The organism is Agrobacterium sp. 22-3639C2 (assembly GCF_053522105.1).
Genome location: NZ_JBNWDB010000007.1, coordinates 113,031 through 170,701, shown reverse-complemented (window position 1 = coordinate 170,701; position 57,671 = coordinate 113,031). Strand labels below are relative to the sequence as shown.

At 59.1% G+C, this 57,671-nt stretch carries 52 protein-coding genes (2 of these 52 cut by a window edge); 35 read left to right on the top strand and 17 right to left on the bottom strand.

Going from position 1 to position 57,671, the window contains the following annotated elements; genetic code table 11:
* From ACQZ6D_RS25835 to ACQZ6D_RS25805, 7 genes are all read left to right on the top strand, one after another.
* Window positions 1-285 carry the 3' end of an NUDIX hydrolase gene (locus tag ACQZ6D_RS25835; RefSeq protein ID WP_448730417.1) on the top strand. Its footprint begins 618 nt before the window's first position, so the window shows 285 of its 903 coding nt (coding positions 619-903); its start codon lies off the left edge, out of view; the stop codon is at window positions 283-285.
* Between the two features lie 69 nt (window positions 286-354).
* The gene (gene nadA / locus ACQZ6D_RS25830; protein ID WP_013762087.1) at window positions 355-1,326 is read left to right on the top strand and encodes a quinolinate synthase NadA; all 972 of its coding nucleotides are present in this window, start codon (window positions 355-357) and stop codon (window positions 1,324-1,326) included.
* A complete protein-coding gene (locus tag ACQZ6D_RS25825) occupies window positions 1,323-2,888 on the top strand; it encodes an L-aspartate oxidase (RefSeq protein ID WP_111802026.1) in 1,566 nt (521 codons plus the stop codon). Before nadA ends, ACQZ6D_RS25825 begins: the two co-directional genes overlap by 4 nt.
* A 1-nt stretch (window position 2,889) precedes the next feature.
* Complete coding sequence (gene nadC / locus ACQZ6D_RS25820) at window positions 2,890-3,747, top strand: carboxylating nicotinate-nucleotide diphosphorylase (protein ID WP_111802027.1); 858 nt, start codon at window positions 2,890-2,892, stop codon at window positions 3,745-3,747.
* A gap of 135 nt (window positions 3,748-3,882) precedes the next feature.
* Entirely contained in the window at window positions 3,883-4,134 is a 252-nt protein-coding gene (locus tag ACQZ6D_RS25815) for a GlsB/YeaQ/YmgE family stress response membrane protein (RefSeq protein ID WP_004431872.1), read from the top strand.
* A gap of 12 nt (window positions 4,135-4,146) precedes the next feature.
* The gene (locus tag ACQZ6D_RS25810; protein WP_004431862.1) at window positions 4,147-4,566 is read left to right on the top strand and encodes a DUF3597 domain-containing protein; all 420 of its coding nucleotides are present in this window, start codon (window positions 4,147-4,149) and stop codon (window positions 4,564-4,566) included.
* 22 nt (window positions 4,567-4,588) lie between these two features.
* Window positions 4,589-4,777, top strand: a complete 189-nt coding sequence (locus ACQZ6D_RS25805; RefSeq protein WP_038494645.1) for a hypothetical protein — start codon at window positions 4,589-4,591, stop codon at window positions 4,775-4,777.
* Window positions 4,778-4,865: 88 nt separating this feature from the next.
* On the opposite strand, the gene cydX is transcribed toward ACQZ6D_RS25805, so the two are convergent.
* The 7 genes from cydX to ACQZ6D_RS25770 form a co-directional block, all read right to left on the bottom strand.
* On the bottom strand, window positions 4,866-4,988 hold the full coding sequence (gene cydX, locus ACQZ6D_RS25800) for a cytochrome bd-I oxidase subunit CydX (RefSeq protein ID WP_003498405.1): 123 nt from the start codon (window positions 4,986-4,988) through the stop codon (window positions 4,866-4,868).
* Between the two features lie 27 nt (window positions 4,989-5,015).
* A complete protein-coding gene (gene cydB / locus ACQZ6D_RS25795; RefSeq protein ID WP_111802028.1) occupies window positions 5,016-6,173 on the bottom strand; it encodes a cytochrome d ubiquinol oxidase subunit II in 1,158 nt (385 codons plus the stop codon).
* Window positions 6,174-6,179: 6 nt separating this feature from the next.
* Window positions 6,180-7,757: a cytochrome ubiquinol oxidase subunit I gene (locus ACQZ6D_RS25790; RefSeq protein ID WP_448730418.1), complete on the bottom strand. Its 1,578-nt coding sequence runs from the start codon at window positions 7,755-7,757 to the stop codon at window positions 6,180-6,182.
* 69 nt (window positions 7,758-7,826) lie between these two features.
* On the bottom strand, window positions 7,827-9,518 hold the full coding sequence (gene cydC, locus ACQZ6D_RS25785) for a thiol reductant ABC exporter subunit CydC (protein WP_111802029.1): 1,692 nt from the start codon (window positions 9,516-9,518) through the stop codon (window positions 7,827-7,829).
* Window positions 9,515-11,299: a thiol reductant ABC exporter subunit CydD gene (cydD, locus tag ACQZ6D_RS25780; protein WP_111802030.1), complete on the bottom strand. Its 1,785-nt coding sequence runs from the start codon at window positions 11,297-11,299 to the stop codon at window positions 9,515-9,517. The genes cydC and cydD overlap by 4 nt, the downstream gene beginning before the upstream one ends.
* A 17-nt stretch (window positions 11,300-11,316) precedes the next feature.
* Window positions 11,317-11,892 carry a GbsR/MarR family transcriptional regulator gene (locus tag ACQZ6D_RS25775; RefSeq protein WP_111802072.1) on the bottom strand — a complete coding sequence of 192 codons (576 nt, stop codon included), beginning with the start codon at window positions 11,890-11,892 and terminating at the stop codon, window positions 11,317-11,319.
* A 290-nt stretch (window positions 11,893-12,182) separates the two neighbouring features.
* Window positions 12,183-13,214, bottom strand: coding sequence for an L-idonate 5-dehydrogenase (locus ACQZ6D_RS25770; protein ID WP_004431840.1), 1,032 nt, complete (start codon window positions 13,212-13,214; stop codon window positions 12,183-12,185).
* Window positions 13,215-13,434: 220 nt separating this feature from the next.
* Here ACQZ6D_RS25770 and ACQZ6D_RS25765 point away from each other — a divergent pair, with 220 nt between their 5' ends.
* From ACQZ6D_RS25765 to ACQZ6D_RS25755, 3 genes are all read left to right on the top strand, one after another.
* Window positions 13,435-14,190: an SDR family oxidoreductase gene (locus ACQZ6D_RS25765; RefSeq protein ID WP_025595224.1), complete on the top strand. Its 756-nt coding sequence runs from the start codon at window positions 13,435-13,437 to the stop codon at window positions 14,188-14,190.
* Window positions 14,191-14,233: 43 nt separating this feature from the next.
* Window positions 14,234-15,127 carry an NAD(P)-dependent oxidoreductase gene (locus ACQZ6D_RS25760; RefSeq protein ID WP_013762078.1) on the top strand — a complete coding sequence of 298 codons (894 nt, stop codon included), beginning with the start codon at window positions 14,234-14,236 and terminating at the stop codon, window positions 15,125-15,127.
* A 172-nt stretch (window positions 15,128-15,299) separates the two neighbouring features.
* Window positions 15,300-16,283, top strand: coding sequence for an aldose 1-epimerase (locus tag ACQZ6D_RS25755; protein WP_013762077.1), 984 nt, complete (start codon window positions 15,300-15,302; stop codon window positions 16,281-16,283).
* 20 nt (window positions 16,284-16,303) lie between these two features.
* On the opposite strand, the gene ACQZ6D_RS25750 is transcribed toward ACQZ6D_RS25755, so the two are convergent.
* Entirely contained in the window at window positions 16,304-16,765 is a 462-nt protein-coding gene (locus ACQZ6D_RS25750; RefSeq protein WP_003498392.1) for an Lrp/AsnC family transcriptional regulator, read from the bottom strand.
* 168 nt (window positions 16,766-16,933) lie between these two features.
* On the opposite strand from ACQZ6D_RS25750, the gene ACQZ6D_RS25745 reads away from it, so the two are divergent.
* The 11 genes from ACQZ6D_RS25745 (at window position 16,934) to ACQZ6D_RS25695 (ending at window position 32,356) form a co-directional block, all read left to right on the top strand.
* On the top strand, window positions 16,934-17,647 hold the full coding sequence (locus ACQZ6D_RS25745) for an aspartate/glutamate racemase family protein (RefSeq protein WP_065663244.1): 714 nt from the start codon (window positions 16,934-16,936) through the stop codon (window positions 17,645-17,647).
* Window positions 17,648-18,418, top strand: coding sequence for a class II glutamine amidotransferase (locus ACQZ6D_RS25740; protein WP_111802031.1), 771 nt, complete (start codon window positions 17,648-17,650; stop codon window positions 18,416-18,418).
* A gap of 442 nt (window positions 18,419-18,860) precedes the next feature.
* Window positions 18,861-21,323, top strand: coding sequence for a glycogen/starch/alpha-glucan phosphorylase (locus tag ACQZ6D_RS25735; protein WP_004431815.1), 2,463 nt, complete (start codon window positions 18,861-18,863; stop codon window positions 21,321-21,323).
* Entirely contained in the window at window positions 21,323-23,530 is a 2,208-nt protein-coding gene (glgB, locus tag ACQZ6D_RS25730; protein ID WP_019566535.1) for a 1,4-alpha-glucan branching protein GlgB, read from the top strand. Before ACQZ6D_RS25735 ends, glgB begins: the two co-directional genes overlap by 1 nt.
* Before the next feature lie 22 nt (window positions 23,531-23,552).
* The gene (glgC, locus tag ACQZ6D_RS25725) at window positions 23,553-24,815 is read left to right on the top strand and encodes a glucose-1-phosphate adenylyltransferase (RefSeq protein ID WP_004431809.1); all 1,263 of its coding nucleotides are present in this window, start codon (window positions 23,553-23,555) and stop codon (window positions 24,813-24,815) included.
* Between the two features lie 5 nt (window positions 24,816-24,820).
* A complete protein-coding gene (glgA, locus tag ACQZ6D_RS25720; RefSeq protein WP_065663242.1) occupies window positions 24,821-26,263 on the top strand; it encodes a glycogen synthase GlgA in 1,443 nt (480 codons plus the stop codon).
* A gap of 4 nt (window positions 26,264-26,267) precedes the next feature.
* Window positions 26,268-27,896, top strand: coding sequence for an alpha-D-glucose phosphate-specific phosphoglucomutase (locus ACQZ6D_RS25715; protein WP_004431805.1), 1,629 nt, complete (start codon window positions 26,268-26,270; stop codon window positions 27,894-27,896).
* A gap of 133 nt (window positions 27,897-28,029) precedes the next feature.
* The gene (glgX, locus tag ACQZ6D_RS25710) at window positions 28,030-29,985 is read left to right on the top strand and encodes a glycogen debranching protein GlgX (protein WP_448730419.1); all 1,956 of its coding nucleotides are present in this window, start codon (window positions 28,030-28,032) and stop codon (window positions 29,983-29,985) included.
* 54 nt (window positions 29,986-30,039) lie between these two features.
* On the top strand, window positions 30,040-30,528 hold the full coding sequence (locus tag ACQZ6D_RS25705) for a MaoC family dehydratase (protein WP_004431798.1): 489 nt from the start codon (window positions 30,040-30,042) through the stop codon (window positions 30,526-30,528).
* Between the two features lie 30 nt (window positions 30,529-30,558).
* Window positions 30,559-31,287, top strand: a complete 729-nt coding sequence (locus tag ACQZ6D_RS25700; RefSeq protein WP_323131715.1) for a transporter substrate-binding domain-containing protein — start codon at window positions 30,559-30,561, stop codon at window positions 31,285-31,287.
* A gap of 28 nt (window positions 31,288-31,315) precedes the next feature.
* On the top strand, window positions 31,316-32,356 hold the full coding sequence (locus ACQZ6D_RS25695; RefSeq protein ID WP_111802032.1) for a DUF2332 domain-containing protein: 1,041 nt from the start codon (window positions 31,316-31,318) through the stop codon (window positions 32,354-32,356).
* On the opposite strand, the gene ACQZ6D_RS25690 is transcribed toward ACQZ6D_RS25695, so the two are convergent.
* The 5 genes from ACQZ6D_RS25690 to ACQZ6D_RS25670 are packed head-to-tail and all read right to left on the bottom strand — an operon-like array spanning window position 32,353 to window position 37,848.
* Window positions 32,353-32,907 carry a sarcosine oxidase subunit gamma gene (locus ACQZ6D_RS25690; protein ID WP_065658718.1) on the bottom strand — a complete coding sequence of 185 codons (555 nt, stop codon included), beginning with the start codon at window positions 32,905-32,907 and terminating at the stop codon, window positions 32,353-32,355. The two genes, ACQZ6D_RS25695 and ACQZ6D_RS25690, sit on opposite strands and share 4 nt — an antisense overlap.
* On the bottom strand, window positions 32,900-35,860 hold the full coding sequence (locus ACQZ6D_RS25685) for a sarcosine oxidase subunit alpha (protein ID WP_013762066.1): 2,961 nt from the start codon (window positions 35,858-35,860) through the stop codon (window positions 32,900-32,902). Before ACQZ6D_RS25685 ends, ACQZ6D_RS25690 begins: the two co-directional genes overlap by 8 nt.
* Complete coding sequence (locus ACQZ6D_RS25680) at window positions 35,857-36,171, bottom strand: sarcosine oxidase subunit delta (RefSeq protein WP_004431787.1); 315 nt, start codon at window positions 36,169-36,171, stop codon at window positions 35,857-35,859. The genes ACQZ6D_RS25685 and ACQZ6D_RS25680 overlap by 4 nt, the downstream gene beginning before the upstream one ends.
* A 13-nt stretch (window positions 36,172-36,184) precedes the next feature.
* Window positions 36,185-36,595 (bottom strand): hypothetical protein, encoded by a 411-nt coding sequence (locus ACQZ6D_RS25675; RefSeq protein WP_004431784.1) that lies wholly within the window; start codon window positions 36,593-36,595, stop codon window positions 36,185-36,187.
* On the bottom strand, window positions 36,595-37,848 hold the full coding sequence (locus tag ACQZ6D_RS25670) for a sarcosine oxidase subunit beta family protein (RefSeq protein WP_004431781.1): 1,254 nt from the start codon (window positions 37,846-37,848) through the stop codon (window positions 36,595-36,597). The genes ACQZ6D_RS25675 and ACQZ6D_RS25670 overlap by 1 nt, the downstream gene beginning before the upstream one ends.
* Window positions 37,849-38,163: 315 nt before the next feature.
* Between ACQZ6D_RS25670 and rpsU the strand changes: the two genes are divergently transcribed.
* The gene (rpsU, locus tag ACQZ6D_RS25665) at window positions 38,164-38,391 is read left to right on the top strand and encodes a 30S ribosomal protein S21 (RefSeq protein WP_003498359.1); all 228 of its coding nucleotides are present in this window, start codon (window positions 38,164-38,166) and stop codon (window positions 38,389-38,391) included.
* 121 nt (window positions 38,392-38,512) lie between these two features.
* Window positions 38,513-39,409, top strand: a complete 897-nt coding sequence (locus tag ACQZ6D_RS25660) for a tetratricopeptide repeat protein (RefSeq protein ID WP_004431770.1) — start codon at window positions 38,513-38,515, stop codon at window positions 39,407-39,409.
* Window positions 39,410-39,482: 73 nt separating this feature from the next.
* Here ACQZ6D_RS25660 and ACQZ6D_RS25655 read toward each other — a convergent pair whose 3' ends face one another.
* On the bottom strand, window positions 39,483-39,749 hold the full coding sequence (locus tag ACQZ6D_RS25655; protein ID WP_004431768.1) for a DUF6074 family protein: 267 nt from the start codon (window positions 39,747-39,749) through the stop codon (window positions 39,483-39,485).
* Between the two features lie 338 nt (window positions 39,750-40,087).
* On the opposite strand from ACQZ6D_RS25655, the gene ACQZ6D_RS25650 reads away from it, so the two are divergent.
* Window positions 40,088-40,366 (top strand): exopolysaccharide production repressor protein, encoded by a 279-nt coding sequence (locus ACQZ6D_RS25650; RefSeq protein ID WP_019566541.1) that lies wholly within the window; start codon window positions 40,088-40,090, stop codon window positions 40,364-40,366.
* Between the two features lie 110 nt (window positions 40,367-40,476).
* Complete coding sequence (locus ACQZ6D_RS25645; RefSeq protein WP_065663237.1) at window positions 40,477-41,466, top strand: glycosyltransferase family 2 protein; 990 nt, start codon at window positions 40,477-40,479, stop codon at window positions 41,464-41,466.
* Between the two features lie 192 nt (window positions 41,467-41,658).
* Here ACQZ6D_RS25645 and ACQZ6D_RS25640 read toward each other — a convergent pair whose 3' ends face one another.
* A complete protein-coding gene (locus tag ACQZ6D_RS25640) occupies window positions 41,659-42,612 on the bottom strand; it encodes a polysaccharide pyruvyl transferase family protein (protein ID WP_111802033.1) in 954 nt (317 codons plus the stop codon).
* Window positions 42,613-42,663: 51 nt separating this feature from the next.
* A complete protein-coding gene (locus ACQZ6D_RS25635) occupies window positions 42,664-43,629 on the bottom strand; it encodes a glycosyltransferase family 2 protein (RefSeq protein WP_004431756.1) in 966 nt (321 codons plus the stop codon).
* Between the two features lie 119 nt (window positions 43,630-43,748).
* Between ACQZ6D_RS25635 and ACQZ6D_RS25630 the strand changes: the two genes are divergently transcribed.
* From ACQZ6D_RS25630 to ACQZ6D_RS25585, 10 genes are all read left to right on the top strand, one after another.
* Window positions 43,749-45,227, top strand: a complete 1,479-nt coding sequence (locus ACQZ6D_RS25630) for a lipopolysaccharide biosynthesis protein (RefSeq protein WP_111802034.1) — start codon at window positions 43,749-43,751, stop codon at window positions 45,225-45,227.
* A 370-nt stretch (window positions 45,228-45,597) separates the two neighbouring features.
* Window positions 45,598-46,746: an acyltransferase family protein gene (locus ACQZ6D_RS25625; RefSeq protein WP_004431750.1), complete on the top strand. Its 1,149-nt coding sequence runs from the start codon at window positions 45,598-45,600 to the stop codon at window positions 46,744-46,746.
* Window positions 46,747-46,750: 4 nt separating this feature from the next.
* A complete protein-coding gene (exoK, locus tag ACQZ6D_RS25620) occupies window positions 46,751-47,542 on the top strand; it encodes an endo-1,3-1,4-beta-glycanase ExoK (protein ID WP_004431747.1) in 792 nt (263 codons plus the stop codon).
* Between the two features lie 60 nt (window positions 47,543-47,602).
* The gene (locus ACQZ6D_RS25615; RefSeq protein ID WP_111802035.1) at window positions 47,603-48,784 is read left to right on the top strand and encodes a glycosyltransferase family protein; all 1,182 of its coding nucleotides are present in this window, start codon (window positions 47,603-47,605) and stop codon (window positions 48,782-48,784) included.
* Window positions 48,785-48,801: 17 nt separating this feature from the next.
* Window positions 48,802-49,800: a glycosyltransferase family 2 protein gene (locus ACQZ6D_RS25610; RefSeq protein ID WP_448742101.1), complete on the top strand. Its 999-nt coding sequence runs from the start codon at window positions 48,802-48,804 to the stop codon at window positions 49,798-49,800.
* Window positions 49,797-50,741: a glycosyltransferase family 2 protein gene (locus ACQZ6D_RS25605; RefSeq protein ID WP_076844566.1), complete on the top strand. Its 945-nt coding sequence runs from the start codon at window positions 49,797-49,799 to the stop codon at window positions 50,739-50,741. The genes ACQZ6D_RS25610 and ACQZ6D_RS25605 overlap by 4 nt, the downstream gene beginning before the upstream one ends.
* Window positions 50,741-51,802 carry a glycosyltransferase family 2 protein gene (locus tag ACQZ6D_RS25600; protein ID WP_448730420.1) on the top strand — a complete coding sequence of 354 codons (1,062 nt, stop codon included), beginning with the start codon at window positions 50,741-50,743 and terminating at the stop codon, window positions 51,800-51,802. Before ACQZ6D_RS25605 ends, ACQZ6D_RS25600 begins: the two co-directional genes overlap by 1 nt.
* 14 nt (window positions 51,803-51,816) lie before the next feature.
* Window positions 51,817-52,722: a UTP--glucose-1-phosphate uridylyltransferase gene (locus ACQZ6D_RS25595; RefSeq protein ID WP_004431732.1), complete on the top strand. Its 906-nt coding sequence runs from the start codon at window positions 51,817-51,819 to the stop codon at window positions 52,720-52,722.
* A 107-nt stretch (window positions 52,723-52,829) separates the two neighbouring features.
* Window positions 52,830-55,178 (top strand): polysaccharide biosynthesis tyrosine autokinase, encoded by a 2,349-nt coding sequence (locus ACQZ6D_RS25590; RefSeq protein ID WP_004431729.1) that lies wholly within the window; start codon window positions 52,830-52,832, stop codon window positions 55,176-55,178.
* 133 nt (window positions 55,179-55,311) lie between these two features.
* Window positions 55,312-56,256 (top strand): 2-hydroxyacid dehydrogenase, encoded by a 945-nt coding sequence (locus tag ACQZ6D_RS25585; protein ID WP_111802074.1) that lies wholly within the window; start codon window positions 55,312-55,314, stop codon window positions 56,254-56,256.
* 18 nt (window positions 56,257-56,274) lie between these two features.
* Here ACQZ6D_RS25585 and ACQZ6D_RS25580 read toward each other — a convergent pair whose 3' ends face one another.
* Window positions 56,275-57,671, bottom strand: partial view of a PAS domain-containing protein gene (locus ACQZ6D_RS25580; protein ID WP_111802038.1) — the 3' portion only. Its footprint extends 1,579 nt past the window's final position; the window shows 1,397 of its 2,976 coding nt (coding positions 1,580-2,976); its start codon lies beyond the right edge, outside the window; its stop codon occupies window positions 56,275-56,277.

Below are 57,671 nucleotides of genomic sequence, written 5' to 3'. Positions count from 1 at the left end.
ATCGCGCGCCTCCGGGCTAAGATCAAATACCGGCCTGTAGTTTTCGAACTGATGGCCGACGCTTTCACCCTGCTGCAATTGCAGCGCGCGGTGGAGGCGCTCGCCGGTCTGACGCTGCACAAGCAGAACTTCCGCCGGCTGATAGAACAGCAGCAGCTGGTGGAAGAAACTGGCGACATGGCGACCGAAACCGGCGGACGCCCTGCAAAGCTCTTCCGATTCCGCCAGACCGTTATGGATGAACGCGCCCTTTCCGGAACCAAACTGCCGCTCTCCCGCAATTGACATATGCTCACAATGAGAATATCTCTTTGCCGTAGATATACTCAAATAGAGTATAAATGGGAGAGTGCCGTGAACGAACAGATATCTGCCGCAAGCCTTTACGACCGGGTCAGCCGCGTCATTCCCAAGGCGGAATGGATGGGTTTTCAGGATGATGTGGAGGCGATCCTCGATCTGAAGCGCAGGCGCAACGCCGTCATCCTCGCCCATAATTACCAGACGCCGGAAATCTTCCACGGCGTTGCCGATATCGTTGGCGATAGCCTCGCCCTTGCGCGCAAGGCAATGGAAGTAGAAGCGGATGTGATCGTTCTCGCCGGCGTGCATTTCATGGCTGAGACGGCAAAGCTGCTCAATCCGGGAAAAACCGTGCTTATTCCGGATATGGCCGCCGGCTGCTCGCTCGCCGATTCTATCACGCCCGAAGACATCGCACTTCTGCGCAAGGCCTATCCCGGCGTTCCTGTCGTCACCTACGTGAATACCTCGGCGGCGGTGAAGGCGGCTTCCGACATATGCTGCACCTCCGGCAATGCCCGCCAGGTGGTGGAATCGCTCGGCGTGCCGCGCGTGCTGATGCTGCCGGACGAATATCTGGCGAAGAATGTAGCGCGGGAGACCAATGTCGAACTCATCGCATGGCGCGGCCATTGCGAGGTGCATGAGCTTTTCACCGCCGACGACATCAGGGAATTGCGCGAAAGCCATCCCGGCATCACCGTTCTCGCGCATCCCGAATGTCCGCCCGATGTCGTTGAGGCCGCAGATTTTTCCGGCTCGACCGCTGTCATGTCGGATTATGTCGGCCGGGAAAGACCGGCCCGCGTGGTGCTTTTGACGGAATGCTCGATGAGCGACAATGTCGCCGTGCATCATCCCGATGTCGAATTCATCCGCCCCTGCAACCTCTGCCCGCACATGAAGCGCATCACGCTCGGCAATATCCGCACAGCGCTTGAAGAAAACCGCCACGAGGTGACAATCGATCCGGCTGTTGCGGTCGCCGCCCGCCGCGCGGTGGAGAGGATGCTGGCGGTATGAGTGACGCTCTGTCGCAATATGCGGGCAGGACGGTCATCGTCGGCAGCGGTATTGCCGGCCTGATGGCAGCATTGACGCTCGCACCGCAACCGGTCCTGCTTCTGACCCGCGGCGCGCTCGGTGGCGAAACGTCCAGCGCCTGGGCGCAGGGCGGCATTGCTGCAAGCCTTGGCGCTGACGACAGCACTGCACTGCATCTTGCCGATACGCTCGCCGCAGGCGACGGCCTCTGTGACGCGGCTATGGCAGCAGATATCGTCTCCACCGCCCCCGCAGTCATCGATGCCCTGGAACGAGCCGGAGTTCGTTTCGATCGCGATGCACAAGGCAGGCTCGTTTTCGGGCTGGAAGCCGCCCATGGCCGCCGGCGCATCCTGCATGCCGAAGGTGACGGCTCGGGTGCGGCCATTGTGAGGGCTCTTGCAGCCGCCGTTCTCAACACGCCGTCCATCGCAGTCCTGGAAGGTGCGGAGGTGCGCCGGCTGCTGACAGAAGGCGGGGCCATAGCCGGTCTCATCTGCGCCGGGCAAAAGGGCAGCTTTGTTCTGCCGGCCACAAACGTCATTCTTGCGACCGGTGGCCTCGGCGGGCTGTATGAGGCCACCACCAATCCCACCGGCAATTTCGGACAGGGGATCATGCTCGCCGCGCGCGCCGGAGCCATCCTCACTGATATGGAATTCGTCCAGTTCCACCCGACGGCGCTTTCCTCTCCCCGGCGGCCGCTGGCTCTGGTCAGCGAGGCAGTGCGGGGCGAAGGTGCCGTTCTTCTCAATGAAAGCGGCGAACGTTTCATGGCGACCGTTCCGGGTGCAGAACTTGCCTCCCGCGATATTGTCGCCCGCGCCATCGACCGGGAAATCCTGCGCGGCGGCAAAGTCTTTCTCGATGCCCGCAAGGCGATCGGCAGCGGTTTTTCGGCGCGTTTCCCGTCAATCGACCTGCTATGCCGCGAGGCTGGTATAGACCCCGCCCGCGAACTCGTGCCCGTCCGTCCCGCCGTTCACTACCACATGGGCGGCGTCGCCACGGATGGTAATGGCCGTAGTTCCGTGCCGGGCCTATGGGTTGCGGGCGAAACCGCCTGCACCGGTCTTCACGGGGCTAACCGGCTGGCCAGCAACTCCCTGCTGGAGGCGGCTGCCATGGGCATGCGTGCGGCAAAAGATATTGCCGCCCGACCGGCGTCAAAACGGGTGACAGCTGTCACGCCATTCGCAACGCCTGTTCTTTCGGCAGCAGACCCGTCAGTCGTCCGGCCCATCGTCTCCCGCCATCTCGGCATCGCCAGACATGAAGCGGGGTTGATCAGCGCGATCAGCGAACTTCTCCCACTGGCCGAACAGAGCGGCCCGGCATCCGATCCCGCCATCGTCGGGCTCGCAATCGCCGTCTTCGCCGCCTTGCGAAGAGAATCGCGCGGGGCCCATTTCCGTAACGACTTCCCGGAAAAGGACGCGACCGCCACAAGGCGCAGGCTTTGCCTGTCCGATGTCATCGCCATTGCCCATGACCTCTTATCGTCCAATCTTTTTTCTTCCAGCATTGCGCGGAGCGCCTGACATGACCCTCACCCCTCTGCCACGCATTATCGTGGAGCCGCTTGTCCGCAACGCCCTGCTGGAAGACCTGGGTCTGGCGGGCGACATCACGTCTGCCGCAGTCATCCCCGCTGATCATCGCTCAGTCGTCGTCATGGCGGCGCGTGAACCGGGTGTCATCGCAGGTCTTGATGCCGCAGAACTGGCTTTCCAGTTGGTGGACCCGACAATCGTGATGAGGCGGCAGGTGCAGGATGGCGCGGCGGTCGCTCCGGGCGATATTATCGCGACGATCGAGGGTCCCTCGCGCGGTCTTTTGACGGCGGAGCGCACCGCCCTTAATTTTCTCGGCCATCTCTCAGGCATCGCGTCCGTCACCGCCACAATTGCTGCCGCCATCTCCGGCACCAGAGCCTCGGTTGCCTGCACCCGCAAAACGACGCCGGGCCTCAGGGCGCTGGAAAAATATGCCGTGCGCGCCGGTGGCGGCATGAACCACCGTTTTGCCCTTTATGATGCTGTACTCATCAAGGACAACCACATCGCCGTAGCCGGCGGCGTGCGTGACGCTATCCGCAGCGCCAAGGCGGGTGTCGGACATCTGGTCAAGATCGAGGTCGAGGTGGATACGCTCTTGCAATTGCGCGAAGCGATGGAGGAAGGGGTCGATGCGGTTCTACTCGACAACATGCCGCCGGAACAGCTGCGCGACGCGGTGCAGATCGTCGCCGGACGCGCCATCACCGAGGCCTCCGGACGCATCACGCCTCAAACCGCAGCAGCCATTGCAGCAACCGGCATCGATCTCATCTCCGTCGGCTGGCTGACCCACAGCGCGCCGGTTCTGGATATCGGGCTGGACTTTCAAAGCCAAAGCTGACGAAAGCAAGGAGACCGGAACAAAATCCTCGATTGGCCGTTAATTCCCTGCCTGGGGTCAAGAGGCGGGGGGATCAGTGCGCGCAAAAGCCTGTCCATATGCCTGCGGACCTCTCTCACAAAGGAAAGGCCTGTTATGGAAGACGCACAAATCGGCTGGATTGCAGCAATCATCATCGGCGGCGTAGCCGGTTGGCTTGCCGAACAGTTCATGAAAAGCAACATGGGTCTTTTCATGAACATAATTCTCGGCATCGTTGGCGCCATCGTCGCCAATTTCCTGCTTGGGCTTGTGGGCATTTCGCTCGGAGGCTGGATTGGATACCTTATCGCCGGTTTCATCGGCGCATGCATTCTCATTGCCATCGGGCGCGCATTTCGCCGATAGAGGGAGGACACAATGAGCTTTTTCGACAAGATCAAGAACGCGATTTTTGGCAAGGCAGAGGCTGCACCGCAGACTTCGGCGCCAGCTGGCGCGCCTACGACAGGCGCAAGTCCGGCCGCTCCGGCTCAGCCAGCAGCACCCGCACCGACAGCCGCTGCTCCGGCATCCACCGGCAGCGTCGATGTCGCATCCATTCTGGACGCGGCGGTCAAGCAGAACGGGCAGAAACTCGACTGGAAACATTCGATCGTCGATCTTCTGAAAGCGCTCGATCTGGACAGCAGCCTAACCGCTCGCAAGGAACTGGCAAGCGAACTCGGCTATACCGGTGATACCTCGGACTCAGCCACAATGAACATCTGGCTGCACAAGGCTGTCATCAAGAAGCTGTCTGAAAACGGCGGCAAGGTTCCGGCAGAACTTCTGCATTGAACCAGTGACCGGGAGAACCGCGATGGACGACTATTCAGACTTGCGAGAGCAGATCGGCCAGGACCTCGACACCCTGCACAGGACCGAGAATCCGAAATCGATTTTCGAGATTGCCGACGACTATCTTCTGGGAAACCCAAATCTCAAGAGAGCGCTGGTCGAAGACATCATCAAGGAAGAAGCGGACAAGCGCGGCATCGCGATCCACTGAAACCGCGCGTGTCAATCGCGGCGATTTCTACAAGAAGGGCGGCATCCAGATTGGACGCCGCCCTTTTTTTGCCCCGTGCCCCGAAGCGTTATTTTTCCGGCTTGGCCTCGGCCTTTCTGGCGTTTTCTTCCATCAGCTCATACCACATGGCGTTCATGACGGCGAAAATGGCGGCGAGAGGCAGGCCGAGCAGCCAGGCGAAATACCACATGTTCGATCTCCTTGTATTTGTTCGATATTAATAAGCGTGGCCGCTGTCTTCACGGATCGCCTTTTCATCCACCTTGCCCCACAGCACGCGATAGACCCATGAGGTGTAAGCGACGATGATAGGGATGAAGATGAGGGCGACGACCAGCATGATGAATAGCGTCATATGGCTCGACGATGCGTCCCAGACCGTCAGGCTCGATTTCGGATCGATCGAAGAGGGCAGGATGAAGGGAAACATCGTCAGACCGACCGTCGAGATGATGCCGAATATCGCAAGCGAACTGGAAAGCAGCGCCAGCACCTCACGCCCGCCCCTTAACAACAGGAAGGCGACGAGCGGGAAGGCAAGACCGAGCGCCGGTGCCAGCATCATCCATGGATGGGCCGCGTAATTCGCAAACCAGACGCCGCTTGCGACCTCGACCGTCTTTGACAACGGATTGGACGGACCGTCGGTCACAACTTCCGAGGTGAAGCGATACCCGTCGATACCGAGCCACAACAATACGCCACCAAGCGCAAAGAGACCTGTGGTGGCAAGTGCTGCAACACTGCCGAAACTGCGGGCACGCGCAGCGACCGGCCCTTCGGTCTTCAGCACCAGCCAGGCCGCACCATGCATCACCAGCATGCAAACGGAAACGAGGCCGCAAAGGATTGCGTAAGGGTTGAGAAGCTCGAACAAAGTCGTGCCGTCGTAAAAAATCCTGAGGTCATCGTTGAAGCGGAAGGGTACGCCCTGCAGCACATTGCCGATCGCCACACCGAAAATCAGGGCGGGAACAAAGCCACCGACAAACAGCGCCCAATCCCAGGTACTGCGCCATGTCGTACTCTCGCGCTTGGAGCGGTATTTGAACCCCACCGGCCGCAGGATCAGTGCAAACAGGGTGGCGAACATCGCCAGGTAAAAACCTGAAAAAGACACCGCATAAAGCGGCGGCCACGCGGCGAAGATGGCGCCGCCGCCAAGGATGAGCCAGACCTGATTGCCTTCCCATACCGGGCCGATGGAATTGATGACGACACGCCGCTCGAGATCCGTTTTCGCAACGAAAGGCAGCAGCGCGCCCGTGCCAAGATCGAAACCGCCGGTCACGGCAAAACCGATCAGCACCACGCCAAGCAGCAGCCACCAGATGACGCGGAGGACTTCGTAGTCGATGAGTTGATGCAATATCATGATCGTTTACTCCGCAGCGACGAGTTTTTCAGGAACGAGCGGCGCTTCCGGCTCGTGATCCGGATCCGGCCCTTTGCGGATCGCCTTCAGCATCAGCCCCATTTCGACGATGAACAGCACCGTATAGATGGCGATGAAGCAGAGAAGCGTAATCAGAACCGTTGAAGCGCTGAGGCTGGAGACGGCGGCGGCCGTCGGCAGCACGCCTTCGATGATCCATGGCTGACGGCCGAATTCCGCGACCACCCAGCCCATTTCCGCAGCAATCCACGGCAGCGGAATGGCGAAGACGGCCACCTTCAGCAAGAACGGATAGTGATCCAGCCGGCGCCGTGCCGAGAGATAAAAGAAGGTCGCCGTCAACAGGATGAAGAACATGCCAAGACCGACCATGATGCGGAACGCCCAGAACAGCGTCGGCACATGCGGGATGGTATCGGCGGCGGCCTTGGCAATCTGCTCCTCCGTCGCCTGGCGCGGATCGTCGACATAACGCTTCAGCAACAGGGCGTAACCAAGCTCGTGGCCGAGTTCCGCAAAGGTGCCACGCACCTCTTCGGGCAGTTCCGCGCCCTTGCCGGTGGCACGTATCTGCATCAGCGCATCATAGGCCTTGATGCCATCGCGGATGCGGGTCTTTGCGAGTTCCACCAGATCGTTGATACCGGGGATTTCCGTGTCCAGCGAGCGCGTGCCGATAAGGCCCATCACCCACGGAATTTTCACGGCGAAATGCGTCTCCCGGGCTTCCTGATCAGGAAACCCGATGGCGGTAAAGGGGGCGGGTGCCGGTTCCGTTTCCCACATGGCTTCGATCGAGGCGAGCTTCATCTTCTGGTGCTCGGTCGAAAGATAACCGCTTTCATCACCCAGCACGACGACCGACAGTGCAGCAGCCAGGCCGAAAGAAGCTGCAACCGTCATAGACCGCTTGGCGAGATCGACATGGCGGCCTTTCAGCACGTACCAGGCGGAAACGCCGAGCACGAAGATGGAGGCAGTGACATAACCCGCAGAAACCGTGTGCACGAACTTCGCCTGGGCGACCGGGTTCATCAGCACCGCGAAGAAATCCGTCACCTCCATGCGCATGGTCTGGGGGTTGAAGGCCGATCCCGTCGGGTTCTGCATCCAGCCATTGGCGATCAATATCCACAACGCCGAGAAGTTCGAGCCGATCGCCACGCACCATGTTGCGATGAGATGGCCGAGCTTGGACAGCTTGTCCCAGCCGAAAAAGAACAGACCGACAAAGGTGGCTTCCAGAAAGAAAGCCATCATCCCTTCGATCGCTAGCGGCGCACCGAAGATATCGCCGACATAGTGGCTGTAATAACTCCAGTTCATGCCGAACTGGAATTCCATGACGATGCCGGTGGAAACACCAAGCACGAAGTTGATGCCGAACAATGTACCCCAGAATTTCGTCATCTGCCGCCAGATGGTGCGGCCGGTCATGACATAGACCGTTTCCATGATGGCGATCACCACGGACAGTCCGATCGTCAGGGGAACGAATAGAAAGTGATATAAAGCGGTAACAGCGAATTGCAGGCGCGATATCGCCACGATGTCGAGTTCCATGTTTTTACCCCACCTTTCAGGAAAGGCCGGCCTTCTGTTACGAAACGGCGCCGGCCCTGAAAAAATCACTCAGTCCGGACGCAATGTTTGCAGCATTACGTCGTATTCCGGGGTGCCGCTTTGACATTGATCAAGTTGGCGCCCCTCTCTCAGCACGATGATGCGATCGGCAAATTCCGCCTCACGGCGATTGTGGGTTATCATCACGACAGTCTTGCCTTCCGCCCTTGCAAACAACCGGCCGAGCACGTCACGGGCGGTTTCGCCGTCCAGCCCTTCCGTCACCTCGTCTAGAAGCCAGAGTGGTTTGTCGCGTAGAAGGAAACGGGCAAGGGCGAGCCGTCGTGACTGACCGCCGGAGAGACCCTGCCCCGCCTCGCCAAGTCTCGTATCCAGCCCTGCGGCGAGGGTTTTGACATGCTCGCCAAGGCCTGCCGATTGCAGTGCATCCCACAGTTCACGCTCGGTCGCGGCAGGTTTTGCCAGCCTCAGATTATCAGCGATGCTGTCTCGGAAAAGCTGACTTCTCTGCGTCATGAGCGAGCAAGGCAAAGCGCTGACCCTGCCCGCCGCCGGTTGCACTTCACCAGCCAGAAACTGGATGAGGCTGGTCTTGCCCGCACCGCTCGGGCCGATAATCGCAATCGTCTCTCCGGCGGCGATTGCAAGGTTGATATTCGTCAGGACAGGATTTTCGTTCCCATCCCGCTCCAGCCGCACACCATCAAGCTCAGCCACCAGGCCCATGGCAGGCACGCGTGGACAGTTGGCGGCTGCTTCAGCGGAAAGACGCGGCGCAATGCGTCTTGCCGAAAAAAGCGTGCGCCCGAGTTCCATTGCACCACGGCGCAGCGCCGTGAAGGGCTCCAGCGCGGCGAAACAGACAAGCAGGCCGAGGGCGGCAGTCGGCGCGGTCACAACGTCCTGCTCCGCAAGCCAGGCCATGCCGAGGAGAGCCGCACTCAAAAGAACCGCCGCTGAGATGCCGAATGAAAAACCGGCATTGGTTTCGATCCGGTTCAAGCGGTCATCGCAAGCGAGCAGATAATTGTCGGCCCGTTCGATCGCCGCAACCTGCGCGGAGAGACGGGCAGTCGTGAGCAATTCCACCTGCCCGTTGACCAAGTCCGCCGTGCGGGCACGAAGCGCTTCAAGCCCGATTGCCCGGCGACGCGCAAATTTTTCCGCCGTCAACGCCGAGCGCACTGAAATGCCAAGACCCGCCGCAATGAGGAAGAGGGCCGCCAGAACGCCCGCAAGCGGATTGAGGAGGGCAAGACCGATGCCTGTTGCGATTGCGGCGAGGATTGCGACGGCGGCGGGTACCAGCACGCGCAGATAAAGCGAATCCAGCGCGTCGATATCCGCAGTCAGCCGGTTCAGCAGGCGGGCGGGCCTCGCCTCCAGATGTTTCGCCGCCTGCGGTGCGGCAAAGCCACGAAACAGCTTTTCGCGAAGCGCTGCAAGCACGGACAGCGTCGCCTCATGGGTGGTCATGCGTTCGCCATAACGGGCAGCGGTGCGTGACAACGCCAGCAGACGGATGGCCGCCGATGGCGCAAAGACGTCGAAAGCATAGGCCGTCGCAGGGACCAGACCGGCAATCGCGGTCGCAGTAATGAACCAGCCGGAAACGCCGAGAAGGCCTATACCCGCCAGCACCGTGGTTGCTGCCAGAACCGCGCCAACGAGCAGCATGCCGCGACGTGCCGACCAGAACAGGGAAATGACAGGTTTCAATATGGCAAAACGCGCGATCATGACTGCCCCCTCGAATGGATCGTCGTCATATTCACGACCCTGTCCATGCGCGCGGCGAGCACAGGATCATGGGTTGCGACGATCAATGTCCTGCCTTTTGCGAGTTGCAGCAGGTTTTCGGTGACAAGCGCAGCCGTCTCCCGGTCAAGATGCGCTGTCGGTTCATCGACCAGCACAAGCTGCGTCGCCGGATCGGCGAAAGCACGCGCAATGGCGAGGCGCACCGCCTCCCCGCCCGAAATACCGTAGCCGCCGTCTCCTATAGGCAGATGCCGGCGTGCTTTCGACAATGCATCCAGCCCGGTGCAGCGCAGCGTCTCATCGACCATGCCTTCGCTGACACCGGCGCGGCCAAAGCGAATATTCGCCTTCAGGGAACCGGCAAAAAAGAACGGCTTCTGGCTGACCCAGCCGATTGTCTTGCGCAGTCCATCGGCCGTCGCATGACCAAGCGTTACGCCCCCGATCCCTATTGTACCGCCGTCAGCCTCGGCCAAGCCGGCAATCAAGGAGAGTACAGTGGATTTACCACAGCCGGAAGGCCCAAGAATCGCAACTGTCTCGCCTGACTGGACCGTAAGATTTAGATTCCGAATGACAGGCGGAGCATTCGGATAGGCGAAGGAGAGATTAGCCAACTCCACCAGACCGGGCGTTGGAAAAGGGGCCATTGCGACCTCCTTACCCTCACCCACGATGGCTTTGCCAGCCCGCGTCAATGTGTCGAGCGCGCCCAGCGCCGCCTCGCCGGCTGCGCGGTCGTGCCAGACGGCGGACAACTCCCGCAGCGGTTCGAAAAAGGCAGGCGCCAGAAGCAGGATGAACAGCCCCTCGGCAAGTGTCAGCTTCTCGCCCCACGCGCCGAAATCGAGAAAACCGAGCAGATGGAAACCGATATAAACGGCTGTCATGGCAACGCCGAGGGCAGCGAAAAGCTCCAGCACCGCCGAGGACAGAAAGGCGATCCGCAGGACAGCCATCGTCCGCTTCTTGAGGTTCTCTGCGTCCGTCCGCAGGCGTCCAGCGGTCAGATCAACGGCTTCCAGTGCGCGGATCGTTTCCAGGCCGCGCAGGCGATCGAGCAGGAAAGCATTCATGTTGCCGGTCTCGGCCAGCTGCTTTTCACTGGCAGCCTTCGCCTGCCAGCCGATCAGCGCCATGAAAAGCGGGATAGTGGGCATGGAAAGCAGCAGAACAAGCGCCGCAATCCAGGTAAATGGCAGGATTGCCAGCACGAAAACCAAGGGGACAATGGTAGCTTTCATCCGCGCAGGCTGGAACCTGGAGAGATAAGGTACCAGCGCTTCGGCTGCCTCCGCGATGACGCTTGCCGCCTCGCCGGAGGCCGTGCGCGCCAGATCAAGCGGCGACACCTCCGCAACGGCATGAAGCGCTTGCAGCCGCCGCCGCGAAAGGGCGGCACGCGCGGCGCGAAACGACAGTCTCGCGGCAACTTTTTCCAGCCATGCCTTGATGAGACCGAGAACGAGAACAGCCACGGCCGCCGGCAGGATTGCCGTCATCGGCGCACCGTCGGCAATGTTTCCGACCGAAAATGCAAGCAAACCCGCCTGGGGCAACCAGAGCAGAGCCGGCAGGACATGCAGCAGGGCGACCGATCTTCCTACCGCGGGTGCCTTCGCGAGTTCCGCCGTACCGACACCCTTGTCATTGGCGGATTTACCGAAGAAGCGCCGCCGTGCCTTGTCGGGAGAGACCGCCGCTGGAACTGGACAGTCTGCATCATCGCCATTGGCGGATTGCCGGATTTCTGCGGACATGCTCACGGACGATCTCCTCACCTGTCCTTCTTGGTACGGGGTCTGGCAAGAGAGACGATCTTGTCCTTGGCCTCCAGAAGCTTCGTGACCTTCGAGCCGAGTGCCAGAAGCGAAGCCAACCGCTCCGTCTCCAGCTTCTTCACATCGTCATACCAGCCGGTGAGCTGCTCGATCAGCGTTTTCATCTCATCGATGCGCTTCTGCGCATGCCGCTCCTCTTCGTTTTCCGGCTTCTCCATCAGGATTTCACGAAGCACGCTGAGTGTCGGGTCGATCTCGCGCTTCTTGCGCTCTTCGGCAAGGGTGCGCAGAATTTGCCACACATCCTCCGGCGTCGTGAAAAAATCGCGCCGGTCGCCGGGGAAATGCTTGAGAATTGCAAGGTTCCACGCCTGAAGCTCCTTCAGGCTCATCGACACATTGGAACGGGAAATGCCAAGCGCCTCGACAATGTCGTCGGCGCAGAGCGGCTGCGGTGAAATGTAAAGCAATGCATAGACTTGGCCGACCGTGCGGTTGATGCCCCAGCGGCTGCCCATCTCGCCGAAATGCAGCACGAAGGACTGAACGAGCGGAGAAAGATTGGTGGGCATTTCTTTGCTTCCTGTATTTTCAGTAATTTCTGAAATTTCGATAAAGCAAAAAATGGCAAGCGGCAAATCACCTTTTTGACCTGCGTCAATATGTGCAAATCAGAAGAGGCCGCGTCTGCCGGGGATCAGGGCTGCGCCCTTTGGCACACTTTCCCGGCCCGCGACGCACGAAATGATATCGATAACATCAAAGACGTCATGTTGTAGATGGAAGCGCGCGCGTGAAAAATCGGCGGGGATTAATCCACCGCCGATCAAGACGTCGACAAACCGGCGTGCGCAACAGGCGCTTACGAAAAAGCGATCTGCACCTTCATGGCGCGGCTGCGGTCGGAGGCAAATTCGAAGGCCGAGATGGCGTCATCGAGGTCCACCGTCTGGGTGATGAACGGCTTGACGTCGATCAGGCCTTTGCGCATCAGTTCGACGCCCGTCGCGAATTCCTCGTGGAACCGGAAAGAGCCGCGCAGATCGAGTTCCTTGGCAGTAATCGCCATCATCGGCAGGCTCATATCGCCACCAAGGCCAAGCTGGACGATGATGCCGCGCGGACGCAACGCCGTAATCCCGCCCGCCAGTGCAACGGCGGCACCGGAGCATTCATAGAGAACGTCGAAGGTTCCCTTGTTCGCGCCGTACGCCGCCAGCGCATCAGGCTCATCCTTGCTGTTTATGACGCGGTCCGCGCCCGCTTCCCGCGCCTTGGCAAGCGTGAAGTCCGAAAGATCGGTCGCGACGATTTCAGCGGCACCGGCACGGCGGGCAGACAGGATGGAGAGAATGCCGATGGGGCCGCAGCCGGTGACGAGCACGCGTTTTCCGAGCAAATCGCCGGCGCGGCGGGTGGCATGCAGCGTTACCGCCAGCGGTTCCGCCATAGCTGCCTCACCGGCACTCAAACCGTCGGCCGGAACGCATTGCAGGGCATCCGCGATGAGAACCTCGCGGAAAGCGCCCTGAATATGCGGAAACGGCATGGCGCTGCCATAAAAGCGCATGTTGAGGCACTGATTGTGCAGGCCTTCCTGGCAAAAGCGGCAGGTCCTGCACGGACGGGACGGCGAAACCGCGACCAGACCGCCAACCTTCAGCCCCTCGACGCCCTCGCCCAGCTCCTCAACAATGGCGGAGACCTCATGTCCCAGCACCATTGGTTCGCGAAGCCGTACCGCGCCGAAACCGCCGTGATTGTAATAGTGAAGATCGCTGCCGCAAATCCCGCCCCGAGCCAGACGAAGACGCACTTCTCCTGCCCCCGGCGCCTCCTCCGGCCGCTCCTCGATGCGCACATCCTTTGCCCCGTGGGCGACAATCGCTCTCATAAATATCTCCCGTTCGATATCGCGCCTTAAACGGCGCAACAAAATAATCCCTATCCCAATCATTGCCGCCGGCCGCGTCTCCGCCGCCCTGCAGCCTCCCCGCGCGCATGTTGCGTACCGGAAACAGGCGTTTAAGCCTTGACATCCACGTCTGAAAGGGATGAATGTTATCGATAACATAAACCGGCATGAAAGCAATGTCGAGAGACTGGAGGAAACAGTGGGCCTTAATTTGTTCGATCTTTCCGGCCGCCGCGCCCTGATCACCGGCTCGTCGCAGGGCATCGGTTTTGCGCTGGCGCAGGGCCTGGTGGAGGCGGGAGCCGAAGTGGTGCTGAACGGCCGCGACGAGGCAAAGCTGAAAGCAGCCGCCGCAGGAATCAAGGGTGCCAAGACGCTCGCCTTCGATGCCACCGATCATGATGCGGTGCGCAAGGCCATCGACGGTTTCGAGGCGGAAGTCGGCCCCATCGATATTCTGGTCAACAATGCCGGCATGCAGCACCGCACACCGCTGGAGGATTTTCCGGCGGACGCCTTCGAGCGCCTGTTGCAGACAAACATCGCCTCGGTGTTCCACGCAGGGCAAGCCGTCGCGCGTCATATGATCAGCCGTGGACGTGGCAAGATCATCAACATCGCCAGCGTCCAGACCGCTCTTGCCCGCCCCGGTATCGCGCCGTACACCGCCACCAAGGGCGCCGTCGGCAATCTGACGAAGGGCATGGCGACGGACTGGGCGAAATATGGCCTGCAGTGCAACGCCATTGCGCCGGGCTATTTCGACACGCCGCTCAACGCGGCCCTGGTGGCAGACGAGACGTTTTCAGCATGGCTTGAAAAACGCACGCCCGCCGGCCGCTGGGGCAAGGTCGAAGAGCTTGTCGGCGCCTGCATTTTCCTGTCGTCCGATGCCTCGTCTTTCGTGAACGGACATATTCTTTACGTCGACGGCGGCATTACCGCCTCGCTTTGAAGAAGCCGTAACCACGACGCTTTGGGAGGAGACCGTGAGCACCATGACCGAGAAGAACAAAATCGCCCTCATTGGCGCTGGCGCGATGGGCGGCGCGATCGGTACGCGGCTGATCGAGACCGGCAATCACCTGACGGTTTTCGATCTGGACGCGGAAAAGGTGGCGGCTTTGACCAGCCTTGGTGCGCATAGCGCCGAGACGGCGGCGCAAGCGGCTTCGCTCTCCGATGTCGTGATCCTCAGCCTCAATTCGCCGAAAATCGTCCGCGCCGCCGTTTTCGGCAAAGATGGCGTGGCGGCGGGGGCCAGGCCCGGCACGCTGATCATCGACATGTCCTCCATCGATCCGGAAGCGACAAAAGAACTGGCGGCGGATGCGGCTGAAAAGGGGCTGCGCTGGGTGGACAGCCCGCTTTCCGGCGGCGCGCCGAAGGCACTCGTCGGGCAACTGACCCTGATGGCCGGCGGCACCGAAAAGGATGTGGCCGATGCCCATCGCGTGCTGCGGCACGTGGCCAGCAACTACACCCATATGGGTCCAAGCGGCGCAGGCCAGACGACGAAGCTCATCAATCAGGTTCTTTGCGGGCTGAACTTCCTTGCCGTAGCGGAAGCAACGCAGCTTGCGCTGGATGCCGGCGTCGATGCCGCCAAAATTCCGCAGGCGCTGAAAGGCGGCCGCGCCGACAGCGCAATCCTTCAGGAATATATGCCACGTTACGTGGCGAAGGATTACCGCCGCACTGGCCGCATCGACAATATGGTCAAGGACCTGAACGGCGCGCAGGATCTGGCTCGACGCACCAACACGGCCATGCCGCTGACGGCGGTTTGCGCCGAGGTGCACCGCATGCTGACAGCGGCGGGACTTGGCGGCGAGGATCAGGCCGCCCTAATGGAATTTTTCACCGGCGCGAAACGCACCTTCACGGAATGATTTGCGCCGTGGCCAGGGCAATAAAACCTTAGAGGCCGAGCTGACGCGAGGTCATTAAGGTGTGCCACCGTCATGGCCATTGCGAAATGTCTCCGCAGCGAAGATGATCGGGCGAATCGGCGGCGCAATCGGCCCGACGGCCGCAGACGCTTGCATGAAGGACAATTTCCCGATGACCACTTCCGCAACAGGCACGGGGATTGCCAGCCTGACCGTTTCCGGAAACGGCTTCAGCGCCGAGATCGCTTATGAGGGCGCGACCCTTCTGAGCTGGCGGCCACGACTTGCCGATGGCAATGCAAAAAACCTTGTCGACGGCTATTCGTCGCTTCAGGAATTGCAGTCGCAGAACGGCGTGAGAAACGGCATTCTCGCCCCCTTCACCAATCGCATTCCTCAGGGCCAATTTAAATTTGGCGGGGAGATGCACCGTATCGAGCCGGTGCTTGCCCACGAGGACCTCGTCTTCCACGGATTTGCCCGTGCCCTGCCCTTCGCCCTCGACCGATCTTTCGAGGAAAACGACGCGCACATTATCGTCTTTCGTGCCGAGATATTGCCGGCCGAATTCAAGGGCTATCCCTACCATCTCGCCATCGAGGTGGAATACCGGTTTGCCGGCCATGCGGTTACCATCGATATACGCGGCATCAATGGCGACGACCGGCCTTTGCCCTTTGCGGCCGGCTGGCATCCCTATTTCCGTCTGCCCGGCATATCCTCCATCGACGATCTCCTTCTCACCCTACCGTCGCGAACAGCGATCGAAACGGACGAGAATTTGATACCACTCACCGACAGTGAGACGGGCATTCTCAAACGGGACGATGCAGCGTTTCTTTCTGCCGCGCCGCTCGCAGGCCATGTGCTGGATGTCTGCTTTACCGATCTGATCCCATCCGCAAACGGGCTTTACGAGACTAGGATCGAAAACCGGAACGATGGTTCGAGCCTGACCGTTTGGCAGGAGCGCGGCCACATGCATGTCTTTACCGGCGATACGCTTGCCCGCGACAGGCGAAAATCCATCGCGCTCGAACCTGTGGAAACACCGACAAACGCTTTCAACCAGCCGCAACTTGAAGCGGACATCACCCTTCAACCGGGCGAGACCCGAAGTTTCCGCTTTGGTTTCCGTTTTGAAGCCGAGCGCTGAAAAAAGACCAAATATTGCGATCAGATATGCGTCGTCGGGAGTGAAGACGACAGCTTCACCGTCTCCATGGAGATATAGGCGGACATGTCGTAAAGCTCGACCCGCCGGAGGATCTGTTTGTAGATGGTGTCGTAATATTCGACATTTGGAAGCACGAGTTTCAGAATATAATCGAAATTGCCGGTCAGCCGGTGCACCTCGACGATCTCCGGTATGGTGCTGACGGCGGCATGGAACCGGTCCAGCCAGTCCTCCGCATGCAGGCCGGTTCTCACGAGCAGGAAAACCGTGGTCGGCAGGTTGATTTTCCGCCGGTCGAGCAGCGCCATCGTGCCGGTCACATATCCTTCCGCACGCAGACGCGTGATACGGCGGGAACAGGCGGAAAGCGATAACGACACCTCATCCGCGATATCGGCGAGAGGTGTTTCTGCATTCTCCTGGAGAATCGCAAGGATTCGGCGGTCACGGTCGTCAATCATTGTTTCAGAATGCACCGGTTAACGTAGTGACGCAAGAAATTTGCGAGCTGAGCATAATGCACGCCCAGAATTTGCAATCTGCCTTCTAAATCCCTGAAAAAACGCATGCCGTTTTCATCGCGGCAATGGCATTCTTGTCATCAATCAAACTTTTATAAGGGAACGCCTATGAAACGGATCGGTCTGATCGGCGGCATGAGCTGGGAATCCACCGCAACCTATTATCGCATGATCAACGAGGCCGTTCGTGACAGCCGCGGTGGGCTCGTATCGGCCGATATCGTCATGCATTCGCTCGATTTTTCCGAGGTTGTCGCCCTTCAGAAGGCTGACCGCTGGGATGAGGCCGGCGCGCTTTTGGGCGCTGCGGGTGCGCGTCTTGCCAATGCGGGTGCCGATTGTGTGCTGATCTGCACCAACACCATGCACCTCGTTGCGGAAACCGTTGAAAAAATGTCGGGCGTCACTCTCATCGACATCATTGATGAAACTGCCACCGCATTGAAGGCGGATGGACGCCGCAAGCCGCTTCTGCTCGCCACGCGCTACACGATGGAACATGGCTTCTACACCGACCGCATGCGCCGCCACGGCGTCGATGTGGTCGTGCCCGATGCGGATGACAGGGCCGCCATCCACGACATCATTTTTGGCGAATTGTGCCAGGGCGAGATCAAGTCGTGCTCGCGCGAGCGCTACATGTCGGTCATCGAGAAAGCGCGTGCGCTCGGCGTCGATTCCGTCATTCTCGGCTGCACCGAAATTTCCCTGCTGATCGATCCCGATGCCCTGCCTTTGCCGGGCTACGATTCGACCGCCATTCACGCCCAGGCCGCTGTCGGCTTCGCGCTCGGAAACAAGGCCCTGAACAGAGCTGCATGAATGTGCCGCCTTTTTGCCTATTCCGGTAAACCGGTCTGGCTCGACAGTCTTCTGATCGAGCCGGAAGCGTCGCTGGTCAGCCAGTCCATGGCCGCAAGGGAAGCTAAAACCGTCGTCAATGGCGACGGTTGCGGTCTTGGCTGGTATGGCGAGCGCGGAACGCCCGGCGTTTTTCGCGACACCAGACCCGCCTGGTCCGACGCCAATCTGGCCGCCCTTTGCCACCAGCTTCGCTCGGGCATGTTCATGGCCCACGTCCGCTCCGCCACATCAGGCGAAGTATCCCGTGCCAATTGCCACCCCTTTGCGCATGGTCAATATCTCTTCATGCATAACGGCCAGATCGGCGGCTACGAGCAGATCAGGCGCGACATTGATTCCCTCATACCCGATGATATTTATTCCGCCCGGCGCGGCACCGGCGACAGCGAAGCCATCTTCCTGATTGCCGCCGGCCACGACCTTGATGCGGACCCAGTTCGGGCCATTTCCACCGCGCTGCGCCTCTGCCTGGAAAAGATGATCGCGGCGGGTGTTTCTTCCGCGTTGCGGTTCAGCGCCGTGCTGATGGATGGCGATTGCCTGCACGCCTTCCGCTGGTCAAGCGACGACAAGCCGCCAACGCTTTACTGGCGCGGGCTTGAAGAGGGCATCGCGCTAAGCTCGGAACCCTTTTCCTTCGATTGCACCCCGTGGTGTGCGGTGCCGCCAAATACCCGGGTGACGATCCGCGCCGGCGGTATGACCACTGAACCTTTTTCCCTGCCGTAAACGTCGCATTTCATGACGACCGAGGCCATTTTTTTCAGTTTGGCCGCCACCGGTGGGCGCGGCTGCGGCAGCGTCGTGTTTATTTTCATTGAATTATCTCCGCCGCGAAGGCTAGTGTGTGATCCGATAGACCGAAACAGATTTCAGGACCGGTGAACCATTTCAGAAGTGTTGCAGCCCCTCTCCCTTTCTTGAACGATGCCCTGCATCGCAACGACCATGCAAACCCGTTCATGAATGACGGACAATGGGCAGGCAATGCCTTTGGCGATCCTCGGGACGCTGAAGAAAAAGTGTTATTTTTCATTACCCTAAGCTGTTCAAATTTCCACAAAAAATGCTGTTGCCACGCCTCCATATCGATGCATAAACTGGCATCAGTAAAGGCAAACCGGATCGACCTCATCAGACCCTCTCCTCCCACCAAGGTGCTGACCGACCAATGATCAATAATCTAAACGCCGCCGATCTTCCCCGTCCCGCCCCGCGCAGTTCCAACCCGGAAATCATGGCAGCGGAAATCATCGAGCGCCTCACCTACCGTATCGGCAAGGACGTAAAAGTTGCCAAGCCGCATGACTGGCTGACCGCGACCATTCTCGTCGTCCGTGACCGCATCATCGACAAGTGGATGGCCTCCACCCGCAAGGCCTATGCCAACAATTCCAAGCGCGTTTATTACCTGTCGCTCGAGTTTCTGATCGGTCGCCTGATGCGCGATGCGATCTCCAATATCGGGCTGATGCACGAAATCAGGGACGCGCTTTCTTCGCTCGGCGTCGATCTCGATGTCATTGCGGGACTTGAACCGGATGCGGCACTTGGCAATGGCGGCCTTGGCCGTCTCGCTGCCTGTTTCATGGAATCGATGGCAACCGTCGATATTCCCGCCTATGGCTACGGCATCCGTTATGTGCACGGCCTTTTCCGCCAGCAGATGGCGGACGGATGGCAGGTGGAATTGCCGGAGACCTGGCTCGCGCACGGCAATCCCTGGGAATTCGAACGCCGCGAAAGCTCGTATGAAATCGGCTTTGGCGGATCGGTGGAAACCATCGGTGGATATGAGGAGCCGCAGCGCTTCGTCTGGAAACCTGCCGAACGCGTCATTGCCATGGCTTACGACACGCCTGTCGTCGGCTGGCGCGGCACCCGCGTCAACACCTTGCGCCTATGGTCGGCGCAGCCTATCGATCCCATTCTGCTTGCCGCCTTCAATGCCGGCGACCACATTGGCGCGCTGCGGGAAAGCAACAAGGCCGAAAGCCTGACGCGCGTTCTCTACCCTGCCGATGCGACCCCGGCCGGCCAGGAATTGCGTTTGCGGCAGGAGTTCTTCTTCTCCTCCGCCTCCCTGCAGGACATTCTGCGCCGTCACCTGCAGCAATATCCGGATTTCACCTCGCTGCCCGACAAGGTTTCGATCCAGCTCAACGACACGCATCCGGCCATTTCCATCTGCGAAATGATGCGCCTGCTATGCGATGTCCACGGCCTTGAATTCGACGAAGCCTGGAAGATCACGCAGGGCACCTTCTCCTACACCAACCACACGCTTTTGCCCGAAGCGCTGGAAAGCTGGCCCGTCCCGCTGCTCGAGCGGCTTTTGCCGAGGCACATGCAGATCGTCTATGCGATCAATGCCAATACGCTGGTCTACGCCCGCAAGGAAAAGAAGATGCCGGATCAGCAGATCCGGTCCATCTCGCTGATCGACGAAAACGGTGAGCGGCGCGTGCGCATGGGCAATCTCGCCTTCATCGGCTCGCATTCCATCAACGGTGTCTCGGCACTTCATACCGAACTGATGAAGGAAACGGTCTTTGCCGACCTGCACAGCCTTTATCCCGAGCGCATCAACAACAAGACCAACGGCATCACCCCGCGCCGCTGGCTGATGCAGTGCAACCCCGGCCTGACCGGATTGATCCGGGAAGCGATCGGCGACGATTTCCTCGACGATGCGGAAAAGCTGACAGCGCTCGACCGCTTCGCCGACGATGCAGGTTTCCGCGAAAAATTTGCCGAAGTGAAGCGTCTGAACAAGGTGCGGCTTGCCAATACGGTGGCGCAACGCATGGGCATCCGTGTCGATCCCTCGGCCATGTTCGACATCCAGATCAAGCGCATCCATGAATATAAGCGCCAGCTTCTGAACCTTATCGAAACGGTGGCGCTTTACGACCAGATCCGTTCTCACCCGGAACTGGATTGGGTACCGCGCGTTAAGTTCTTCGCAGGCAAGGCAGCGCCGAGTTATCACAACGCGAAGCTGATCATAAAACTTGCCAACGATATTGCCCGGGTCATCAACAACGATCCGGCCGTGCGCGGGCTTCTGAAAGTGGTGTTTATTCCGAACTACAACGTCTCGCTTGCGGAAATCATGGTTCCGGCCGCCGATCTGTCCGAACAGATCTCGACGGCTGGCATGGAAGCCTCGGGCACCGGCAACATGAAGTTTGCGCTGAACGGCGCGCTCACCATCGGTACGCTGGATGGTGCGAACGTCGAAATGCTCGAACATGTCGGCGAGGATAACATCGTCATCTTCGGCATGACGGCGGAAGAGGTGTCGAAAGCGCGCGCCGAGGGCCACAACCCCCGCGCGATTATTGAACAGTCGGTGGAACTGTCGCAGGCGCTGTCATCTATCGCCTCTGGCGTATTCTCACCCGACGACCGCTCCCGCTTCGCCGGGCTGATCGACGGCATTTACAACAGCGACTGGTTCATGGTCGCGGCCGACTTCGACGCCTACGCCGAAGCGCAGCGCAAGGTGGATGCGATCTGGAGCGATCCGGAAAGCTGGTATGCGAAAACAGTCCGTAACACGGCGCGTATGGGCTGGTTCTCGTCCGACAGGACGATCCGGCAGTACGCCGCCGATATCTGGAGAGCCTGATGAAAAAACCGCTCAATTCGGCCGAAGAGAAAAAGACTGGCGAAATCACGAAGGCTGAAATCGAGGCGATCAAGAGCGGTTTGCATTCCAACCCCTTTGCACTTCTCGGCGTTCACGAAACGCCGGGAGGTTTTTCTGCACGGTGTTTCATTCCGGGGGCTGAAGAAGTATCTGTCCTCACACTGGACGGATCTTTCGTCGGCGAACTGAAGCAGCTCGATCCGGAGGGTTTCTTCGAAGGCCCGGTCGATCTCACCTCGCGTCAGCCGGTGCGTTATCGCGCCTGTCGCGACGATGCGGAATGGGCAGTGACCGACCCCTACAGCTTTGGTCCGGTTCTTGGACCGATGGACGATTATTTCGTCCGCGAGGGATCGCATCTGCGACTGTTCGACAAGATGGGCGCTCATCCGCTCAAGCTTGAAGGGGTCGAAGGTTTCCACTTCGCCGTCTGGGCTCCCAATGCGCGGCGCGTCTCCGTCGTCGGCGATTTCAACAATTGGGATGGTCGACGGCATGTGATGCGCTTCCGCAAGGATACCGGCATCTGGGAAATTTTCGCACCTGACGTCTATGCCGGCTGCGCCTATAAATTCGAGATTCTCGGCGCAAACGGCGAGCTTCTGCCGCTGAAGGCCGACCCCTATGCACGGCGTGGTGAACTGCGGCCGAAGAACGCCTCCGTCACCGCACCAGAACTGGCGCAGAAATGGGAAGATCAGGCCCACCGGGAACATTGGGCGCAAGTGGACCAGCGCCGGCAGCCGATCAGCATTTACGAGGTGCACGCCGGTTCCTGGCGGCGTCGCGAGGACGGCACCTTCCTCAGCTGGGATGAAATGGCCACCCAGCTCATTCCCTATTGCACGGATATGGGCTTCACCCATATCGAGTTTCTGCCGATCACCGAACATCCCTACGATCCGTCCTGGGGTTACCAGACGACCGGGCTTTATGCCCCGACCGCCCGTTTCGGCGATCCGGAAGGTTTCGCCCGCTTCGTCAACGGCGCCCACAAGGTCGGCATCGGCGTGATCCTCGACTGGGTTCCTGCGCATTTTCCAACCGACGAGCACGGCCTGGGCCTGTTTGACGGGACAGCGCTTTACGAACATGCCGACCCGCGTCAGGGTTTTCATCCCGACTGGAACACGGCCATCTACAATTTCGGGCGTATCGAGGTATTGTCCTACCTCGTCAACAACGCTCTTTATTGGGCCGAAAAATTCCATCTCGATGGATTGCGCGTCGATGCCGTCGCCTCGATGCTCTATCTCGATTATTCCCGCAAGGAAGGCGAGTGGATCCCCAACGAATATGGCGGGCGCGAGAACCTGGAATCCGTCCGCTTCCTGCAGAAGATGAACTCGCTCGTCTACGGCACCCATCCGGGCGTCATGACCATTGCTGAAGAATCCACCTCCTGGCCGAAAGTGTCGCAGCCGGTTCACGAGGGCGGCCTCGGTTTCGGCTTCAAATGGAATATGGGTTTCATGCACGACACGCTGAGCTATTTCTCGCGTGAGCCGGTGCACCGCAAGTTCCACCATCAGGAACTGACATTCGGGCTGCTTTATGCCTTCACCGAAAATTTCGTGCTGCCGCTTTCCCATGACGAAGTAGTGCACGGCAAGGGATCGTTGATCGCCAAGATGTCGGGCGACGACTGGCAGAAATTTGCCAATCTCCGGTCCTATTACGGCTTCATGTGGGGTTATCCCGGCAAGAAGCTGCTGTTCATGGGGCAGGAGTTCGCCCAGTGGAGCGAATGGAGCGAAAAGGGATCGCTCGACTGGAACCTTCGCCAATATCCGATGCATGAGGGTATGCGCCGCCTCGTGCGCGATCTCAACCTCACCTACCGTTCGAAAGCCGCTCTGCACGCCCGTGACTGCGAACCCGAAGGTTTCCAGTGGCTGGTGGTCGATGATCACGAAAACTCGGTCTTCGCCTGGCTGCGCTCGGCGCCCGGCGAAAAACCGGTTGCGGTTATCTGCAATCTGACCCCGGTCTACCGGGAAAACTATTATGTGCCGCTTCCTGTTGCGGGGCGGTGGCGGGAGATTCTCAACACCGATGCCGAAATTTATGGCGGCAGCGGCAAGGGAAATGGCGGACGCGTTCAGGCGGTCAATGCCGGTGGGGAAATCGGGGCGATGCTCGTCCTGCCGCCCTTGGCAACGATCATGCTCGAACCGGAAAACTGACAGACAGAACGGGAGGACAACCATGTCGGAAAAAAGAGTTCAGCCCCTGGCGCGTGATGCAATGGCCTATGTTCTCGCGGGCGGTAGAGGAAGCCGTTTGAAGGAATTGACAGACCGCCGGGCAAAACCAGCGGTTTATTTTGGCGGTAAGGCCCGCATTATCGATTTTGCACTTTCGAACGCGCTGAATTCCGGCATTCGCCGCATTGGCGTAGCCACGCAATACAAGGCTCACTCCCTCATCCGCCACCTGCAACGCGGCTGGGACTTCTTCCGTCCAGAGCGTAACGAAAGCTTCGACATTCTGCCGGCCTCGCAGCGCGTGTCCGAAACGCAATGGTACGAAGGCACCGCCGACGCCGTTTACCAGAACATCGACATTATCGAGCCCTATGCGCCCGAATATATGGTCATTCTGGCCGGCGACCATATTTACAAGATGGACTACGAATACATGCTGCAACAGCATGTCGATTCCGGCGCGGATGTAACGATCGGTTGCCTTGAAGTGCCACGCAAGGAAGCGTCGGGCTTCGGCGTGATGCATGTGAACGAAAAAGACGAGATCATCGACTTCATCGAAAAGCCGGCCGATCCGCCCGGCATTCCCGGCAACGAGAATTTCGCGCTTGCCTCGATGGGGATCTACGTCTTCCACACGAAATTCCTGATGGAAGCGCTGCGTCGCGATGCCGCCGACCCCACCTCCAGCCGCGACTTCGGCAAGGACATCATTCCCTACATTGTCCAGCACGGCAAAGCCGTCGCGCACCGTTTTGCGGACTCCTGCGTGCGTTCGGATTTCGAGCACGGACCGTACTGGCGCGATGTCGGAACCATCGATGCCTATTGGCAGGCCAATATCGACCTGACGGATGTGGTGCCTGACCTCGATATCTATGACAAGTCCTGGCCGATCTGGACCTATGCGGAAATCACTCCGCCGGCGAAATTCGTGCATGACGATGAGGACCGCCGCGGTTCTGCCGTGTCGTCGGTCGTGTCAGGCGATTGCATCATTTCCGGCGCCGCCCTCAACCGTAGCCTTCTGTTCACAGGCGTGCGCGCCAATTCATACTCCCGCCTTGAGAATGCCGTAGTACTGCCGAGTGTAAAGATCGGGCGCCACGCCCAGCTCAGCAACGTCGTCATCGACCATGGAGTGGTCATTCCGGAAGGACTGATTGTAGGAGAAGACCCTGAACTGGATGCCAAACGTTTCCGGCGCACGGAAAACGGCATTTGCCTTATCACCCAATCGATGATCGACAAGCTGGACCTGTAGAGCCCATGAATGTCCTTTCGGTTTCATCCGAAATTTATCCCCTGATCAAGACCGGAGGGCTCGCCGACGTTACCGGTGCCCTCCCCATCGCGCTCGAAGCCTATGGTGTGAGAACGCGCACATTGATACCCGGATATCCGGCGGTGAAAGCCGCCGTGACGGACCCCGTCAAATGTTTTGAGTTCACCGATCTGCTTGGCGAAAAGGCTGATCTGCTCGAAGTCCAACATGAGGGGCTAGACCTTCTGATCCTTGACGCGCCCGCCTATTACGAGCGTTCCGGCGGCCCCTATCTCGGCCAGACCGGCAAGGATTATCCTGATAACTGGAAGCGCTTTGCGGCGCTCTCGCTGGCAGCGGCACGAATCGGCGCCGGTGTGCTTCCCGGCTGGCGGCCGGATATGGTGCACGCCCATGACTGGCAGGCAGCAATGACCCCGGTCTATATGCGTTATGCCGAAACGCCAGAGATTCCGAGCCTTCTCACCATCCATAACATTGCTTTTCAGGGTCAGTTCGGGGCCAATATCTTCAGCAAGCTCGAATTGCCCGCCCACGCCTTCGGCATGGAAGGCATCGAATATTATAACGATGTCAGCTTCCTCAAGGGCGGCTTGCAGACGGCAACCGCGCTCAGCACGGTCAGCCCATCCTATGCGGAAGAAATCCTGACCGCGGAATTCGGCATGGGGCTGCAAGGGGTGATCGGCAGCCGCGCCCATGTGCTGCACGGTATCGTCAACGGCATTGACGCCGATGTCTGGAACCCGGCCACCGACCATCTGATCCACGACAACTATTCCGTCACCAATCTCAAGAACCGCGCGCTGAACAAGAAGGCCGTCGCAGAACATTTCCGCATCGACCAGGATGACAGCCCGCTTTTCTGCGTCATCTCCCGGCTGACCTGGCAGAAGGGCATTGATCTCATGGCGGAAGCCGTGGACGAGATCGTTTCCCTCGGCGGCCGTCTGGTCGTGCTGGGCGCCGGCGATGTGGCATTGGAAGGCGCGCTACTGGCGGCGGCATCCCGCCACCATGGCCGCGTCGGTGTCGCCATCGGTTATAATGAGCCGCTGTCGCATCTGATGCAGGCGGGTTGCGATGCGATCATCATCCCCTCGCGCTTCGAGCCCTGCGGCCTTACCCAGCTTTACGCGCTGCGTTATGGCTGCGTTCCCGTGGTTGCCCGAACCGGCGGCCTTGCCGATACGGTGATCGACGCCAACCATGCCGCCATCGCCAATAAATCGGCGACCGGTGTACAATTCTCACCCGTCACGCTCGACGGTCTGAAACAGGCGATCCGCCGGACCGTGCGTTATTATCACGACCCGAAACTTTGGACACAAATGCAGAAACTCGGAATGAAATCCGATGTTTCCTGGGAAAAAAGCGCTGCGCTCTATGCCGCGCTTTACAGCCAGCTTATTTCGAGAGGCCATTGAAACAATGATCAAGACCGTTCAGACGACACCCTTTCAGGATCAGAAGCCGGGCACATCCGGCCTGCGCAAGAAGGTGCCCGTCTTCGCCCAGGAAAATTATGCCGAAAACTTCATCCAGTCGATCTTCGACTCGCTTGAGGGCTTTCAGGGCCAGACGCTGGTGATTGGCGGCGATGGCCGTTATTACAACCGCGAAGTCATCCAGAAGGCGATCAAGATGGCGGCCGCCGCCGGTTTCGGCAAGGTGCTGGTCGGTCAGGGCGGCATTCTCTCAACCCCCGCCGCCTCCAATATCATCCGCAAATACAAAGCCTTCGGCGGCATCGTGCTTTCCGCCAGCCATAATCCTGGTGGCCCGACCGAAGATTTCGGCATCAAATACAATATCGGCAATGGCGGCCCTGCGCCTGAAAAGATCACCGACGCGATCTATGCCCGCTCGAAGGTCATCGACAGCTACAAGATTTCCGACGCTGCAGACGTCGATCTCGACAAGGTGGGCAGCTTCAAGGTGGATGAACTGACGGTCGACGTCATCGATCCGGTCGCCGATTATGCCGCTTTGATGGAAGAACTGTTCGATTTTGCCGCCATTCGCGCCCTGATTGCCGGCGGCTTCAAGGTTGTCGTCGATTCCATGAGTGCCGTCACCGGCCCCTATGCGGTGGAAATCATCGAAAAGCGTCTCGGCGCGCCGAAGGGCTCGGTCCGCAACGCAACGCCGCTGCCCGATTTCGGCGGCCACCATCCCGACCCCAACCTGGTGCACGCCAAGGAGCTTTATGACGATGTCATGAGCCCGGAAGGTCCCGATTTCGGCGCGGCGTCGGATGGCGACGGCGACCGCAACATGGTGGTCGGCAAGGGCATGTTTGTCACCCCGTCCGACAGCCTGGCGATCATCGCCGCCAATGCGCGGCTCGCGCCCGGTTATGCCGCCGGCATTTCCGGCATCGCCCGTTCCATGCCGACAAGTGCCGCAGCCGACCGCGTCGCAGAAAAACTTGGGCTTGGCATGTACGAGACGCCAACCGGCTGGAAATTTTTCGGCAATCTCATGGATGCCGGCAAGGTTACAATCTGCGGTGAGGAAAGCTTCGGCACCGGCTCCAACCACGTGCGCGAAAAGGATGGCCTGTGGGCCGTGCTCTACTGGCTGAACATTGTCGCCGCCCGCAAGGAAAGCGTGAAGGACATCGTTACCAAGCACTGGGCCGAATATGGGCGCAACTATTATTCCCGCCACGATTATGAGGAAGTGGATTCGGACGCCGCAAACACTCTGGTGGCCATCCTGCGCGAAAAACTCGCAACACTTCCTGGCACCAGCTACGGCAATCTTAAGGTCGCAGCTGCTGATGATTTCGCCTATCTCGACCCGGTCGACCAGTCCGTCAGCAAGAACCAGGGTATCCGCATCCTGTTCGAAGGTGGTTCGCGCATCGTGCTGCGCCTTTCCGGCACGGGCACTGCGGGCGCAACGCTCAGACTTTACGTCGAGCGCTATGAGCCGGATGCGGCCCGTCACGGCATCGAAACGCAGGCGGCGCTTGCCGACCTTATTTCCGTTGCCGATACGATCGCCGGCATCAAGGCCCATACCGGCCGCAACGAACCGACCGTCATCACGTAAGGTTTTGCATTGCACGCACCGTTTCCGGCAACGGGCATAGCGAAAAACTTGGCAGGCGGCCATGAGGCCGCCTGAGGTTACTGACTAACCTCCCCGCCAGACTCGATATCATCATCTTCCGGAGAGAGAGACCATGCAGAAACCAGCCGTTTTCCCCAAAGGCGTAACCCAGACGGAAAACGGAACGGAATTTGCGGTCTATTCCCGGCACGCCTCACAAATCGACCTTTGCCTTTTTGATGCGACGGGCGAAAAAGAGACGGCGCGTTTGCCAATGAGGCGCGATGAGAATGACATTCACCGGCTGACAGTTGCCGAGACCGGCCCCGGTGCGCGATATGGCTACCGCGCCAACGGCATTTATGCCCCCGAACATGGCCTGTGGTTCGACCCCGCAAAACTGCTGCTCGACCCCTATGCCACGGAGATAGACCGGCCATTCCGGCATGATGCCGCGCTTTTGGCCTATGGCGAAGACACGGGCGCGATCATGCCGAAGGCGATCCTGTCGCAATATGAGCAGGTCAGGCGCCAGCCGCCACGCTTTGCCGAAGGCGGGCTGATTTACGAACTCGCGGTTAAATCCTTCACCAAATTGCATCCTGCCGTGCCGGAAGAGCTGAGAGGCACGGTGGCAGCGCTGGCTCATCCTGCCATTATTGCGCATTTGAAAAAAATCGGTGTCGATGCGGTGGAGCTGATGCCGATCACCGCCTGGATCGACGAGCGCCACCTGCCGCCGCTTGGCCTTTCCAATGCATGGGGATACAATCCCGTCGGCTTCATGGCGCTCGATCCGCGCCTCTGCCCCGGCGGAGTGCGGGAGCTGCGCGACACGGTTGCAGCCCTGCACGCGCAAGGCATCGGCGTCATTCTCGATCTGGTTTTCAACCATACGGGTGAAAGCGACAGCGAAGGCTCCATCCTGTCTTTGCGCGGACTGGACAATCTCACCGCTTTCCGTCACCCGGAAGGAAAGCCAGGCGTGCTGGTCAATGACACCGGCACCGGCAACACTGTGGCCTGCGATCATCCCTATGTGCGCCAGCTCATTATCGATTCCCTGAGGCATTTCGTTCTCAATGCCGGTATCGATGGCTTCCGTTTCGATCTCGCGCCCATATTGGGACGAACGGCTAGTGGCTTCGACATGGCCAGCGAAACGCTTGCCGCCATGCACTCTGACCCGGTACTATACGACCGCGTGCTGATCGCCGAACCATGGGATATCGGCCCCGGCGGCTATCAGCTCGGCAATTTTCCGGAGAGCTTTCTGGAATGGAACGACCGCGCCCGCGACGACATGCGCCGGTTCTGGCGCGGCGATGCGGGAACGACCGGGGCGCTGGCCAATGCGCTTTCCGGCTCTTCGCCGATCTTTTCCCGCCGTGGACGTTCGAAAAGCCGCAGCGTCAATTTCCTTGCCGCCCATGACGGTTTTACCCTGTTTGATCTCGTCAGCCACGAACACAAGCACAATGAGAAAAACGGCGAGAACAATCGCGACGGGCATAATGAAAATCATTCCTGGAACAATGGTTTGGAGGGATTGACGGACGATCCTGCCGTCGTGGCCGCGCGCCACGCGGATGTAAAAGCGCTGCTTTCCACGCTCTTCGTCAGTCGCGGCACGTTGATGCTGACCGCCGGCGATGAGGGTGGCCGCAGCCAACATGGCAATAACAATGCCTATTGCCAGGACAACGAGATAACGTGGGTCGACTGGTCGTCGCTCTCCCAGGAGCTGACTGACCACACGGCATTTCTTGCAGCACTTCGCAAACGCTTCGGCGTGTTTTCGCAAACCGAGTTTTTCTCCGGCAACGGCGATGTGACATGGCTTGCCCCCGGCGGAGAACCGATGACGGTCGCGGAATGGGAAAGGCCGGACATGCCGGCTTTCGCCATGGTGCTTGCCACGCCGGACCACGAGACCGAAAACGACGCGGAGCTTGCCGTGCTCATCAACCGCAGCCATGAGATCGTGCCCTTCACCCTGCCGGGCGACGACTGGCAAGCGATCGGCACGGATTTCGGCAATCCGGCCTTCCTCCCTGCCCGCTCGGTAGTGTTTTATCTGCGCGGTTGATCGCTTGGCCCCGGCACCTTTATAAGTTCCGAAAGGCAATCGAGAAGAGGTAACATGGCAAAGGAAATAGCGCTGGCGGAAATGAAAAATTTCGTCGGCACGGAGCTGGGCGTTTCCGACTGGATCACCGTCGACCAGACAATGATCGACGCCTTCGCAAAAGCGACGCTGGACGAACAGTTCATCCACACCGACCCGGAACGCGCCAAGGCGGAAAGCCCCTTTGGCGGCACTATCGCGCATGGGTTCCTGACGCTCTCGCTGCTTTCGGCTCTGAATTACGATGCCCTGCCCCGCATTCGCGAAACGACCATGGGCATCAACTACGGCTTTGACGCCGTCCGCTTCGTCACGCCGGTCAAAAGCGGAGCACGGGTGCGTGGCCGTTTCACTTTGGCCGAGGCGCGGTTTCGCGGCGCCGCCATGCTGGTGACGACCTATGATGTGACGGTGGAGATAGAAAACGAGAAAAAACCGGCGCTCACTGCCCGCTGGACAACCATCACCCAGTTCAACCCCGAGGACAGGCCGCAAGACGCCTGATGGCGAAGTAAATCCCAATTTGAGATCGGAGTGTCTGTGAGATTCGCATATTTGATAGAACCTCCGTTCAACTACAGGAACGAATGCGGCGATGTGACCGGGTGCGATGTGGAGTTGGCGCGAGTCATTCTAGCCATGATCGGTATTCATGACATTGAATTCATCGAAACCGAATTCTCGCAATTGTTGCCTGGGCTGAACGAAAACCTTTGGGATATGACTACTGGCCTCTTCGATACCGCTGAACGCAGAAAGATCGTGACGTTCAGCCATCCCATCTGGGCGTTGCCTGATGGACTGTTGGTGAGGAAGGGCAACCTCAGAGATCTGGACGGATACGCATCGGCAGCAAAAAATCCGGAATGTACGCTGGTCGCGATCCGTGATCAGATCCAACATCGCGCAATTATGGAAGCGGGCGTGCCCGATGACCGCATTCTCATTTGCGAGACCTACGACGAGGCCGCTCAGGCCGTATTGGATGGGCGTGCCGACGCCTATGCCAGCGTGGCCATGGCCCATCTCGGTTTTATGCAGCAAAATCCAGAGCTCGATTTGGAAGTTGTCTCTGTTTTACCGAAAGAGAGACCAGCAGCCTCAGGCGCATTTGCTTTCCGCCAATCCGACCGGGAACTCCAGAGCGCGGTCGATGCGGCGCTTCTTTGTTATATCGGATCAGACGAGCACCGTGTGCTGATGCGCAATTTTGGTTTTGATGATCAAGCCCTCGTCAACGGCGAGGCCAGTCTGGCAAAGTAACGCCGGACTGCGCAAAGGAGACGGCCCAATGCATGATGAAGCCGTAAGAGACGCGTTTCTCGCACAGGCAAGAGCCTGCGACAGCCTCGGTTCGCCCTTTACCGCACGGCTTTGCCGCGCGGTGGCGGCGCGGCTGGATCGCCAGACGGACGTTGGCGAGATGATTTTGTCCTGGCCTGGCAATGTCGGCCCGTCCGGCGATTCCGTCCCACTGCGGCTTGCCGGTGCCCTGCATGCGCTTGTCATCGAGGACAAGATCGCTCCTCTTGTCGATATAGCACCCGAAGACGAGAATGCGCTCTGGCAGGCTTGCGCAAGTGCCTTGCGCTTCCATTCGGGCTTCATCCTCGAAAGACTGAAATCGCCGCCGCAGACCAACGAAGTCCGCCGTTCCGCTGTGCTGCTGCCGGGTTTTCTTTCCATTGCGGAGCTTTTCGGCAAGCCGCTGGTCCTTTCAGAGGTCGGCGCCAGCGCCGGTCTGAACCTGCAATTTGACCGCTACCAGTATCGTCTTGGCGATCTTGCCTGGGGCAGGCAATCCGAAGTGTCCATGTCGCCGGAATGGCGCGGAGACACCCCGCCCGACAAGCGGATAGAGGTCATCGAGCGCGCCGGCTGCGATCTTAACCCACTCGATCCGTCGTCTGCCGAGGACCGGTTGCGGCTGATGTCATATGTCTGGGCCGATCAGACCGACAGGCTGGAGCGCACGGCGGCCGCCCTGCGTATTGCGGTGGAGAACGGCTTGCAAGTTGAAAAGGCTGACGCAATTGACTGGCTGCAACGCCGCCTTGCCGCGCAACATTCGGGCGCTGCCCATGTGGTCTACCATTCTGTCGCCTGGCAATATCTGCCCGATGCGCTGAAAGAGGCCGGCGAAACGCTGATCGCCGAGGCTGGAAGCCGTGCCACCCCTGAGGCTCCGCTTGCCCGCCTGCAGATGGAGGCAGATACGACGCCGGGAAGCGCCGCAATCACCCTGCAAATCTGGCCGACCGGTAAGAAACAGGAAATCGGCCGCGCCGATTTCCATGGGCGATGGGTGGAATGGCAGGGGTGGAAAAGCTAGACCGCCACGTCCTGCGCCGCTTCCTGCAACAGGCCGCCGACATATTCGGCGAAGGAGCGCCAGCACTCGACCCGGAACGTATCGTCAGCCACGCGCAGCAGCACCACTTCCGCCTTGCCGAAAACCGTTCGCGAGCAGGCGCCGATCGGGAACTGTGCGATAGACAGATCCTGCGGGCAACCGGCGTTCAGAGCTGCCTCCGCGCCGGGGCCGGAAACGATGACAGCCGTGTTGCGGTGGGAAACGTCGGTCGCCGAAAACATGCCGGGAACGGTGGCGAGCGCCGCCATAAGGTCGCTTTCGCCCTGATCGATCACCAGCCATTCGTCCGGACCAAGCCAGAGAGCGGAGCGCAAACCCGATGTGACAGAGCTTTTCGGGCTGTTGGGCAATAACAGGCCGAGTGCATCCGAGAGGGCCGGCAGTGCGCTTTCCCTTGCGCGCAGCGACAGCCGCGACGCCGAGGCGGCGGGCTTCAGCGAGACGAAGGGCGAACCACCGTGGAAATCCTCGAGTACGGATTTGCGTTTTGCGTGAAGTGTGTCAGCCATTGAGACGGGCTCCTTCCTTGTCGAGGAAGACCATATCGGTCACTTCGACGGCAATTGTTTTATCGGCAAGCGGGATGTAGAGCGTTTCGCCCATGCGCGCCCTGCCATCCGCCACCAGCGCAAAGGCGATGGAGTGGCCGAGATTTTCCGACCAGTAGGCGGAAGTGACATGGCCGAGCATGGTCATGGGTTTCGGCTGGTTTGGATCAGCAACGATCTGGCCACCCTCTTCGGGAACAGTCAGCCGGTCCTTCGTCTTGAGGCCCACAAGCTGCTTTCGACCAGAGCGCATGAGATCCGGGCGTTTCAGACCGCGAATACCGACGAAATCCGTCTTCTTCTTGGAAACGGCCCAGGCAAGCCCGGCATCGTCAGGCGTCACGGTGCCGTCGGTATCCTGTCCGACGATGATGTAACCCTTTTCGGCGCGCAGGATGTGCATGGTCTCGGTGCCATAAAGGCATCCGCCCACCGCTTCGGCCCGTTCACGGATCGCGGTCCAGACGGCAGCGCCGTAATCGGCCGGAACGTTGATTTCGAAACCAAGCTCACCCGTGAATGATACACGGAAGAGACGCGTCGGCACGCCGCAGAAGGTGCCTTCCGCGACCGCCATATGCGGGAAGGCTTCGGGCGAAATATCGATACCCTCGACGAAAGGCGCGATCACCTCGCGCGCTTTCGGTCCCTGCACCGCAATCACCGCCCATTGTTCGGTCGCCGATGTCAGCCAGACATTCAGCTCGGGGAATTCGGTCTGGAGATAATCCTCCATGTGCTGGAGAACGCGCGGTGCGCCGCCCGTCGTCGTCGTCACGTGGAAACGGTCCTCGGAAAGACGACCGACAACACCGTCATCGTAAACGAAACCGTCCTCGCGCGTCATGATGCCATAGCGGCAACGGCCGGGTTTCAGTGTGTCCCAGGCATTTGTGTAGATGAGGTTCAGGAACTTAGCCGCATCGGGGCCGACCACCTCGATCTTGCCGAGCGTGGAGGCATCGAACACGCCGACGCTTGTCCGCACCGTCTTGCATTCGCGGTTGAGCGCCTCGTGCATATCCTCGCCGCCGCGCGGGAAGAACCATGCGCGCTTCCAGTTGCCGACATCCTCGAAAAGGGCGCCTGCCGCAGCCTCTTCGTCATGCATCGGCGTCTTGCGGGTCGGGTCGAACAGCGCACCGCGCGAATGGTTGATGAGCGTGCCGAAGGTGACCGGCGTATAGGGTTGGCGGAAAGTGGTGAGACCGACCTTCGGCAGATCCCGCCCAAGCGCTTCCGAGGCAATGGCAAGGCCATGCATGTTGGACATCTTGCCCTGATCGGACGCCATGCCATTGGTGGTGAAGCGCTTGATGTGCTCGACCGAATGCATGCCTTCACGCACGGCAAGGCGAATGTCCTTGGCGCAGACATCGTGCTGGAAATCGATGAAGGCCTTGACGCCGGTGCCTTCGCCTGCCCCTTCCGCAGCGCCGATCATGCCGCCGGTCCAGGCGCGCGCATTCTCGCCGGAGAATTCCGCTGCACCGCCACCTGCGGCAGCAGCCTCGGCGATCAATGCGGCGAGATCGTCCGTGCCGTTGCAGGCGCCGACTGACACACAATTCTGCACATGGATGTCAGGCAGGAACCGCTGGTTTGCCGCGTCAAACTTCAGCTTGCCGCGCGATTGCGAGAAGAGATGCACCGAAGGCGTCCAGCCCGCCGAAACGACGAGCGCGTCGATGGCAATCTTGCGCTTGTTAGAGCCGCCATTGCGGCCAACGCTCATGGAAGAAACGCGCAGCCGCCCTGACGTATCGTAAACACTGTGACCCGCCAGTACCTCGATGCCCAGCGCCCGCGCCTCGTCCAGCAGCCGCCGATCGGGGTTCTCGCGGCAATCCACGATAGCGGCGATCTTCACACCCGCTTTCTTGAGATCGAATGCCGTCTCATAGGCAGAATCATGGGCTGTGTAGACACCGACATTATTGCCGACGGTCACGCCGTAATGGTTGAGATAGATGCGCGCAGCAGAAGCCAGCATGATGCCGGGACGATCATTATTGGCAAAGACCATGTGCCGCTCGATCGCGCCTGCCGCCAGAACGACTTTCTTGGCGCGGACCTGCCACAGTCTTTCACGTGGCTGGTGTTTGGCCGGCGTGGCGAGGTGATCGGTCACACGCTCGGCCAGCGCCACGAAATTGTGGTTGTAATAACCGAACGCTGTCGTGCGGGTCAGAACACGCACATTGGGCAGCGATTTCAGTTCAGTGAAAACTTTTTGCGCCCAGTCATATCCGGACAGGCCGTCGATGACCGCACCGGTATCAAAACGCAGCGCGCCGCCAACTTCGGCATTCTCATCAACCAGAATGACGCTGGCGCCAGTTTTTGCAGCGGCGAGCGCCGCTGTCAGCCCGGCCACACCGCCACCGGCCACCAGCACGTCGCAATGGGCATAACGGCCGGAATAATGATCCGCATCCGGCTCGGTCGGCGCCTTGCCGAGACCGGCTGCGCGACGGATGATCGGTTCATAAATCTTGTGCCACGCGGCCTTCGGCCACATGAAGGTCTTATAGTAGAAACCAGCCGCAAACATCGGCGACAGGAAATCGTTGATCGCACTGATATCGAAGGACAGCGACGGAAAGCGGTTCTGCGAGGCGATGATGGCGCCGTCGAATACATCCTGCACCGTGGCGCGCACATTCGGCTGTTTGCGCAGGCTGTCACGCGATACGTCGATCAGCGCATTCGGCTCCTCCGGGCCGGCGGAAAGGAAACCACGCGGGCGGTGATATTTGAACGAACGGCCAATCAGATGCACGCCATTCGCCAGAAGTGCGGATGCAACGGTGTCGCCTTCCAGCGCCTGATAGATCTTGCCGTCGAAGGTGAAGCGTGCCGTTCTGGCAGGTGTCAGGCGACCGGCGCCCTTGATACGATAATCGCCGCTCATTGCGCAGCTCCCTTTTGGGCGGAAAGAACCGCGTCGGCATCCGGTTTCGGCTCGCCTGCCTTGTAGGTCATCAGGAATTTGTCGCTGACGGAATCGCGGGCGGCGTTGAAAAAGCGGCCGCAACCGTGAATGTGGCGCCAGCGCTCGAAAACGAGACCTTTGTCATTGTCGCGAATGAAGAAATATTCGGCAAAGGCCTCGTCCGAAATATCGGCAATGTTTTCCGGCCGGGCGATATGGGCTTCGCCCGCCCAGCGAAATTCGAGTTCGGAACGGTCTTCCCGGCAATAAGGGCAATGGATCAGAAGCATCGTGGCTCCACCTTCAAAGAGAACTTTCCGGAAGCATGCTTCCGGCGGGTTGGTCACACAGCCGCTTTCCCATCGCAACGAAGGGGGAAAGCCGCTTCAAGAGCTGCTCGAAATTATCGAATGGTTTCAGCGCCGAGGCCCGACCCATATTGATGATGGCAACCGCCATCATGTCGGTGTCGATCGCGAAGGGCTCGTCCTGCGCACCATTTTCCTTCTCGCCGACGAAATAGACCAGCTTGTCCGCGAGACTCGGCGCGCAGAGCAAAAGGCCTTTTTCCGCCACGAAAGGCCAGTCGCGTTCACCCTGCATTCTCTGGATTTTCTGGCTACGAAAATCCCCCATCTCGGGGATGAGATTGCCCGCCGGCACGACCGCCGCCGCAACACCCATGTTTGCCGAAAGCATAACCGCCGCCAGCATCAGTGCGCCACGGCGGCGGCAGCGGCCTCGTCGATGAGGCGTCCGGTGCGGAAACGATCGAGCGTCAGCCCCGCCGCCAGACGGTGCGGTTCGCCGCGCGCGATGAGATGCGCAAACAGATTGGCCGAGCCCGGTGTCGCCTTGAAACCACCCGTGCCCCAACCGCAATTGACAAAGAGATTTGGCACCGGCGTCACACTCTGAATGGCGGAGCGATCGGGTGTGTTGTCGGTAATGCCGCCCCATTGGCGCATCATCTTGACGCGGCGGAAAATCGGGAACAGCTCGCAGATGGCGTCAAGCGTATGCGTGATGATCTGCAGGCCGCCAGTCTGGGAGTAGGAATTATACTGGTCGGTGCCAGCACCGATGACCAGCTCGCCCTTGTCCGACTGGGAGATATAGGCATGCACCGTATTGGACATGACGACACAGGGGAAGATCGGCTTCAGCGGCTCTGATACCAGCGCCTGCAACGGGTTGGAATGCAGAGGCACACGCACATCCGCCATTTTCATCAGAACGGAGGAGTGACCGGCGGCGGAAACGCCGATTTTCTTTGCGCCAATGAAACCGCGATTGGTCTCGACGCCCGTGACCGCGCCATCAGGTCCGCGCCTGATGGCCGTGACTTCGCAATTCTGGATAATGTGCACGCCGCGATCGGAAGCCGCACGCGCATAGCCCCAGGCCACCGCATCGTGACGCGCCGTGCCGCCGCGCCGCTGGAGGGCAGCACCGTTGATCGGATAACGCGCATTGCCGGAAATCTCGAGTGGCGGGCAATAGGCCTTGGCCTGTTCCGGCGTCAGCCATTCATTGTCGATGCCATAGAGACGGTTGGCATTGATATGGCGCTTGAAGGACTGCTGGTCGTGAATGTTGTGCGACAGCATCATAACGCCGCGCGCCGAATACATGACGTTGTAATTGAGATCCTGGCTCAACCCTTCCCATAATTTCAGGGAATGCTCGTAGATATCCATGCTCTCTTCATAGAGATAATTGGAGCGGATGATGGTGGTGTTGCGGCCGGTATTGCCACCGCCTAGCCAGCCCTTTTCCAGCACCGCTATATTGGTAATGCCGTGTTCCTTGGCAAGATAATAGGCGGCCCCAAGACCGTGGCCGCCGCCACCGATGATGATGACGTCATATTCCTTGCGCGGCTCGGGCGACGCCCATTGCGCATCCCACCCCTTATGACCCCGCAACGCCTCGCGCGCCACGGCAAAAACGGAATATTTGCGCATTCGCAGTCTGCTCCTCAAGAACCGGCCAGAAGCCGAAAGCATAGCTCCGGCACATATTATACACATGGCAAATCGGCATCGGAGGCAATATCCATTTTGCGACGCCGCAATGCTTTTGTTTCGACATTGCAGGCAGAATGCCGGGGTAGCTGGATTTTGGCTGTTGAATATGCGGTACCGTATGGACTTGCTGCAAATGTTCTGATATTGCACGTCACCAATCGCTAGGCTCGACGGCCGAACGAACGATTTTATTTGCGTGCGAATGCCTTTATTCTCACAGCAAGACAACCAAACAAAAGGAACGGGTTTCACGTGCAGGTACTAGTCCGCGACAATAACGTTGATCAGGCGCTTCGCGCTCTCAAGAAAAAGATGCAGCGCGAAGGCATTTTCCGTGAAATGAAAATGCGCGATTATTACGAAAAGCCTTCCCAGAAGCGCGCCCGCGAAAAGGCTGAAGCTGTTCGTCGCGTTCGCAAGCTGGCACGCAAGCGCGCACAGCGCGAAGGTCTGGTTGCAGCTCCGCGCGCAGGCCGTTAATAGGCCGTCTTTTGGACGTTTTTGAATGCTTGTTGGGCGGGGGCGATCAATTCGCCGCCGCTCTTTGTGTTTGTGGCCGGAGAATTATCTTGAGACCGGCCTGCGAGGGAACCCCCACCGAATGACCGCTGTTGATGCCTGTGTTGTGAAAAACTCCGATGCCTCCACGCGCCGGGTGCTCCTGAAAAACAACAAGAGATTCCGTGTTTCCCTTGTCGTCTGTACCGTCCTTGCCGGTCTTTCCGGCTGCGCTACGTCCAACCAGACTGACGATGTCTTCAGGATCGACCGTGCCCAGGGCTCGCAGGAAAACATTGCCTCGCTCACCTCGGTCATCAACGCCAATCCGCAGGATCCGGAAGGCTATAACGTTCGTGGCTCCGCTTACGGCCGCGCCGGCGATTCGCGCCGCGCCATCGAGGATTTCAACAAGGCGCTGCAACTGAACCCGCGCTTTTATCAGGCCTATGCCAACCGCGCGCTCGTGTATCGCAATTCCGGCCAGCAGCAGCAGGCCTTGCAGGATTACAACGCCGCTTTGCAGATCAATGCGAGCTATGACGTAGCCCTGATCGGCCGTGGCAATCTTTACCGCCAGTCCGGCCGCGTCAACGAAGCTTTCAACGACTTCTCCCGCGCCATCGAACTCGAAACCACCGATGGCCGCGCGTGGCACAATCGTGGCCTGATCTACCAGCTGCGCAACCAGCATGCCCAAGCGATCGAGGACTTCTCCAAGGCCATCTCGCTGTCCTCAACCTCGCCGGAACCCTATAACGGCCGTGGCCTTTCCTATGTCGCGCTGAACGACGACGAAAACGCTTTCGCCGATTTCAACCACGCCATTTCGCTTGATGGCAACGTCGCAGAATCATGGGCCAACCAGGCACTGGTCTATGAGCGCCGCGGCGAGATGGCGAAAGCCGCAAAGTCCTATTCGCATGCGGCACGGCTTGATCCGAAATATAAGCCCGCGCTCGACGGCATTGCCCGCACGCGCGGTGCCGGCGCATCCTGATCAAAAACAGATATGAACAGAAAAGCCGGCGGTGCGACACCTGCCGGCTTTTTTTTGGGAAACGCTTAAAGCCTCAATGGCTGTCGCGGCGCGCCTCGGGCGTGGCATCCCCCGCCCACAACTCCGCCTGCACCGCATTTTGAAACTCCATGACCTCGCGCCGCATGGCGGCGTCCTCATAGCCGAGGCCCGTCAGATAGGCGGCCAGTTCACGGCACTCCCTGCGCCAGAAATCATTCGCCTCCACACCATGCAGCCGGTCGAGCATGGTTGCGCACCGTTTTACGTTGGCAATACGGTTCTTTGCCGGAAAGGCGATTACTTCCGAATTCGTCGTCACGCGGGCACCTTGCTCTTCGAGGAATCAATACCGACTTTTTAAAGGCTGGATGGTTAACGAAGTCTGCTACGCAGGAGAGAAGGCCGCTAACGCCTTGCAGGGACGGGTTCTGCAGCCTGTCAGACGAAAGAATCTGCGCTGCCGGAGGACACCGATTCGGGCAAATCGCCGATTACCAAGGAATTTACCAATCAAGATTACCGAAATTTCATGCCGTGGGAGATAGAAGAAGTATATGTGTGTTGAAACAACACCGGTCTCATCGTATATTCTTGCAAAGAAAAAAAATGCCGCAGCGCAGCCAAAAACGGAGAAATCGTTCTCGGGAGGAGAGCACCATGTATGCACCTCGTGTATTTTTCAGCATGATTGGTGCATTGCTTGCCTTTGCGGTCGCTACATATTTCATCCACGGGTCGTTCTATACGGCATTCATCCAGACGCTCATCTGCGCCGTCATTCTGCAAACCGGTTATTTTATTGCACTCCTGGTTCTGGTCGCCCGGGAGAAACGGCGGATGCGCGAAACCTTCGCGCTTGATCGCAGCGCCGAGATCATGACGCCGGACACGGTAAGCAGCGCCCCGCCACATGGCGCGAAACTGACCGATATGTGACCTCTCACGCACATTCTTTTATTGCGCCGCAAAAAAATCACTTGCATCCACACCCCTGACACTTTCTGCTGACCAAATCCTGACGGTTCGTCACAGCAGAAGGACAACACATGGTGAGCGGTTCACAGCCCATTTGCGTCATCATCGCTGCGAAAAATGCATCCGATACGATAGATATCGCCATCCGCTCCGCCCTTGTGGAGCCGGAGGTCGCCGAAGTCATGGTGATCGACGATGGCTCCACCGATACGACCAGCGATGTCGCACATGCGGCGGATGACGGTACCGGCCGTTTGCGGGTCGTGCGATTCGACGTCAATCGTGGCCCTTCGGCCGCCCGCAACCATGCGATCTCGATTTCATCCGCACCGCTCATCAGCATTCTCGACGCGGACGACTTTTTTTTCAAAGGCCGTTTTGCCGCCATGCTGGAAAATGACGACTGGGATCTGGTGGCCGACAATATCGCCTTCATCCAGCAATCGGTTCCGGGCGCGTCGTCCATGCAGCCGGCCCGCTTCGAACCACAGGCCCGGTTTCTGTCGCTGACGGAGTTCGTGGAAGGCAATATTTCCAGACCCGGCGTGGAACGCGGGGAAACCGGCTTTCTGAAACCGGTGATCCGCCGCGCCTTTCTGGACAAACATGCGTTGCGGTACGACGAGCGTCTGCGTCTCGGCGAAGACTACGAACTTTATACCCGCGCGCTTGCCGCCGGTGCCCGTTACAAGGTCATCCGTCATTGCGGTTATGGGGCGATTGTCCGCGGCAATTCGTTGAGCGGCCGTCACAGCACGGAAGATCTTCGCCGTCTATACGAAGCGGACAAGGATATTCTCACCAGCTGCAAGCTGTCGGCCAGCGAGACGGCGATCCTGCTCGAGCACGAAAAACACATCCGCGCGAAATTCGAGCTTCGCCATTTTCTCGATGCGAAAAAGCAGAAAGGGATGGGCGGCGCTTTGAGCCACGCTCTTGCGCGTCTGCCTGCCCTGCCGGCCATCACGCGCGGCATCTGGACCGACAAGACCGCCCGTTTTCGCAAACCGGCGCCGGTTCGGGATATTCGTTATCTGCTGGACGGCACGCCGGTTTCCTGAGGGAAAACCTCCAGCCGCGAGGATGATGGCAAGTTCGATATTCTCTCATTCTTCGTGCCGGACTAGATCCGGCATCCAGTCATGGCGCGTCTGCGCCATGAAGAGAGTCTTTTGCGATCAAGGACTTGAGCGCGCTGGACCCCGGACCCAGGCCGGGGTGACTGTGTCCGAAATTGCTGAGGCAACCCGCCTTCAGAGATAATCACGTTTGACCGTTTCCAGAACAGCGGAAAAACGCTCCTTGCGTTCCTCCAGCCTGCCATCCGGGCTGAGACGCGGTTCGGCACGGCTTGCCTGCCACAGCGCCAGCGTGGAAGGTGCTGCCAGCACCTGCTTGGCCAGTTTGCGCAGCGACAGGGATTGGCTTGCCTGCGGCCGCACCAGCACATCGCCCTCAAGCGCCGGACCGGATCCCGCCTCGGCAATGACGGGGGCTGGCGGCGGCGGGAAGCTCATACCCCAGAAACGCGACCCCTTTTTCGCCGCCTCGGCGCGGGTGGAGACTGGCACGTAACGCGGCTGATACTCCACACCGACCGTGCCTGCCCAATCGCTCCACTTGAAACTGTTGATCGAGGGAGATGTGCTCACCGCCACCCATGGCACGCGGAACGCATCGGCAAGAATGGCGCCATGCATGGATTCGGCCACGATAAATTCAGATTGGGCGATGGCGCGGATGACCGACATCGCCTCGCCGCGCGGATCGAGATAGGTCAGTCCCGCCGGTTCGCAAACCGTTTCCCACATGCCGAATTCCGCCGATTCCCAATGGGGAACGAAGGTTTTCTTGTAGAGTTTCGGCAGGCCTTTGAACTCTGGCATCTCGGTCACCATCACGGCGGGATCGACAATGCCCTTTTCGGGAGAAAGTCCCAATTTGGCTGCGGTTTTTTCGCCGCGCACGCAGCGAATGTCCCAAAATCCGGTGCTTGTATCCGGCACCGCGCCGTAGCCATAACCGCTGCCGATCACAAGCTTGCGCTGCTTTGCGGGCAACAATGTATCATTGAGAACCGTGCCGACACCGACGAGCATCACATCGTCATGCACGTCCCGCAGCCCGGGCAGCAGAAAGTCCCACAGCCACAGATTGAGATCGTCGCCAAAATTTCCGTGATGCGATTCCCAGTGGTAAGGTTTCATGAAGTCACTCCTGGGTGAAAAACATATAAATTCTTGCAGGCAAGAATTCGATCATCTTGTCCGCACTATTTTGCCTGCGCCGAGCTCAAAAGCCGCTCGCAGGAGTGCCGGATCGCGCATCGCCCACTTCAGCAGCAGTCCGAATTCGGGCACCTTGCGCCGTTTCAGATTGCCGGCCTGGCTCCAGAGCGCCTGTTTGCGCGCCGTATTTTTATAGGAAGCGATCGAGGCCACATCGTCCGGCCGCCGCGAAAATCGCCCCTCCAGCGTATCGAGCGCAACCCAGGTATTGAACTGCTGGCGCAGGAATTCCGGCGAGGTATTGTCGATGCTGTGGAAGATATTGACGCCCATTCCGCGCATGGCACCGGCATCGTCACACAGAAGCGTGCGCTTGGATGCGAGGATGGAATCGCAGAAAAACAGCACATCTTCCGCCGCAAGCCGGAGCGCCGGATCGAAGCGTATCTTTTCAAAAAGCGGGCGGCCGATCACCATGCAGGAGAGATGCAAGAAGCTCCAGTTGCGCAGCATCACGCTCGCCAGATCCGGCAGCTCGATCACCAGAGGCCGCTCGGAAAGCCTTGCGGCGCCCTCGTTCTTCTCCAGCTCGGAAATGGCGAAATGATAATAAAATTCGTCACTTGCCTGCATGGATGCCCAATAGCACTCACCGCCAAATGTCTTCAGCGCGAAGGCCGCATTCTGGAGATGATCGGGCGTCCAGATGTCGTCCGAGTCAAGAAATGCGACGTAATCGCTGCCAGCAGGAACGTGGTCGAGACCGGTATTGCGCGCACCACCCGGCCCGCCATTGGCCTGCTTAATGACGAGAATCCGCTCTTTCTGCGCTTGCGAAAGTTCTGCAAGCTCATTGTCTATCGGATATGGCGATTCGTCATCGACGATGACAAGATCGAAATCCTGGTAAGTCTGCGCAAAAACCGATGCGAGCGCACGTCCAAGAATTCCGTGCTGCTTTTGGTAATAGGGAATGACGACAGTAAATCTTGCCATTGTTTCGCCCCTTGCGTTGATCAAGAAGTGTCGGGCCCGATCCTAAAAGCGGCCCCGATGGTATCGGCAACTCCCCACCGGCGTTCCTCCCCGCCGGCCTCCAGAAACAGGATGCTTGTATGCCCCCAGCTCCAAATGTAAAGACCATCACCACGAATGTCGGCTGGAGCGTCTTGTCTAAGACAGGGACATTCGGGCTTAAATTTGTCACCGTTCCCATTCTTGCACGACTGCTGACACCGGAAGAATTTGGTGTGGTTGCAGTCGGCTTAACGGTTGTACAATTCCTGACCATGATTGCCGGAGCGGGGCTCACCTCGGCGCTGATCGTCGAGAAAGAAGAGGATATGGATACAATCCATACCGTTTTCTGGGCAAATCTGGCAATTTCCTGCACCATGGCCGCCGCGCTCTACATTTTCGCGGAGTTCTTCGGTGGGCTTCTGGGTGCGGTGGAAAGTGCCTATCTGCTGCGTATCATGGCCTTTCTCATTCCGTTGCAACTTGCGGGTGATGTCGCCTATTCACTGCTAGCCCGGCGCATGAACTTCAGTCAGGACGCGCTGTGGAGCATGGCGTCTGAAAGCATCGCGGCGGTTGTCGCCGTGGCTATGGCGCTTCTCGGCTTCGGCGTCTGGGCGCTCATCATCCAGCTTTTCGCCGCCGCACTCATCAGGCTTGTCGGGCTATATGCCGTTTCCCGCTATTGCCCGCGTTTCGTCATGAAACCGCACCGTCTGGTGCCGCTTCTCGGTTTCAGCTCCGGCCTGATGGGATCGGAAATCGCCAATTTCGTCACCTTCCAGTCGCCGATGGTGGTGATCGCCCGGCATCTCGGCCTTGCCGATGCGGGCGCCTATTCCGCCTCCAACCGTTTTGCCAGCATTCCCAATCAGGTCGTCCTGTCGGCCGTCATGGGCGTGCTGTTTCCCGCCTTCAGCCGTATGATGGACGATCCGCAGCGCCGGCGTGATGCCTTGATGTTCAGCACGCAGGTTCTGACCGTGCTGCTTGCGCCGATGATGTTCGGCCTCTGGGCGGTGGCCGAACCGGCCATGCTGGTAATTTTCGGGCAGAACTGGGCTTATGCTTGGCCGGTTCTCGGTCTCCTTGCCCTCTCGAAAGCCATTCTGACCCCATGCAGCACCTTTATCCCCTATCTCAAGGGTGCCGGCTATGGGCGTGTGCTGTTCTGGTCGGCCACGATCCGCGCCATCGTCACCACGGTTGCCGTCTGGGCTGCAGCCGTCTACGGCAGCCTGATCGACGCGATGATTTGGCTCTGCATCGTCAATGCGGTGACGCTGGTTGCCTACTCATGGGCCGTGTTCAAGGCAAGCGATACACCCTTTTTCAGCGGCCTCTATGTCAGCAGCAGACCGATGATTGCAGCGCTGGTCATGGCCGTTTCGGTGCGTTACCTGCTTCACGTCCTTGCCGAACGCATCCCCAACGCAACGCTTCAGGTCCTCGTTGGCGCCGCAGTCGGCGGTATCATCTATGCGGTGCTGATTTTGTTGACGGAACGCGCCCTGCTTGGAAAAATCCTCGGGATGGTCAAATCGCGGCGAATGCGTGAAAACGCAACCCAAGGTTAGCGGCTCGTCACTGAAAGCGCCTCATTTCGGCCGTTAACAGGTCTCACCCGTCACGGATATGTGTTCCGTGACGGCATGGCAAAACCATTTTTTGCGATGCAATATCGCGTACGATGATAATAACGCTTCCTCTGGCGATTTTTAGCGACGACTTAAATCTAGGAAAAATTAAATATTTTCAGTTGCTTAATTTTTTTAAGTCGCACGGAATGCCGGAACGCCAGACAATCACCCGCAATATCTAAGCTTGTGTTTTTCCCGCGTCGCCACATTTTACCCTAAAGTCGAAACCAGACTTACGAGTGCGGGCTTAAGTTCGCTCTGGTTGCAACGCGGCGTGGGTGGACGCCGCCCAATAGGGGTGACTGATGTGACTGTCGATCAGAACCTATCCTCCCGTATCAATTTGATGCGTATATTGCTGATCTCTGGAATCGTGTTCGTCCATGTGCCGCACGATGCCGAAACCAGCCCTTTTCTTGGCCTTTACGGCTTCTTCGACTGGCTGCGTGTTTTTCTGGGCGACGCCCTGTTTCGCATCGGTGTGCCCTGTCTCAGCGCGATATCCGGCTATCTGCTGTTTCGTCGCGGCATGAGCGGGTTCGATTATCCGGCGACGATCCGTTCGAAGTCGAAAACGGTGCTGCTGCCCTTCCTGCTGTGGAATGGCGCGTTGTTTGCCGCAATTTTGCTTATCCAGCTGTTTGACGTTGGTGTGGGTTATTTCCCGGACCTCTGGAACGCCAGCCCGCGTGAAATCATCAGCCATGGAACGGCGCTCGAAGAACTGCCGGTAAACGTGCCGCTTTATTTCCTGCGCGACCTGTTCGTCTGCATCCTGCTGTCGCCGGTGCTTGCATTTCTCATGCGCCGCTTTGCGCTGCCAACGCTCGCTATCCTGCTCTTCATAACCGCCATGCCTGATCTGACGATCTTCATCGTCCAGAAGAAATCGATCCTGTTCAGCTTCTCACTGGGCATCGCACTTGCGCTGCACCGCGTCGATGTCAAGGCACTCGATCCCTACGCCTTCCCGATCATGGCGCTGACCTTTGTCGCTGCGGCCATGCTGGCAACAGGCCTTTATTTCACCGGCCCGGAGTTCACATTCTGGCTGAACATGTCTCGCAACTTGCTCGCTGTTTTCGGCGCGCTCGGTTTCTGGGCGTCGTCGGCGCTTTTGATCCGCAGCAGGCTCGGCAAGCGGCTTTCCGAAACCGGAAGCCTCAGCTTCTGGATATTCTGCGCTCACTATCCGTTGCTCGTCATCATGTGGATGGTCTGGAACAAGGGCGGACCCGATTTCTACCCCGCCTTCTATGTCATCGCCACACTGTCCGCCTTTGTCATTCTGGTGGTGAGCAATGCACAAACCCGCAAATACCTGCCGGCCGTCTATGCCGTGCTGACCGGAAGCCGGAACGGCAAACGCAAGACAACGTCCGAATTCGCTGCAAAACGGGCCTCCATGATCGGCCCGCCCACATCCGAAACACTTTATTCGCAACGACAGAGGTGAACCAATGACAACATTTGTCACCCGCGTTCAGACACGCATTCTTCTCGCCGCCGCCCTGCTGGCTACACCCTTCACGACACCGAGCCAGGCACAAGAAGGCAACGGCGCATCGTTCATCGAGAATTTCGATCAGATGGACCGGTCGTTCTGGTACGTCTCCGACGGCTGGAACAATGGTGCGCATCAGAACTGCACCTGGTCGAAGAAATTGGCCACGGTGGAAAACGGCCAGCTGACGCTTGGTTTTGAGGAAGCAAAGTCCGGCGACCGCAACTTCGCGTGCGGTGAAATCCAGACCAAGGGGCGTTATCGCTACGGCACCTATGAAGCACGGATGAAAGCCGCTACCGGCTCCGGGCTGAACTCCGCCTTCTTCACCTATATCGGCCCGACCGACAAAAAGCCCCATGATGAAATCGATTTCGAGGTTTTGGGCAAGAATACGGGCAAGGTACAGCTGAACCAGTATATTTCCGCCAAGGGCGGCAATGAGAAACTGGTGCCGGTAGAAGGCGGAGCAGATGCTGGCTTCAACGATTACGCCTTCGTGTGGGAGCCTCAGCGCCTGCGTTACTACGTCAACGGCAAGCTCGTTCACGAAGTCACGGATGAGACCAAGATTCCGCAGAACGCCCAGAAGATTTTCTTCAGCCTATGGGGAACCGACACGTTGAAGGACTGGATGGGTGCCTTTTCCTATTCCGGCGCAACACAGATGATTGTTGACCGCTTCGCCTTCACGGCCCTCGGCGACAAATGCCAGTTTCCCGAATCCATCGCCTGCGCCCTTAACTGATTGACTTTTTAAACCTGAGCCTCGGCGTCCTTGACGCATGAAACCAACCGGAACCCATGCATGATCCATGTTCTTTATCTCGCGCATGATCTGTCGGACCCCGCCATTCGCCGGCGGGTGTTGACCTTGCTTGCGGGCGGCGCGCGGGTCACGCTGGCGGGCTTCCGGCGCGGACAGAACCGGCTTGCAGAGATCGAGGGCGTGGTGCCGGTCATTCTCGGAGAAACCGCCGATGGGCAGTTTCTTCAGCGCATGGCAGCCGTCGCCAAGGCCAGCCTCTCGCTCGGCAAAACATTACGCGGCACCCCCACGCCCGACGTCATTCTTGCCAGAAACCTGGAAATGCTGGCTCTCGCAAAACGGGCCATGTCGCTTTACGACCGCCAGCCGGCACTGGTTTACGAATGTCTCGACATTCACCGCCTGCTTCTCAATGAGGGCAAGCCGGGGCAGCTTCTCAATGCGGCCCAGCGCTATTTCGCCCGGGATGCCAAGCTGCTGGTGACGAGTTCTCCGGCTTTCGTCGAGCATTATTTCAAACCCGTTTCCGGCCTGAACCTTCCCGTGCTGTTGCAGGAAAACAGGGTGCTGGCGCTTGATGCCGCTGTAGCAGCCAACCCACAACCGCGCCCACCTGCCCCCGGCGAGCCCTGGAAAATCGGCTGGTTCGGCGCGCTTCGCTGCCGCAAATCGCTCGAAATCCTCGCCGATTTTGCAAAGCGCATGGATGGCAAGGTCGAAATCGTCCTGCGCGGCCGGCCGGCCTATTCGGAATTTGCGGATTTCGATGGTTTCGTGGCTGCCGCGCCGCATGTCCATTTCCACGGGGCCTACAAAAACCCTGAAGATCTGGCCACCATCTATAATGAAGTGCAGTTCACCTGGGCGATCGACTTCTTCGAGGAAGGCCAGAATTCAAGCTGGCTGCTGCCCAATCGGCTCTATGAGGGATGCCTTTACGGCACCCTGCCGATTGCACTTGCAGGCACGGAAACGGCTCGTTTCATCGAAAAGCGCAATATCGGTTTTGTTCTGCAAAATGCCGGTGCAGATGATCTGGCCGCTCTTTTCAACACTATGACTCCACAAACGTATACGGACGCCTTCGACGCCCTCTCGGCACTCGACAAGAAACAATGGCTGACCGACCGCGACGATTGCCGTCAGCTGGTCCAGCAATTGTCCTCTCTTACAAAATCCGCTTCCGGCCATGCCCGTGAAGCTGCGTTTTCACCCGTGTAGTACGTAGGGGGCAAATCATGGAAGGTCTTGGTCATTCCGGCATCAAAACTCTGATCGTCATTCCCTGCCTCAACGAGGCAAAGACGATCGAGGCGTTGCTGCGAAAATTCACCGGCGCGATGGATGGACATATTTTCCGCATCGTTGTTGCCGATGGCGGCAGTACGGACGGCACGCGCGACATCGTTTCCGCCTTCGCCGTAACGAATGACCGCGTTACGCTCCTTCCCAATCCCAAGCGCATCCAGAGCGCCGGCATAAACCTGGCCGTATCCACTTTCGGCGAGGATTTCGACTACCTCATCCGCATCGACGCCCATGGCGATTATCCGGATGATTATTGCCAGCGGCTGATTGAGGACGCGGATCGCACCGGCGCGGATTCCGTCGTGGTCGCCATGGATACGGTCGGGCACGGCCTGTTCCAGAAGGCGACGGCGATTGCGCAAAATTCCAAACTCGGCAATGGCGGCTCCAAGCACCGCGAAGGCGCCAAGGGACACTGGATCGACCATGGCCACCACGCGCTGATGCGGATCGCCGCCTTCGACGCGGTCGGTGGTTACGATGAAAGCTTCAGCCACAACGAGGATGCCGAACTGGATTTCCGGCTGCGCAAATCCGGTTTCCGTATCTGGATGACCGACAAGACCCGCATGACCTATTATCCGCGCGCCAGCGTCATGCCGCTGTTCAGGCAATATCTCGCCTATGGCCGTGGCCGGGCAAAGAACCTGCTGAAACATCGCTCGATCCCGAAGATCCGCCAGATGATTCCGCTGGCTGTCCTGCCGGTCTTCGTGCTTGCCCTGCTGTCGCTTGTGCATTGGGCAGCACTTATTCCGCTCGGCCTCTGGATCGCCGCATGTGTGGGTTATGGCTTGTGGATGGCAATAGGTCAGAAAAACCCATACGGCCCGCTCGCCGCCTTTTCCGCAATGGTGATGCATCTGGCGTGGTCCACCGGCTTCTGGCTGGAACTCCTGAAATTCCGGGGAAAAAAGGCTGTCTCATGACCGACCTCATCGTCACCGAACCACACAATTCAAAGACCGTCGATATCGGCATCTGTACCTACAGACGTCCGGCGCTGGTCGCCACACTTCTGTCACTCTTCGAACTGGAAGTGCCCGAAGGCGTGACAGTTCGCCTGATCGTTGCCGACAATGATGAGGAACCGAGTGCCAAGGCAAGTGTGGATCGGCTGCGTGAAACTTCGCCTTTCGAGATCGCCTATGTCCATTGCCCGAAATCGAATATCTCGATTGCCCGCAACGCCTGCCTCTCTGAATGCCGGGCGGACTATCTGGCCTTTATCGACGATGATGAGACCGCCCCGCCGCACTGGCTTGCCGCACTTCTGGAGAAGGCAGGCGAAACCGGTGCGGATGTCGTTCTTGGCCCAGTGACGGCGGTTTACCGTGAAAATGCGCCGGGCTGGATGAAACGTGGCGATTTTCACTCGACCGTGCCAGTCTGGGTGAATGGCGAGATCATCACCGGCTACACCTGCAACACGCTTCTCAAGATGGAAGCCCCATCGGTGAAGGACCGGCGTTTTGCGCTGGCGCTCGGCCAGAGCGGCGGTGAGGACACGCATTTCTTCTCGCATCTCCATTCTTCGGGCGGTCGCATCGTCTTTGCGCAAAAGGCCGTGCTCTCCGAGCCGGTGCCGGAAAACCGCGCCCGTTTCATGTGGCTTGCCAAACGTCGCTTCCGCTCCGGCCAGACCCATGGCCGTGTGCTTGCCGAAAAGAAACCCGGCGCAAGACGCGTGATGCAGGTGCTGAAGGCAGGATCGAAAGTTCTCTATTGCGCCGTCTTTGCCGCGCTGAACGGTTTCAACGCCGTGCGCCGCAACCGCTATGCCCTGCGCGGCGCCTTGCATCTCGGCTCGGTAAGCGGCGCCTTCGGAGTGCGCGAAATCCGCCAATACGGCGCGGTGGAGGCAACCTGATGGAGAACCTTAACCCTCAGCCCGATATCAGCTTCGTCATTGCCGCCTATAATGCCGCAGAGACGATCGAAGCCGCCATTCAAAGTGCGCTTGACCAGCAGGGCGTGACGCTGGAGGTGATCGTCGTGGACGACCGCTCCGCCGACGAGACGATCTCGCTCGTCGAGGCCATTGCGGCCAACGATCCGCGTGTCCGGCTGCTTGCCCTTGAACAGAACCTCGGACCGGGAGGCGCGCGCAATGCCGGTATCGACGCAGCAACCGGACGCTTTATCGCCGTTCTCGATTCGGACGACGTCATCCGCCCTGACCGTTCCGCCTGCATGATGTGCCGGGCAGATGCGGCGAATGCGGTGATCGCTGTCGACAATCTCGACGTCGCCTATACGGACGGCAGGCCGATGGAAACGATGTTCGCAGACGAGTTTCTGGAGGAAAGACCCGTCCTTACCCTTGAGGACTTCATTTCCTCCAACATCCTTTTCCGCTCCACCTTCAACTTTGGCTACATGAAGCCGATGTTCCGGCGCGATTTCCTAAATAGTGAAGGATTGCGTTTTCGCGAGGACATCCGCATCGGCGAGGATTACATCCTGCTTGCCTCGGCGCTTGCCGCCGGCGGCCTTTGCGTCATCGAGCCGAAACCGGGCTACATCTATAATATTCGCGAGGGTTCGATCTCGCGCGTCCTTGAAATCCACCACGTCGAAGGAATGATGCGGGCGGACCAGGAGTTTCTGAGCCACTACGCGCTGTTGCCCGCCGCCATGGATGCGCAGCAGGCCAGAAGCCGTAGCCTGCAACTGGCCCGTAACTTCCTGACATTGGTGGAAGACATCAAGCGGCGCTCGATTATCGGCGCGCTGAAGACAACGATCAGAGATCCCGCCGTGCTGGGGCATTTGAGAATGCCCATTGCCGTGCGGCTGAAGAGGTTGCGGAACGCGATGTTTGCGCCCGCGGCAAATACTGGGGTGAAAAGGCAGATTCGTAAAATTTGTGAACGGACAAATCTGTGCGCGAAAAATCTGCAAGCGGACTGGGGACAGATCAAACGTTGATGAAGGAGAACGCGATGGACCTGAACAAAACTGTCAGAAAAGCCGTCATTCCCGTAGCCGGCAACGGCACGCGGTTTTTGCCCGCCACCAAGGCGATGCCGAAGGAAATGCTCACGATCGTCGACCGGCCGGTCGTGCAATATGCCGTTGATGAGGCCATGCAGGCCGGCATCGAGCACATTATTTTCGTAACCAGCCGTAACAAGACCGCCATCGAAGACTATTTCGACAGCGCGCCCGAGCTTATCAACACGCTCACCCGCTCCGGCAAGACGGTGCAGGTGCTGCAGCTTGAAAAGATGCTGCCAGTCGCGGGCACAGTCAGCTACACCCGCCAGCAGGTGCCGCTCGGCCTCGGCCACGCGGTTTGGTGCGCGCGCGAACTGGTGGGCAAGGAGCCTTTTGCGCTGCTTTTGCCTGATATGGTTTCCTATGGCGCACGCGGCTGCATTGCCGGGTTGATGGAACTCTACGACGAAGTCGGCGGCAATATCCTCGGTGTTGAGGAATGCCTGCCGGAAGAAGTGTCATCCTACGGCGTCGTTGGTGTCGGCCAGAAGGTCAATCACGGCTTTGCGGTGACCGAAATGGTCGAGAAGCCGGAACCATCCAGGGCGCCTTCGAATTATTACCTGAACGGCCGTTATATTCTGCAGCCGGAAATCTTCGACATTCTCGCCAAACAGGAGCGTGGCGCGGGCAACGAAATCCAGTTGACTGACGGCATGAAGCGGCTCGCTGAAAAGCAGGCCTTCCATGCGCAGAAGTACAGCGGTCGCACATTCGACTGCGGCAGCAAGCAGGGCTTCATCGCCGCCAATGTCGCTTTCTCGCTGATGCGTGCCGACATGGAGGCGCAGGTTCTCGCTTCCGTCAAGGAACTCGTTGCAAACCATGAAAGCCGCGTTCAGGCGGCCTGACTTTAATCGTGCTGCCGGGGAGGCGGTCGGCACATCAATAACGGGGGGCGGGAAGCCGAGCGTTGCTCGGCTTCCCGCGTACCATTTTTAATTCACAAGGTAGGTCCATGCACCACAAGACCTTTAAATCCAGCATCGGTTTTCCGGATCCCGGCAAGGATGCCGACACATTTATTGACCTCGATCGCCTCTGGGCAGCCGTGGTGCGCCGCGCCAATGTCATTGCCGCCTCGGTCATCGCCGCTGTGGTTCTGGCCGGCCTTTATCTGGTGCTTGCAACCCCCGTTTACACCGCGATGACTCAGGTGCTTCTGGATGAAAGCCTTTCCCGTTACGCGGAAGAGGAATCGCCGGTACCTGCCGCCCAGATCGTCGACAACCGTATCGCCAGTGCCGTGGAAATTCTGAAATCCAAGGAAATGGCGCTGACCGTGGTCGACAAGGCCAAGCTCGACGAGAACGACACCATCGTCAATCCGTCGCTGTCGCCGGTCGATCTCGTGAAATCCTCCGTGCGCGGTATCGTCGATCTCATCCTGCCCGGAGATCCGCCGGCCTCCGAAGCGGCAATCCGCGCCGGACGCCGCGAAAAGGCAGCCGCCGTGCTGCAACAATCGCTGATCGTAGAGCGTGTCGGCCGCAGTTCGGTCATCGCCATTTCCACCCGTTCGACAGATCGGCAGCTTGCCGCGCTCATCGCCAAGACCTATGCGCAGGCCTATCTGACCGAACAGCTGAACGCCAATTTCGACGCCAGCGAGCGCGCTTCCGTGTGGCTTCAGGAGCGCATGAGCGACCTGAACCAGCGTGCGCAGGCCGCCCAGCTTGCCGTCGAAAAATTCAAGACGGACAATAATATCGTTTCTTCGCGTGGCGAGCTGATGTCGGAAGGCCAGTTGGCCGATCTCAACGGCCAGCTGATTGCCGCGCAGGCGGATGTCGCGACGGCTGCTGCACGTTATGGCCAATACAAATCCATCATCGACCGGGGACCGGATGCAGCCGTTGACAATGCAGTCGTTTCCGCACGGGATGCCGACAACTCGGTCATTCAGGACCTTCGCAAACGCTACATCACGATCTCTGACCGATTGCAGGGCGTCGTCCAGCAATTCGGCGCCGACCACCCTCAGGCGGTAGCGCTGGAGAGTGAGAAGAAAGAGATTGCAAGGCAGATCTTCCAGGAACTGCAGCAGGTTACGGGCAGCCTGAAGAACGAATACGACGTCTCCAACTCCCGTGTGCAATCGCTTCGCGACAATATCGACCGCGTGGCGGGCCGCAATTCGCAGGCCAATATCACCATGGTGCAATTGCGTGAGCTGGAGCAGCGGGCAACCGCTCTGCGCACACTCTACCAGTCCTACCTCGGCCGCTTCGAAGAAGCATCCCAGAAGCAGTCGCTGCCGATCGCCAAGGCCCGCATCATCTCCGAAGCGGGTCTGCCGACAGCTCCGTCCAGCCCGAAAAAGACCATGACCATGGCGCTTTCCGTCATTCTCGGCCTTATGCTGGGCGGCGGCATTGCAGCGCTTCTTGAGTTCCGGGATCGCTTTTTCCACACCGGCAACGATGTGCGCGACAATCTGCGCATGCGTTTTCTGGGCTACCTGCCCTTTATCGGGGAACGGGGTGCAGAAACCGCAAAGTCGGGTACCCCTGCCGCCACCCCCGGCAGCGAGAGCACGACCATCGACGAAAACGGTCAGGTCTCGTTCCAGAAAATGCTACGCCTTGCCGTCGACAGCCCGCGCTCAAGCTTTGCCGAGACGCTGCGCAACGTGAAGCTGACGGCTGATGTCGTTATCCAGGAACGCCAGTGCCGGGTAATCGGCGTCATCTCGTGCCTGCCGAACGAGGGTAAATCGGTCGTGGCGCTCAATCTCGCCGGTCTGATTGCCTCCACCGGCAAGCGCACGCTTGTGGTGGATGCCGACATCCGCAACCCCGGCCTCAGCCGCATGCTGACAACGCGGCAATCCGCCGGTCTGGTGGAGGTCGTGCTTGACGAGATACCGTGGACGCAGGCAGTGAAGGTCGATACCCGCACGAAAATGGGCATCCTGCCGGTTTCCACCAGCAACCAGTTTGCCCATTCAAGCGAGCTTCTTGCCTCCTCCGGCATGCGCAAATTCATCGAATCGGCGCGTGAGGCCTGCGACTACATCATTGTCGACCTTGCACCCGTCGTTCCCGTCATCGACGCAAAAGCCTTCGCACCGCAGGTCGATGGTTTCGTCTTCGTGACGGAATGGGGCAAGACGCCGATCCAGATGGTGCAGAACCTGATGGCCAACGAACCGCAGATTGCCAACAAGACGTTGGGTATCGTGCTCAACAAGACCGATATGACGGAATTGCAGCGTTATGCAGGCCCCGGTGGCTCTGAGCACTATCACGAGACATTCGCGGCCTATTACGGCGACGCCAAACCGCCGGTGAAGGAAAACGCCTGAATGGTGTAGCGGCCCGGTGCAAACCGGGCCGCTGTTTTTCGCAACTCAAATTTTGCCATCCAGCCTATGGCGTTGCCCGCAAAATTACGCATTGATGGCGACCAACCAATCGCCAGCAAGCAGGACCAGTTTCATGCCATCACCCATCGCCCTTGTTTCGCGGATGAATGCGCAAGCGGAGGCCATCTGGAAGCAAGCGCTTCGCGACGCCATGCCGGAAGAGGAAATCCTCTCCTTTTCCGAATTGAGCGGGGAGCAGAAACGCGCGGTGGACTTCGCCATCGTCGCCAATCCCGATCCAGCCGATATTGCAGCCTTGCCGGGTCTTTCGTGGATTCACAGCCTGTGGGCAGGTGTCGAACGGCTCGTTCTGGAACTGGGAGACAAGGCGCCGCCGATCGTCAGGCTGAAAGACCCGGAGCTTTCACGCGTGATGGCGGAAGCCGTGCTGGCATGGACCTATTACCTGCAACGCGACATGCCGGCCTATCGCGAAAACCAGCAAAAAGCCCTCTGGCAGGAACTCGATTATCGGCATCCGGGCGAGATGACCATCGGCCTCCTCGGCCTCGGCGCGCTCGGAACGGCTGCGGCGCAACGCCTGCTTCATGCAGGCTTCAACGTTTCCGGCTGGAGCCGCTCGGCCAAGGCAATCGAGGGAGTGGCAACGCTGACGGGCGATGACGGGCTGGAGGACTTGCTGGAAAAAAGCGACATTCTCGTCTGTCTGGTGCCGCTGACCGATGCGACGCGCGGCCTTCTGAATGCCGACCGTCTCGGCGCCATGAAAAAGGGAGCCGCACTCATCAATTTCGCCCGCGGAGCCGTCGTCGTCGCCGATGACCTGATCGCGGCGCTTGATTCCGGCCAGCTTTCGCATGCGGTTCTCGATGTCTTCGAACAGGAGCCGCTACCTCCCGCCTCCGCATTCTGGCAGCACCCGAAAGTGACCGTCCTGCCACATATTTCCGCGCCGACAAGCCGTGAAAGTTCAGCGAAAATAGTGGCAGGCAATGTCAAGACATGGCGTGAAACAGGTACGCTGCCGGAAACGGTCGATATGACGCGCGGTTATTGAGACACGATGGCGGGCGGTTTATTCGCCCGCTATCCTGTTTGCCGTATGGGCCAGTTCGACAGCTGAGACGATCTGCTGTTCGTCATAGGGCTTGGTCAAAAGCACTGCCGTTTCCGGCGCCCCGTTCGGCAGTTGGTTGTCTCCCGTGGCAAACACGATGGCTAGTCCCGGTTTCCGGCGCAATGCCTCAACCGCCAGCTCGCCGCCCTTCATGTCCGGCAGGCCTATGTCGGTAACGAGAACATCGATCTCTTCCGTCTCGATCGCCTTTAGCGCCTGCACAGCATTTCCGGCCTCGACGACGGCAAAGCCGTTATCGGCCAGCATCTCGGTCGAATTCATCCGGATCAACTCGTCATCCTCAACCAGAAGCACGCAAACCGATCTGGTCTCGTCTCCGACGACCTGCGCGGGTTCGGGGGTTTTGGAATGACGCGGTGATGATACCGGCCTCGTCTTGGCGAGAGAAACCTGCTTGCGATTGGCGATGACATGGCGGATGCGCCGCGCCAGCGCTTCGCGCGTGTAAGGCTTGGAGAGCAGTTCCACCCCGGAATCCAGCTTGCCGCCATGCACGATGGAGTTTTCCGTATAACCGGATGTGAAGAGAACGGCGAGATTAGGCAACCTTTCCTGCGCACGGCGCGCCATTTCCCGGCTTTTCAAAGGTCCCGGCATCACCACATCGGTGAAGATGACGTCAATCGGAATACCGCTCTCGACCACCGTCAAACCAGCCTGCGCATCGCGGGCAGTGAGCACGCGGTAACCGAGATCGCTCAGTGTCTCGACGACGGTGCTGCGCACCTCCTCGTCATCCTCCACCACAAGGATCGTTTCCGTGCCACCCTCGACGGGGCCGGTCGGTATCACCACTTCCCTGTCCTCGTCGGCGGCGGATCGCGGTAGATACATCTTCACCGTCGTGCCCTGCCCCACCTCGCTATAGATGTTGACATGGCCACTGGACTGTTTTGCAAAACCGTAAACCATCGAAAGGCCGAGACCGGTGCCCTTGCCTTCCGGTTTCGTCGAAAAGAACGGCTCGAACACCTTTTCCAGAATGTCCGGCGACATGCCCGATCCGGTATCGGTAACAGCCAGCATGACATATTGCCCCGGCGAAACTTCCGAATGCTTGCGCGCGTAATCGCGATCGAGAACCGCATTGCCGACCTCGATTGTCAGCTTGCCGTGCCCTTCCATGGCATCACGCGCATTGATCGCCAGATTAAGGAGAGCGTTTTCCACCTGGTTTGGGTCGGCATAGGTATTCCACAGGCCGCCGGAGGTGATGACCTCAACCTCGATCGCCTCACCAAGCGAACGGCGCAGGAGATCGTCCATGCCGGTAACGAACCGGGAGATGTTGATAACGCGCGGTTCCAGCGCCTGACGGCGGCCAAAGGCCAGAA

Excerpts from the sequence above, each read along its gene's own strand:
- ACQZ6D_RS25825 (WP_111802026.1), top strand. The coding sequence starts at position 1,323 with ATGAGTGACGCTCTGTCGCAATATGCGGGCAGGACGGTCATCGTCGGC.
- nadC (WP_111802027.1), top strand. The coding sequence starts at position 2,890 with ATGACCCTCACCCCTCTGCCACGCATTATCGTGGAGCCGCTTGTCCGC.
- ACQZ6D_RS25815 (WP_004431872.1), top strand. The coding sequence starts at position 3,883 with ATGGAAGACGCACAAATCGGCTGGATTGCAGCAATCATCATCGGCGGC.
- ACQZ6D_RS25810 (WP_004431862.1), top strand. The coding sequence starts at position 4,147 with ATGAGCTTTTTCGACAAGATCAAGAACGCGATTTTTGGCAAGGCAGAG.
- ACQZ6D_RS25805 (WP_038494645.1), top strand. The coding sequence starts at position 4,589 with ATGGACGACTATTCAGACTTGCGAGAGCAGATCGGCCAGGACCTCGAC.
- cydX (WP_003498405.1), bottom strand. The coding sequence starts at position 4,988 with ATGTGGTATTTCGCCTGGCTGCTCGGCCTGCCTCTCGCCGCCATTTTC.
- cydB (WP_111802028.1), bottom strand. The coding sequence starts at position 6,173 with ATGATATTGCATCAACTCATCGACTACGAAGTCCTCCGCGTCATCTGG.
- ACQZ6D_RS25790 (WP_448730418.1), bottom strand. The coding sequence starts at position 7,757 with ATGGAACTCGACATCGTGGCGATATCGCGCCTGCAATTCGCTGTTACC.
- cydC (WP_111802029.1), bottom strand. The coding sequence starts at position 9,518 with ATGATCGCGCGTTTTGCCATATTGAAACCTGTCATTTCCCTGTTCTGG.
- cydD (WP_111802030.1), bottom strand. The coding sequence starts at position 11,299 with ATGTCCGCAGAAATCCGGCAATCCGCCAATGGCGATGATGCAGACTGT.
- ACQZ6D_RS25775 (WP_111802072.1), bottom strand. The coding sequence starts at position 11,892 with ATGCCCACCAATCTTTCTCCGCTCGTTCAGTCCTTCGTGCTGCATTTC.
- ACQZ6D_RS25770 (WP_004431840.1), bottom strand. The coding sequence starts at position 13,214 with ATGAGAGCGATTGTCGCCCACGGGGCAAAGGATGTGCGCATCGAGGAG.
- ACQZ6D_RS25760 (WP_013762078.1), top strand. The coding sequence starts at position 14,234 with ATGACCGAGAAGAACAAAATCGCCCTCATTGGCGCTGGCGCGATGGGC.
- ACQZ6D_RS25755 (WP_013762077.1), top strand. The coding sequence starts at position 15,300 with ATGACCACTTCCGCAACAGGCACGGGGATTGCCAGCCTGACCGTTTCC.
- ACQZ6D_RS25750 (WP_003498392.1), bottom strand. The coding sequence starts at position 16,765 with ATGATTGACGACCGTGACCGCCGAATCCTTGCGATTCTCCAGGAGAAT.
- ACQZ6D_RS25745 (WP_065663244.1), top strand. The coding sequence starts at position 16,934 with ATGAAACGGATCGGTCTGATCGGCGGCATGAGCTGGGAATCCACCGCA.
- ACQZ6D_RS25740 (WP_111802031.1), top strand. The coding sequence starts at position 17,648 with ATGTGCCGCCTTTTTGCCTATTCCGGTAAACCGGTCTGGCTCGACAGT.
- ACQZ6D_RS25735 (WP_004431815.1), top strand. The coding sequence starts at position 18,861 with ATGATCAATAATCTAAACGCCGCCGATCTTCCCCGTCCCGCCCCGCGC.
- glgB (WP_019566535.1), top strand. The coding sequence starts at position 21,323 with ATGAAAAAACCGCTCAATTCGGCCGAAGAGAAAAAGACTGGCGAAATC.
- glgC (WP_004431809.1), top strand. The coding sequence starts at position 23,553 with ATGTCGGAAAAAAGAGTTCAGCCCCTGGCGCGTGATGCAATGGCCTAT.
- glgA (WP_065663242.1), top strand. The coding sequence starts at position 24,821 with ATGAATGTCCTTTCGGTTTCATCCGAAATTTATCCCCTGATCAAGACC.
- ACQZ6D_RS25715 (WP_004431805.1), top strand. The coding sequence starts at position 26,268 with ATGATCAAGACCGTTCAGACGACACCCTTTCAGGATCAGAAGCCGGGC.
- glgX (WP_448730419.1), top strand. The coding sequence starts at position 28,030 with ATGCAGAAACCAGCCGTTTTCCCCAAAGGCGTAACCCAGACGGAAAAC.
- ACQZ6D_RS25705 (WP_004431798.1), top strand. The coding sequence starts at position 30,040 with ATGGCAAAGGAAATAGCGCTGGCGGAAATGAAAAATTTCGTCGGCACG.
- ACQZ6D_RS25695 (WP_111802032.1), top strand. The coding sequence starts at position 31,316 with ATGCATGATGAAGCCGTAAGAGACGCGTTTCTCGCACAGGCAAGAGCC.
- ACQZ6D_RS25690 (WP_065658718.1), bottom strand. The coding sequence starts at position 32,907 with ATGGCTGACACACTTCACGCAAAACGCAAATCCGTACTCGAGGATTTC.
- ACQZ6D_RS25685 (WP_013762066.1), bottom strand. The coding sequence starts at position 35,860 with ATGAGCGGCGATTATCGTATCAAGGGCGCCGGTCGCCTGACACCTGCC.
- ACQZ6D_RS25680 (WP_004431787.1), bottom strand. The coding sequence starts at position 36,171 with ATGCTTCTGATCCATTGCCCTTATTGCCGGGAAGACCGTTCCGAACTC.
- ACQZ6D_RS25675 (WP_004431784.1), bottom strand. The coding sequence starts at position 36,595 with ATGCTGGCGGCGGTTATGCTTTCGGCAAACATGGGTGTTGCGGCGGCG.
- ACQZ6D_RS25670 (WP_004431781.1), bottom strand. The coding sequence starts at position 37,848 with ATGCGCAAATATTCCGTTTTTGCCGTGGCGCGCGAGGCGTTGCGGGGT.
- ACQZ6D_RS25660 (WP_004431770.1), top strand. The coding sequence starts at position 38,513 with ATGACCGCTGTTGATGCCTGTGTTGTGAAAAACTCCGATGCCTCCACG.
- ACQZ6D_RS25650 (WP_019566541.1), top strand. The coding sequence starts at position 40,088 with ATGTATGCACCTCGTGTATTTTTCAGCATGATTGGTGCATTGCTTGCC.
- ACQZ6D_RS25645 (WP_065663237.1), top strand. The coding sequence starts at position 40,477 with ATGGTGAGCGGTTCACAGCCCATTTGCGTCATCATCGCTGCGAAAAAT.
- ACQZ6D_RS25640 (WP_111802033.1), bottom strand. The coding sequence starts at position 42,612 with ATGAAACCTTACCACTGGGAATCGCATCACGGAAATTTTGGCGACGAT.
- ACQZ6D_RS25635 (WP_004431756.1), bottom strand. The coding sequence starts at position 43,629 with ATGGCAAGATTTACTGTCGTCATTCCCTATTACCAAAAGCAGCACGGA.
- ACQZ6D_RS25630 (WP_111802034.1), top strand. The coding sequence starts at position 43,749 with ATGCCCCCAGCTCCAAATGTAAAGACCATCACCACGAATGTCGGCTGG.
- exoK (WP_004431747.1), top strand. The coding sequence starts at position 46,751 with ATGACAACATTTGTCACCCGCGTTCAGACACGCATTCTTCTCGCCGCC.
- ACQZ6D_RS25615 (WP_111802035.1), top strand. The coding sequence starts at position 47,603 with ATGATCCATGTTCTTTATCTCGCGCATGATCTGTCGGACCCCGCCATT.
- ACQZ6D_RS25610 (WP_448742101.1), top strand. The coding sequence starts at position 48,802 with ATGGAAGGTCTTGGTCATTCCGGCATCAAAACTCTGATCGTCATTCCC.
- ACQZ6D_RS25605 (WP_076844566.1), top strand. The coding sequence starts at position 49,797 with ATGACCGACCTCATCGTCACCGAACCACACAATTCAAAGACCGTCGAT.
- ACQZ6D_RS25600 (WP_448730420.1), top strand. The coding sequence starts at position 50,741 with ATGGAGAACCTTAACCCTCAGCCCGATATCAGCTTCGTCATTGCCGCC.
- ACQZ6D_RS25595 (WP_004431732.1), top strand. The coding sequence starts at position 51,817 with ATGGACCTGAACAAAACTGTCAGAAAAGCCGTCATTCCCGTAGCCGGC.
- ACQZ6D_RS25590 (WP_004431729.1), top strand. The coding sequence starts at position 52,830 with ATGCACCACAAGACCTTTAAATCCAGCATCGGTTTTCCGGATCCCGGC.
- ACQZ6D_RS25585 (WP_111802074.1), top strand. The coding sequence starts at position 55,312 with ATGCCATCACCCATCGCCCTTGTTTCGCGGATGAATGCGCAAGCGGAG.